The following is a 53,228-nucleotide window of genomic DNA, read 5'->3' as shown; positions in this document are numbered from 1 at the left end:
TTGAGTGCGGCGTCGTCCGTTGAGTGCGGCGTCGTCCGTTGAGTGCGGCGTCGTCCGTTGAGTGCGGCGTCGTCCGTTGAGTGCGGCGTCGTCCGTTGAGTGCGGCGTCGTCCGTTCAGCCCGGCGTCGTCCGTTGAGCTTCGCGTCGGGCTTCTGCGGCGGTGAGTCTCTCGCGGAGGTCAGGCGAGTGTGCGGGCAGGAACTCGTCGGCGAAGTAGGGTAATGCACCCTTCACCGTATTTGGCTCAGTGGCCTAGTCAATAGCCCAATGAGCCAGTTGTCATAAGGTGGGCGTATGGACTCGCCGCCCTCTAACCGACCGGTACCGCCCCGTCCGGTACTGCGGTCAAGGCTGTATGAGCAGGTCGCGGATCAGATCTCCACCTGGATCATGGAGAACGGTCTGCTGCCGGGTGACCGGCTGCCGCCCGAGCGGGAGTTGGCCCAGCGGCTCGGGGTGAGCCGGGCGACGTTGAGCCAGGCGCTCGTGGCACTCGAGGTGATCGGCGCGGTGGTGGTCCGCCACGGCGACGGCACGGTGCTGACCGGGCGGGCCAGGACTGCTCCGGTGATGGAGGCGATCCGCGCGCATGCCGACCGGTTGCCAGAGATCATCGAGGCCCGCGACGCGCTCGAGTCGAAGCTGGCCGCGCTGGCGGCGGTACGTCGTACCGACGCTGACCTCGCCGCAATCCAGGCGGCGCTGGAGGAGATGGAGCGCGAGATCGACGCCGGTGGGCGCGGGGTGGAGGCGGACGAGCAGTTCCACGGCGCGATCACCACGGCCGCGCGGTCCGAGTTGCTGACGCAGATGATGGCGGCGATCCACGACCTGATCCGGGAGACCCGGTTGGAGTCGTTGTCACAGCCCGGCCGGCCGCGCGAGTCGTTGGCAGGTCACCAAAGAGTGGCCGATGCGATCGCCGTCGGTGATCCGGATGCCGCCGCGCTGGCGATGCACGAGCACGTCATGCTCGCGTCGGACGTCGCACTTCTCCGCGAGCAGTCGTGACGGGTCCTGAACATGTAGCTGTCATCGCTGCGGGGCTTGGGGCCGGCGTACTGACGTCGACGGTCGGGGTGGCGTCGTTGCTTAGCTTCCCGGTGCTGATCGCGCTCGGGATCCCTCCCGTGGTCGCGAACACGTCGAACACGCTCGGCCTGTTGCCAGCCGCGATGAGCGGTTCGTTCGGGTACCGCCGCGAGTTGCGCGAGGTACGCCGGGCGCACACGATCGCCGTTGTACTGACCTGTGCGATCGGGGCGATCGGCGGTGCGGTGCTGCTGTTGGCTCTGCCGCCGGGGGTGTTCGCGGCGATCGCGCCGTGGCTGATCCTGTTCACCTGCCTGATCGTCGGTGTCCAGCCGTGGATCACGAAGTGGCTGCGGTCACGGCACGACGAGCCGCACGGGGAGCGTACGGCGATGTCGCCCGCGACCACGTTCTTCGCGGCGCTGACCGGTGTGTATGGCGGCTACTTCGGCGCCGGTGCGGGCGTGATGATGATGGCCGTGCTCGGCCTCGGCCTGGACCTGGACCTGCGGATCGTCAACGCGCTCAAGACCCTCGCATTACTGGCCGCGAACCTCGTCGCCAGCCTGATCTTCATCTTCGTCGCCGACCTCGACCTGACCGTCGCCGGCCTTCTTGCCGCCGGCTCCGTCGTCGGCGGTTACGTCGGCGCGCACATCGGCCGCCGCCTGCCGGCCACGGTGCTGCGCGTCCTCATCGTGCTGGCCGGCATCATCGCCGCCGTCCTGATGCTGCGCTAGGGCCGCGTTATGCTCGAGCGTCTTCTGCTGGGAGGAGCCCGATGACCACGCTGCCGAAGGATCTGCCGATCGTCGAGCGGGACGTGGTCCGGCTCGTCGTCCGTGACAGCGAGGACCGGATCCTGCTGTTCCACACTCGCGAACTGTCCGCGCCGGAGCTGGGCGTGTGGTGGGAGCTGCCCGGTGGCGGCATCGACGAGGGCGAGACCTATCTGGACGCCGCGGTGCGGGAGCTGCACGAGGAGACCGGGATCATCGTGCCCCCCGAGCAGGTGGGCTCTCCGACTTGGCGGCGTACGGCGGCGTTCCGGCATCGCGACTCCCGGCACCTCCAGCACGAGGTGGTCTGCGAGGTGCGGCTCGAAGGGCCGGGGCCGGATGTGGACGAGGCCGGGCGGTTCGAATACGAGAAAGAAGACTACTTCGACTTCCGCTGGTGGCCGATCGCCGAGGTCGTGGCCAGCAAGGAGGCCTTCTACCCGCGCAATGTGCCGGGTCTGCTGACCCGCTTCCTGGCGGGCGAGGAGATCGACGAGCCGTTCGAGCTCTGGTCCTGATCCACTAGAGGTGCTGGGTGCTAGAGGTGCTGGGTGCTAGAGGTGCTGGGTGATGGCGCCGGCGGCGATCACCAGGCAGATGACGCCGTTCAGATAGCGGTGGGTGTAGAGGATGGCGACGAACTCGCGGATGGTTGCCGTCGGCCAGTAGTACGCGGCGGTGGGTGAGCCGACGACCTGCCCATCGACCTTGGCCTTGCGCGCGGTGAGGGCGGCGCGGAAGGCGTGGAAGTTGTTCGTCACGATCAGGCAGCGGTACTTCGGTCGCCGGGCGACCATGAGTTCGCGGCTGAAGGTGAGGTTCTCCAGCGTGGTCGTGGATCGATCCTCGCGCAGCACCCGGTCCGCCGGGACTCCGCGTTCGATCAGGTACGACGCCATCGCATGCGACTCGGGGATGTCCTCGTCGGGCCCCTGACCACCCGACGTGATGATCATCGGGGAACGGCCCTTGCGCAGGGCCCGGCCGTACACCTGCTGTGCGCGGTCCAGTCGGCTCGCGAGCAGCGGCGGGACGCGGGAGCCGCGCAGGCCGGCGCCGAGGACGACGATGAAGTCGACCTTCCGGGAGGACCGGACCCGGCTGTACACGAACGCGTACGCGAGGAAGCAGACGAACAGGAACGAGATGTAGGTCAGGACGCCGATCAGGATCGAACGAACCGCCGCGAGCGGTTCCCAGCCGATCTTCTGCACAGCGAGGCCGAAGACGACGAAGCCGATGATGCCGAGACCGGCGAGCAGCGAGAGCAGGTTGGCCGGACGGCGGCCTTCGCGGCGGAGCATGGTGACGCCGTTGACGACCAGGAACACGGCCAGGACCGCGATGGCCAGGGGGATCGCGACCAGGATCGCGACGACGAGCAGCCGGGCGGCGGTGCCCGAGACGGACTCGAGCGCGAAGATCACGCCGAGGCCGGCGAACATCAGCGTGAGCACCAGGAAGATGCCGTTGCGGAACAGCCGCCGGTCCCGCCAGAAGCTGACGCAGAAGATCAGGAACCAGAACCCGGCAACCCCGAAAGAGAACATCATCGGGAGCTATCAAAGCATGCGAACAAGCCAACGGCGCCGCACCGAAAGGGTGCGGCGCCGTTGTCGGGAACAGAATCAGACGAGCCCGGTCAAGGACGAGATCGAGGCCTTGTGCAGGCGGGTGATCACGTTCTTGGTGTTCGGGTCCGAGCGGAACTCGTACGAACCCGACTCGAACACCAGGTACGCGCGGCCGCCGAACTCGGTCAGCCCCTCGGACAGGGCCGGCGCCCGGAAGCAGCTCAGCTTGGCCTTGTCCAGGTCCGGCTGGCCGCGCTTGACGACGTACAGGTTGCTCAGGTTCTTCCGCCCGTACGACGTGCTGAAGATGAAGTGGCCCTTGGTGACGAGCAGACCCTGCGTCTTGGTCGGGATCTCCCACGCGCGGTTGACCGTGACGAGGGTGCCGTTCGGCTTGATCTTGTACTCGTACATCTTGTCCCGGCCCTTGTCGTTGAACTTCCCGGCCCACAGCGAGTCGCCGTAGCTGGTCAGGAACGACGCGCCGTACACCTTGCGCTCCGAGCCGACGGCCTTCACGTACGGCGTGCCGGACTTCTTCATCGCGGCGGCCAGTGTCGACAGCTTGTACTTGCGGATGCCGTTGGTGCTGCCCTGGACGAACGCCCAGCCGTAGGCGGTGGTGATCCCGCCGGCGTGGGTCGGCGCGATCGCGACGTCACCGACGACCTTGTTGGTGGCCGGGTCGATGCCGACGATGATCGAGTTCTTGCCGGGGTGGTACATGGCGACCAGCAGCAGGTTCTTCGAGCCGGACCAGTTCCACCAGGTGCCGATGCCCTGCGGGATGTACGACCCGAGCCGCGGCAGCGCGGCGCTGTTGCTGAACCGGCTGTCGTACTTCTTCGACGCGGAAGGGCCGTCGTAGAAGGGCTTGCCACCCTTCTTGGTGTCACAGCTGATCGCGCGGGTCGCCGACACGTCCGACGCAGCGGTGGCTGCGGACGTGGTGGCGGCCTGGGAGGACTCGGGGCCGTTGACCGCGACAGTGATCGCGGTGCCGGTGGCCAGGACACCCGCCAGGCCGAGGGCGGTGAAGACCCGGCGGCGGGAGAAGGTGACGCGCGACATGCTTTCCTCTCGAACGGGAATTGGTTGCCTTCGTCACCATATAGGTCGTCAGGTCGACGCCCGCCGCACCAGGGTGGTGGGGAGGATCACCGCGGCCGGCTGTTCGCCGCCGATGACGTCGCCGAGCAGCCGGACCATCTCCGAGCTGATCCGCTCGAACGGCTGCCGCATCGTGGTCAGCGCAGGAGTCAGCGAGGCGGCGAGATACGAGTCGTCGAACCCGCCGACCGCGACGTCGTCCGGCACCCGCCGGCCCTGCGCGGCGAGCGTGGTCAGCGCACCGGCTGCCATCAGGTCGGAGGCGACGAACACCGCGTCGATATCGGGCCGGCGTTCGAGCAGCTCACTCATGGCCCGCTGCCCGCCCAGTCGCGAATAGTCGCCGTGAGCAACGAGCGACTCGTCGTACGCATCGCCGAGCTCGTCGCGGTACCCCTGCAGCCGCTGCACCCCGCCGGGTGTATCCAGCGGTCCGGTGATGGTTGCGATCTGTTGCCGGCCGGTGTCACGCAGGTGCCGGACCATCTCGCGGGCCCCGGCGACGTCGTCGGCGGCGACGTACCCGATCTTGCCCTCGTGCCCGAGCGGCGTACCGCAGGCGACCGTCGGGATGCCGTCGCGCAGCAGGGTGCCGACTACCGGGTTCCCGGCGTGCGACGAGATCAGCAGTACGCCGTCCACGTGGCCGGCGGTGACGTAGTCGGTGACGCGGCGTCGTTCCTCCGCAGTCCCGGCGACCATCAGCAGCAACGGCATGTCCCGCTTGGCCAGCGCATCCGCGGCGCCGCGCAGCAGGACCGAGAAGTTCGGGTCCTCGAACAGGAGTTGCTGCGGCTCGGTGAGCAGGAACGCGACCGAGTTCGCCCGCCCGGTGACCAGGCTCCGCGCGTGCCGGTTGGCGGCGTACCCGGTGGACTTGATCGCGGCCTGGACCGCGGTGAGTGCCTCCGGTGAGACCCAGTGGCCGCCGTTCAGCACCCGGGAGACGGTGCCCCGGGAGACACCGGCGACGGCGGCCACGTCCTTGATCGTGGGTCGCCTGCGGCCGCCGTTCTGCTCCACAGGCCCGGAGTCTAGTCTCACCTCAACTCTTCACCGCGCCGGCCGCGAGATCGACCTTCCAGTAGCGCTGCAGGGTCAGGAACAGCGCCAGCAGCGGGATGATCGAGAGCAGCGACCCGGTCACGACCGAGGTGTAGAGGCTGGGCTGGGACGCGCCCTGGTTGAGCAGGCCGGACAGCCCGACGGTGAGCGGGAACAGATGGTCGTTGCCGAGCATGATGTACGGCAGCAGGAAGTTGTTCCAGATCGCGACGAACTGGAACAGGAACACCGTCACCAGCCCGGGCGCCATCAACGGGACCGCGATCGACCGGAAGATCAGGAAGTCACCGGCACCGTCGGTCCGCGCCGCCTCGACCAGATCATCGGGTACGGCGGCAGCCGCGTAGATGCGGGCCAGATAGATGCCGTACGGACTGATGATGCTCGGCAGCAGCACGGCCCAGTAGGTATTGGTCAGCCCGAGCTTGGCCAGCAGCAGGTACTGCGGGACCGCGAGCACCACGCTCGGCACGAGTACCCCGGCCAGCAGCACGTTGAACGTCGCCTGCTTGCCGATGAACGTGTACTTCGCCAACCCGTAGCCGGCCGCAGCGGAGACAGTCGTCGACAGCAGTCCACCGACGCCGGCGTACAGGGCGGTGTTCGCCATCCACCGCCAGAACAGCCCACCCCGGTACGCCGCCAGATCGGCGATGTTGTCGAACAGATGCGTCGACGGGCTGAAGGTGAAGGTCGAGAACAACTCCGCGCCACTCTTCGACGACGCGATCACCACCCACGCCACTGGCAGCAGGCAGTACACGGCGCCGATCAGCAGCAGTCCGGTCGCGACCGGACTGTGGTTCGACGGCCGACGGACAGCGGTCTGGACCGACGGCTTCACGGTCGACCGGGATGCAGTGATCGTCATCGGTTCTCCTGACCGAAGGCGCGGTTCTGGACCAGCCGCAGGAAACCGAACGACAGCACGAACGTCGCCGCCGCGAGGATCACCGAGGTCGCCGCCGCCGAGTGGATGTCGTCCCGGGTGAACGCGTCCCGGTAGACCTTCATCAACGGCGTCCAGGTGCTGGAGATGGTGTTGGTCAGCGGCCGCAGCGTCACCGGCTCGGCGAACACCTGCAGGGTCGCGATGATCGAGAAGACGAACGTCATGATCAGCGAGGGCAGCACGACCGGGACCTTGATCCGCCAGGCGATCGCGATCTGGCCGCACCCGTCCAGCTCGGCGGCCTCGTAGATCTCGGTCGGGATCGCCTTCAGCGCGGTGTAGATCACCACCATGTTGAACCCGACGCCACCCCAGACGGCGATATTGGCGACCGCGAAGATCACCGACCCGGACGACAACACGTCGGGCAGGCTCCAGCCGAGCCGGTCGGCGGCGTAGTGGAACGGGCTCACCGACGGCAGGTAGAGGAAGCCCCACAACAACGAGGAGATGACCGCGGGTACGGCGTACGGCAGGAAGATCGCCAGCCGGGAGAACTTCCTGGTCCGGGCCCGCGGCGTGTCCAGCAGCAACGCGAACACCAGGGCCAGCCCGAGCATGGTCGGTACGACGATCACGCCGTACGCCGCAACCCGCAGCACGCTCGAGGCGAAGTCCGGGTCGGTCAGCGCCTTGGTGTAGTTGGACAGCCCGGCCCAGACCTGCTCGCGAGATCCCTTGCCGAGCCCGAGCCCGCGCACCTTGACGGTGCGCAGGCTCAGGTACACCGCGTACCCGATCGGCAGGGCGAGGAAGGCGGCGAACAGCACCACCGCCGGGGCGAGGAACGCGTACGGCGCCAGCGAGCGACGCCGATGAGTCGGGCTCACTTGACCGAGAACCCGGCGCTCTTGAGGTTCTCCAACGTGGTCGCCTGCATCGACTTCACCGCGGCTGTGAAGCCCTCCTTGGACTTCGCCTGGGCGGCCTTGCCGAACTCGTCGGTGTATGCGGAATAGGCGACGTTGACGTTGGGGCCGAACGTGAAGCTGCGGGCCGTCTTCGCGATCTCGGCCGCCTTCGGGTAGAAGTCCGCCTGGGTGGCGAAGAACGCCGGCGGCGCCGACAGCGCCTGCGCCTGACCGGGCTGGTCGGACGGATAGATCCCGCTCACCTTGGCGAGCGCGGACACGGCCTCGGGCGACGTGTTCAGCCACTCGATGAACTTGGCAGCCTCGGCCGGGTGCTTGGACTGCGACGTCACCGAAGTTGCCGAGCCGCCCCAGTTTCCGGTGGCGGGCTGGTCAGGTGCCCACTGCGGCAGCGGTGCCATCGCCCACTTGCCCTTGGTGGCGGCCGCGTTGCCCTCGAGTACGCCGGGCGCCCAGATGGCCGAGAGCCAGCCGACCTGCGTGCCGTTGTTGAGCGCGGCGTTCCACTCCGGCGTGTACATCGGCTTGTTGTCGATCACACCGTCCGCGACCAGGCCGCCCCAGTAGTCGGCCACCTTGAGGGTGGGCTCGTCGTCGATCGACACCGACCAGGACTCACCGTCGATGCTCCACCAGGACGCACCGGCCTGCTGGGACAGTCCGGCGAACCAGCCGGGGTCGTTCGCCGAGAACGTGCCGAGATACTTCTTCGGGTCGGCCGCGTGCAACTTCCGGGCGACCTGTGCGTACTCGTCCCACGTGGTCGGGACCTGCAGGCCGTACTGCTTGAAGAGGTCCGTGCGGTAGTAGAACATCATCGGCCCGGAGTCCTGCGGGACGCCGTACACCGCATCGGTGCCGAGCGTCACCGACTTCCACACGGTCTCCGGGAAGTGCCCGGCGGTGCCCTGGTCGAGGTTCTTCGAGATGTCGGCGAGTGCGTCGGCGGAGACCAGCGTCGGGATCTTCTGGTACTCGGCCTGCATCAGGTCGGGGGCGCCGCTGCCGGCCTTGATCGCGGTGAGCAGCTTGGTCACCGCCGGGTCGCCGCCGTCCTGCTTGTTCACGGTCACCTGGATCTCGGGGTGCGTGGCGTTCCAGGTCGCCACCACCCTGTCCATGTTCGGGGCCCAGGTCCAGAACGTGAGTTTGACGTTCTCCTGCTGCTGGGTGGCCGGCGCGTCCGCGCCCGAGGCTGTGTCCGAGTCGTTGCCGGAGCAGCCTGCCAGCAGCAGCGCGGCGCCGGCGGCCAGAGCGGCCAGCCGGAGCCGTGGGTTTCGTCGCATCACTTGTCTCCTCCTCAGGGAGTGCCCGGCATCGGTGGCGCGCTGATTGCGGCTCGGCGGGCTGTGCACGTTCACAGTGATATTCCGTGTTCGATCTTGTCAACAGTTCGTTTCATCCTGTTTCCTTGCTGTTGCGCGGAGCCGATCGGCTGTGTGCGTGCACAGATTGTGAGGACTTATTCATGGCTTCGGGGTGGCTTCGGGGAGTGTCGGCGATCAGCTACGGCGGCGACTACAACCCCGAACAGTGGCCGGAGGAGACCTGGCCCGAGGACATCGAGCTGATGCGGCAGGCGGGCGTCAACCTGGTCAGCGTCGGCGTCTTCTCCTGGGCGCTGATCGAGCCGCGACCCGGCGAGTACGACTTCGGCTGGATGGACCGGCTGTTCGCGCTCCTGCACGACGCCGGAATCCGGATCAGCCTCGGTACGCCGACCGCCTCGCCGCCGGCCTGGTTCTTCCACGAGCATCCCGAAGCCCGGGTCGTGACCCGCGACGGGACCGTCCTCGGCTTCGGTTCGCGTGGCATGGCCAGCCCGAGCTCAGCGGCGTACCGGGAAGCCAGTACGTCGATCGCCCGCGTCCTCGCTCGTCGCTACGGCGACCACCCCGCACTGGCCGTCTGGCATGTCCACAACGAGTACGGCGCTCCCGTGTCGGAGTGCTACTCGGAGGAGAGCACCCGCGCGTTCCGCCGTTGGCTGCAGGACCGCCACGGCTCGCTCGACGCACTCAACCACGCCTGGGGTACGGCGTTCTGGGGACAGCGCTACGGGGAGTGGGACCACGTGTCCGCTCCGGCCGTCTCGGCCAGCGTGGTGAATCCGGCCCAGCGGCTCGACTTCGCCCGGTTCAGCTCCGACGCACTGCTGCAGTGCTTCATCGCCGAACGGGACGCGATCCGGGCCGAGTGCCCGGACATACCGATCACCACGAACTTCATGGCCGGGACCTGCCCGTCGGTGGACCTGTGGAAATGGGCCGACGAAGTCGACATCGTTGCCAACGACCACTATCTCGTCGCTGCCGACCCACGCAGCCATGTCGGCCTGGCGCTGTCGGCCGACCTGACCCGGTCGATCGCCCGCGGCCGGCCGTGGATCCTGATGGAGCACTCGACCTCGGGGGTGAACTGGCAGCCGCGCAACCTGGCGAAGCGGTCCGGCGAGCTGGCCCGGAACGCGCTGACCCATCTGGGACGCGGCGCCGACGCGGTGATGTTCTTCCAGTGGAAGGCGTCCCGGTCCGGCGCGGAGAAGTTCCACTCGGCGATGCTGCCGCACGCCGGCACCGGCAGCCGGATCTGGTCGGAAGTCTGTGCGCTGGGCGACGGGCTCGGCCGCCTCGGTGAGCTGCTCGGCGCCGAGGTGCGCGCGGACGTCGCCGTACTGTGGGACTGGGAGTCGTTCTGGGCACAGGACCTGGAGTGGCGGCCGAGTGAGGATCTGTCCCACCGGGAACGGATCGACACCTTCTACGACCGGCTCTGGCGCGATGGGCTGACCGTCGACTTCGCGCATCCGGAGTCCGACCTGTCGGCGTACCGGCTGGTCGTGGCGCCGGCGTCGTACCTGCTCACGGACGTTGCTGCTGGCAACCTTCGACGGTACGTCGAGAGCGGCGGCACGCTGGTGGTGTCGTACTTCTCGGCGATCGTGGACGGGAACGATGCCGTCCACGCCGGTGGCTATGTGGCGCCACTGCGGGACGTGCTCGGCCTGACGGTCGAGGAGTTCCTGCCGTTGCGCGCGGGCGGGACCGTCCGGCTGACGGCCGGCTTGACCGGTGACGTCTGGTCGGACGACGTGGCGCTGGAAGGCGCCGAGGTGATCGTTGCCTTCGAGGACGGCCCGGGCGCCGGGAAGCCGGCCATCACGCGGAACGTACTCGGCGACGGCTCGGCCTACTACCTCGCGACGCGACTCGGGGTGGACGAGTTGGCCGTCGTACTGCGGCAGGCCTACGACGACGCGGGAATCGTGCCGGCGGACGGGGCGCCCGAGGTCGAGATCATCCGCCGGCACGGAGACGACGCCGACTATCTGATCGCGGTCAATCACGGCAACCGGCCGGTGGACCTGCCGGCCGGTGGGACCGATCTGCTGACCGGAGAGGCGGGTGACTCGCTGAAGCTCGACGCCGGCGGTGCCCGTGTCGTCCGGGTCACGACGAAGGAGACCTGATGCGAGAGATCACCCGAAGGGCAGCGCTCGGCGGAGCGGCTGCGTTGGTACTCGGCAGTGCCGGGACCTTGCCAGCCGTGGCCGGTGACACCTTGACCAACCCGGGGTTCGAGCAAGGGCTGGACGGATGGAATGTGCTGGGCGAAGTGGGCTCGGCGAAGGTCGAGAGTGGCGGCCGGACTGGTGACCGGCTGACGCACTGGGCCGCGAGCGACTATCGCGTGACGACGCGACAGGCGGTCGAACTACCCGGTCGCGGCTGGTGGACCGTGAGCGTGTGGGCCAAGTCCGGCGGTGCGCTCAATGCCAGCACCTTGTCGGTCCGGGGTTGCGGGGCAACCGCATCGACCGTGATCGCGCAGACCGTGCAGGACGACAAGTGGGTCCGTTCCGCCGTCTCCGTGTACGCCGATCGACGTCAGCTGTGCACGATCGAGCTGTCGACGGCCGGGCCGGGCGGCACCTGGGCGAGCTTCGACGACGTCGGACTCGAACCCGGGCGGGTACTGCGGACGATTCGCGGTGGCGATCTGTCCGGCCTGGCGAAGAACGAGGCCTTCGGGGCGACGTACGCCGATGCACAGGGCCGGCCCGGGGACGCGGTGAAGATCCTGGCCGGGGCGGGGATGAACCTGGGCCGGCTGAAGGTGTGGGTCGACCCGGCCGACGGTTTCAACGACAAGGCACACATGGTCGCGACCGGGAAGCGGATCAAGGCGGCCGGGATGAAGCTGCTGGTCGACTTCCACTACTCGGATCGCTGGACCGACCCCGGCGCACAGGGCATCCCGGCTGCTTGGCGCGACCTGACGCCGGCCCAGTTGGCGGACGCGGTGGCTGCGCACACACGCGACGTACTGCAAGCCTTGAAGAAGGCTGGTGCGACCGCGGACTACGTTCAGGTCGGCAACGAGATCAACCCTGGGATGCTCTGGCCGTGGGGACAGACATGGGACGTCGACCCGTCCGATGGCGTGGTCGGTGCGCAATGGGACAACCTGGCCGCGTTCCTAACTGCCGGCGCCCGAGCGGTGAAGGCAGTCGCTCCGTCCACGAAGGTGTTGCTGCATCTGACCAACATCAACAACGGCATCGACAGCCTGACCTGGTGGTTCGACGAGGTGGTCGCGCGGAACGTGCCGTTCGACCTGATCGGGCTGTCGTACTACGGCTACTGGCATGGCAGCCTGGCCGACCTGCAGGAGGCGATCACCACGTTGTCGAGCCGGTACGACCGCGACGTGCTGAACGTCGAGACGGCGTACCCGTTCACGCTGGACGATGATGCGCCGACCTTCGAGAACATCATTCGGGATCCTGCTCAGCTCGTCCCCGGGTATCCCGCGACACCGGCCGGTCAGTCGGCGGCGTACCGGGCGGTGCAGGACGCGGTCGCCGCGGCCGAAGGCGGTCGCGGCATCGGAACGGTCTACTGGGAGCCGGCCTGGACCTCGGTCGCCGGCGCCGGCTGGGACCCCGCGGATCCGTCCTCCGGCAACGCCTGGGAGAATCAGGCGCTCTTCGATTTCACCGGCAAGCTGCTGCCCGCCGCCCGAAACCTTTCGCTGCTCTCCAAGGGATAAGACCGCTCGGCCCCGGCTCCGCGCGATATGCGAGAGTCGGGGCCGGGACCCCCGTACGAGAGATAGGGCCGACGATGACGCAGCTCACCAACTGGGCCGGGAACATCAGCTTCGAGAGTCCGCTCGAACGGCCGCAGTCGGTGCCCGAGCTGCAGGAACTCGTCGCCGGCAGCGAGAAGGTCCGCGTCCTCGGCACCGGGCACTCGTTCAACACGATCGCCGACAGCACCGGAACCCTGGTCACCGTCGCGGACCTGCCGCAGGTGATCGACGTCGGTGACAGTGGAGTGACGGTCTCGGCCGGGCTCCGGTACGGCGAGATCACGGCGGCGCTGCAGTCGAAGGGACTCGCGCTGCACAATCTCGGCTCACTGCCGCACATCTCGGTCGCCGGCGCGTGCGCGACCGGTACGCACGGCTCCGGTGACACCAACGGCCCGCTCGCGGACGCGGTCAACGCGATCACCTTCGTCACCGCGGCCGGCGAGCTCGTCACGCTGACTCGCGACGACCCCGACTTCGGCGGCTCGATCGTCACTCTCGGCGCCCTCGGGGTCACCGTCAGCCTCACGCTCGACGTGCAACCGTCGTACGACATCAGCCAGATCGTGTACGACGGCCTGCCGGTGGATCGGCTCGGAAGCGACTTCGCCGAGGTGATGGGCAGTGCGTACAGCGTCAGCGCGTTCACCGACTGGGTCGACCCGGACGTGATGGTGTGGCGCAAGCAGCGCGCCGGTTCACCGATCGACACCGACTGGCTCGGAGCTCGCGTTGCCGACGGCCCCCGGCACCCGATCAAGGGGATGCCGGCCGACTACGCGACCCAGCAGGGCGGCGTACCGGGGCCGTGGAACGAGCGGCTGCCGCACTTCCGGCTGGAGTTCACCCCGAGCAACGGCGACGAGTTGCAGTCGGAGTACTTCGTCCCGCGGGCGAAGGCGGCCGAGGCGTTCGAGGTGTTGCGAGCCCTGGGCAAGCAGTTGGCGCCGGTCATCCAGGTGTCCGAGGTACGCACGATCGCCGCCGACGAGCTCTGGTTGAGCCCGAGCCAGGGCCGCGACACCGTCGCCCTGCACTTCACCTGGATCCAGGACGAGGCCGCCGTACTCCCGGTTGTCACCGCCCTCGAGGAGGCCATCAACCCGCTGGGCGCCCGACCGCACTGGGGGAAGGTGTTCGCGGCGGACGCGGGGTACCTGCGGTCGTGCTATCCGAAGGTTGCCGACTTCATCGAGTTGGCCGCGAAGTACGACCCGGACGGCACGTTCCGCAATCCCTATCTGGACAAGTACCTGCCTCTCAGATCCCAGGGGTAAGGGAGAGCAAAGAGAAATCTGACGGCAACCGGACTGGTGTCCGGGGGCAATAGACGCACGTCACAGTGACTGGGTGTTCCGGACCGTTGACGCTCCGTCTCGAGAGGTGTGCTGTGTCTGCTTCTGATCAGTCTGTGCGACGTGGCGGGATCCGGCCGTTGGTGGTGCGGTTGCACTTCTATGCGGGGATCCTGGTCGGCCCGTTCCTCCTCCTGACGGCGCTGACCGGGTTCCTCTACGCTCTGGCTCCGCAGATCGAGAACGCGCTGTACCGGGACACGATGTTCGTCGAGAGCTCGGGTACGACGTTGCCGATCAGCCAACAGGTGTCAGCTGCCCGCGAGAGCCAGCCGGAGGGCACGCTGGTCGCCGTACGCCCGGCGGTCGGGCCGGGTGACACGACGCGGGTGCTCTTCGACGTGCCCGGGCTCGGTGAGTCGGAACGCCTTGCAGTGTTCGTGAATCCGGGCAACGCCGCTGTCACCGGCGAGCTGGCTGCCTATGGCTCCAGTGGCGCGTTGCCGTTCCGCACGTGGTTGTCGCATCTGCACCGGAGCCTGCACCTGGGTGAGCCCGGCCGCATCTACAGCGAGCTGGCTGCGTCGTGGCTGTGGCTGGTCGCCCTGGCGGGATTGGTGCTGTGGTGGACAGGTCGTCGTACCGGATCTCGCTGGCGGGTGGAGCGGTCCGGGAGCGCGCGCCGCCGCACGTTGTCCTGGCATGGGGTCCTCGGGACGTGGGTGATCCTCGGGATGCTGTTCTTGTCGGCGACCGGCCTCACCTGGTCGCGGTTCGCCGGGGAGAACGTGTCGGAGTTGCGCGCCTCGCTGAACTGGAAGACGCCGACGGTCAGTACGGCGCTCACCGACGCGGACCACGCTGGTCACGAAGGACACACCTTCCCCGGCGGCGACGTCGACCCAGCAGTCGAGGAGTGGGACCAGACGCTGCAGTCCGCCCGCTCGGCCCAGTTGGACGGGCCGGTCGAGATCGCCGCGCCGAAGAAGGCCGGTACGTCGTTCGTCGTCCAGGAGATCGGGAAGGCGTGGCCGACCCAGGCCGACGCGGTCGCGGTCGATCCGATGTCGGGAAAGGTGGTCGACGTACTCCGGTTCGCCGACTATCCGATCGCGGCGAAGCTGTCGCGGTGGGGGATCGACGCGCACATGGGCATGCTGTTCGGCCTGGTCAACCAGCTCCTGCTGCTGATCGTCGCCGGGACGATCGTGGCGATGGTGATCTGGGGCTACCGGATGTGGTGGCTGCGCCGGCCGACCCGAGGCCACGTGCGGTTCGGTCGTCCGGCCCGGCGTGGTGCCTGGCGGGAGATCCCGGTGCTCGGGGTGGTCGTGCTACTCGCCCTCGCGGTCGGGGTGGGATTGTTCCTGCCGCTGTTCGGCATCAGCCTCGCGGCGTTCATCGTCATCGACCTGGTGCTCGGGCTCTATCGCTGGCGGACGACGGCCCCAGCGGAACAACCCGAGAGTGAAGAGCTACTCGTGTGAGATCGGCTCGAGGGTCGTGGTGATGGTCCAGAGCAGGTTGCGGAGCATCCGGCGCTCCTCGGGCGTGAGCTTGGCCAGCGCCCGCCGGCCGGCCTGCGCGTAGACCTCGTTGACCGTGTGGGCGAGTTCCACGCCGCGGTCGGTGAGCTCGATACTGACCTGCCGGGCATCCGTCGAGTTCTTCACCCGGCGGACCAGGCCGGCGGCTTCCATCCGCTGGGTGGTCTTGGTCGCGGTCGGGACCTCGACATCCAGCACCTTCGCGAGCTGCGCGACCGGGAGCGATCCGAGGTGCAGGAGTTTGGCCAGCACCAACTCCTGCCCGGTGTGCAGGCCGGTGCCGGCCAGCTCCTCGCTGACCGCCTTCCGGGCCGCCCGGTCCGCGAACCGCATCGCGATCAGCACGTCCGCCTCGCTGGCCGGCGCGTCAGCCGGCCAGCTCGATTCCTTCCCTGCCGCAACGCCCCGGTCGGCGGTCTGCTCGGTGCTCACGCGTGACTCCGGGGCAGGAATGGGTTCCGCGCGTCGTAGTCACCGATGTACTCCGTCGGGATCGCGGGCTCGCCGCGGCTCAGCTGACTCGCGTAGCGGGGGAGCTCGTCGCGGACCTTCAGGTGGTGGGCCTGAGCCTCCTCCGGGGTGCTGCGGCCGATGATCTTGCCATTCTCGACCAGCGGCTTCAGCAGCTCGCGGTCGTCGCCGTCGTCGGTCGGCGGCTCGCCGACACCGATCAGCTCGACCTCGGCGACGCCGGTCGCCGAGCGCCGGCGCAGCGCCCACTTGCGGCCGCCGATGGAGATCTTGTCCGGGCTCTTCTTCGCCACCGGGATCAGCTTGCCGTCCGCGTCCTCCCGGGCGACCAGCTTGTAGACGAACCCGCTGGTCGGGTAGCCGCTCCCGGTCACCAGCGAGGTCCCCACGCCGTACCCGTCGACCGGCGCCGGTGCGAGCGCGGCGATCTGGAACTCGTCCAGGTCGCTGGTCACGATGATCCGGGTCTTGGTCGCACCGAGCGAGTCCAGTTGCTCGCGGACCTGCCCGGCCAGCGACGGCAGGTCGCCGGAGTCGAGCCGGACCGCGCCCAGGTCGGGCCCGGTGATGTCGATCGCGGTCCGGACCGCCTCGGCCACGTCGTAGGTGTCCACCAGCAGCGTCGTTCCCTTGCCGAGGGCATCGACCTGGGAGATGAACGCGTCCCGCTCCCGGTCGTGCAACAGCGTGAACGAGTGCGCCGCCGTACCGGTGCTCGGAATGCCGTGCCGGCGGGCCGCCTCCAGGTTCGAGGTGGCGCTGAAGCCGCCGATGTACGCCGCCAGCGCGGCAGCGACCGCGGATTCCTCGTGGGTCCGGCGCGAGCCCATCTCGATACACGGCCGGCCGCCGGCCCACCAGGTCATCCGGGAGGCGGCCGAGGCGACCGCGGAGTCGTGGTTCAGGATGGACAAGAAAACGGTTTCCAGCAGCACCGCCTCGGCGAAACTGGACTCCACCACCAGCACCGGTGAGCCGGGGAAGTAGATCTCCCCGTCGGCGTAGCCGGAGACGTCGCCGCTGAACCGGTAGTCCGCGAGCCAGTCCCGGGTAACCTGGTCCACGACACCCCGGTCGGCCAGGAACGCGATCGCCTGCTCGTCGAAGCGGAACCGCTCGAGGGCGTCGAGCAGCCGGTTCACGCCGGCCACCACGCCGTACCGGCGGCCATCCGGTAACCGGCGGGCGAACAGTTCGAAGGCCGAGCGGCGGTGCGCCGTGCCGTCGGCCAGGCTGGCCTGCAGCATGGTCAGCTCGTAGTGGTCCGTGAGGAGCGCGGTCGAGTGCGTCACAAGGGCAGCCTATTGCGAACGACGAACCGATGATGGAGAGAATGGACCGGTGAGCACCGCACCCAGCGAACTCGAGAGCCCCGAGGTCGACGAGGCGATCGAGCTGAGCCCACCGTGGGTGACGATCGTCTGGAACGATCCGGTCAACCTGATGGACTACGTCACCTTCGTCTTCCAGACCTATTTCGGCTACTCCAAGCAGAAGGCCGAGAAGTTGATGATGCAGGTCCACACCGACGGGAAATCGGCGGTCTCCAACGGCAACCGCGAGGCGATGGAACGCGACGTCGAGGCGATGCACTCCTACGGCCTGTGGGCCACCTGCGAGAAGTCGTGACGCGGTTCCGCAAGCGCCGCAAGACCGTGGTCGTCAGCTTCGCCGAGCACGAGGCCGACATCCTGGCGAACCTGCTCCGCAACCTGGTCGAGCTCCTGTACGACGGGCTGCCGCCGCGCGCCACTGAGTCCAGCGACCCGCTCGCCGCGCTGCTGGACAGCGACGGGCCGACCTCGCCGCCGGAGGACGTCGTCCTGCAGCGGCTGCTACCGGACGCGTACAAGCAGGACGACATGGCCTCCGCGGAGTTCCGCCGTTTCACCGAGCGCGGTCTGCGCGACGGCAAGATCGGCGACGCCAAGCGGGTGCTGTCCGCGCTGGAGGAGTCCGGCGCCGACGAGATCGCCCTCGAACCCGACGAACAGCTGTCCTGGCTCCGCGCCATCAACGACCTCCGCCTGGCCATCGGCACCCGCCTGGACATCAAGGAAGAGGACGACTACGCCACCTGGGAGAAGCTCCCGGACGACGACCCCCGCCGCCTCACGTACGACCTCTACGACTGGCTCGGGTATCTCCAGTCGGCCCTGTTGCATAACATGCGCTGAGTGACGTATCCGAAGACCGGACCGGCCCGACTGACTGCCAGCGCCGACTTTCCGGGGATCGAGCGTGGGGTGCTCGAGTACTGGGAGAAGGACGGGACGTTCCAGGCGTCGGTCGAGCAGCGGCCGGCCGGCGAGAACGGGGCGAACGAGTTCGTCTTCTACGACGGGCCGCCGTTCGCGAACGGGTTGCCGCACTACGGGCATCTGCTCACCGGGTACGTGAAGGACGTCGTACCGCGGTACCAGACGATGCGTGGGCACCGGGTCGAGCGGCGGTTCGGCTGGGACACACACGGGCTGCCGGCCGAGCTGGAGGCTCAGCGGGTGCTCGGGCTGAAGACGAAGGCCGACATCCTCGAGCTCGGGATCGAGAAGTTCAACGAGGCGTGCCGCGCCTCGGTGCTCAAGTACACCGGCGAGTGGCGCAGCTACGTCACTCGGCAGGCCCGCTGGGTCGACTTCGACAACGACTACAAGACGCTCAACCGCGACTACATGGAGTCGGTGATCTGGGCGTTCAAGTCGCTCTACGACAGGGGCCTGGTGTACGAGGGTCTGCGCGTCCTGCCGTACTGCTGGAACGACGAGACCCCGCTGTCCAACCACGAGCTGCGGATGGACGACGACGTCTACCAGCAGCGCCAGGACCCCTCGATCACGATCGCGGTCGAGCTGGAGACCGGCGAACGCTTGCTCGCCTGGACGACCACGCCGTGGACCCTGCCGAGCAACCTGGCGATGGCGGTCGGGCCGGATGTGGACTATGCGATTGTCGACGATCCTGCCGGGCCGACGATCCTGGCCGAGGCGCGGCTGGAGGCCTACGGGTACACCGAGGTGCTCGGGCGGCTCAAAGGTTCGGAGCTGATCGGCCGCCGCTACACCCCGCTGTTCCCGTTCTTCGCTGACGCCGCGGTGTGGGGGACGGGTGAGGCCTTCCAGGTGATCGCGGCCGAGCACGTCACCACCGACGACGGCACCGGCGTCGTACATATGGCTCCCGCGTACGGCGAGGAGGACCAGATCGCCTGTGAGGCGGTGGGGATCCCCACACTCCTGACCGTCGACGACGGAGCGCGGTTCACCTCGGTCGTTCCGCCGTACCAGGGGATGCATGTCTTCGAGGCGAACCGGCAGATCATCCGCGACCTGCGCGCGGCCGGGGCGCTGGTGCGCGAGGACAGCTACGTGCACAGCTACCCGCACTGCTGGCGGTGCCGGAATCCGCTGATCTACAAGGCGGTGTCGAGCTGGTTCGTCGAGGTGACCCGGATCCGGGACCGGATGGTCGAGCTGAACGAGCAGATCACCTGGGTCCCCGAGCACGTCAAACACGGTCAGTTCGGCAAGTGGCTGTCGAACGCGCGGGACTGGTCGATCAGCCGGAACCGGTTCTGGGGCAGCCCGATCCCGGTCTGGCGCTCGGACGACCCGGCGTACCCGCGGATCGATGTGTACGGGTCGATCGAGGAGCTCGAGCGCGACTTCGGCGTCCCGGTGCCCGATCTGCACCGGCCGTACGTCGACCAGTTGACCCGGCCGAACCCGGACGATCCGACCGGTCGATCCACGATGCGGCGGGTGCCCGACGTCCTCGACGTGTGGTTCGACTCGGGGTCGATGAGTTTCGCGCAGGTGCATTATCCGTTCGAGAACACCGCGTGGTTCGAACATCACTTCCCCGGCGACTTCATCGTCGAGTACATCGGGCAGACCCGCGGCTGGTTCTACACGATGCACATCCTGTCCACCGCGCTGTTCGACCGGCCGGCGTTCTCGTCCTGCCTGAGCCACGGCATCGTGCTCGGCAGCGACGGGCAGAAGATGAGCAAGTCGCTGCGCAACTACCCGGACGTGTCGGAGGTGTTCGACCGCGACGGCGCGGACGCGATGCGCTGGTTCCTGATGTCGAGCCCGATCCTGCGCGGCGGCAACCTGGTCGTCACCGAGGACGGCATCCGCGACGGGGTACGCCAGGTGATGATCCCGCTGTGGAACGCGTGGTACTTCTTCGCCTTGTATGCGAACGCCACCGGCGCCTCGGGATCCTGGTCGACGGACTCGCCGGACCTGCTGGACCGGTATCTGCTGGCCAAGTTGCGGGTGTTCGTCGACGACATGCAGGCGCGGCTGGACCGGTACGAGGTCGCGGCGGCCTGTGAGTCCGTCGTCGGCTATGTCGAGGTGCTGACGAACTGGTACATCCGGAGGTCGCGGGACCGCTTCTGGGCGGGCTCACCCGAGGCGATCGACACCCTCTACACCACGCTCGAGGTGCTGACCCGGACCGTCGCCCCACTGCTGCCGCTGACGACCGAGGAGATCTGGCGGGGTCTCACCGGCGGCCGATCGGTGCACCTCACCGACTGGCCTTCGGTCGGCGAGCTGCCCGACGACCCGGGCCTGGTCGCGCGGATGGATCGGGTGCGCGAGATCTGCTCGGTCGCGTCGTCGATCCGCAAGTCCGAAGGGATCCGCGGTCGACAGCCGTTGCAGTCGTTGACAGTGGCAACGGCCGATGCGGAGGCGCTGACGTCGTTGGTGCCGCTGATCCAGTCCGAGGTCAACGTGCGGGACGTCGTACTGGCGTCGGCGGACGCGGTTGACGCGCCGGTGTCGCAGCGGTTGACGGTGAATGCGCGGGCGGCCGGTCCGCGGCTCGGGCGCGAGGTCCAGTCGGTGATCAAGGCGTCCAAGAGCGGTGACTGGTCGGTCTCCGCCGACGGTGTCGTTGTTGCCGGGGGCATCGAGCTGGTCGAGGGCGAGTACACGCTGGAGACGACTCTTGCTGAGGGTGGTACGGCGAGTGGCCTGCTGAGCGGCGGCGGCTTCGTCGTACTCGACACGACGGTCACGCCGGAGTTGGCGGCCGAAGGTATCGCGCGGGATGTGATCCGGGCGGTGCAGCAGGCACGGCGCGATGCCGGGCTGGATGTGACCGACCGGATGCGCCTGCAGGTGACCGCGGACGCGGCCGTGCTCGCCGCCGTCGAGGCTCATCGCGAGCTGATCATGGGCGAGACGTTGGCGCTCGAACTCGACCTCGAGGAGGGTCCTGAGCTGCTCGTCCGGGTGACTGCCTAGGGTGGGCGCCATGGAGACGCGGAGGCTTGGTCGGACCGGTCGGGATGTGGGCGTGGTCGGGCTCGGTGCCTGGCAACTAGGCGGCGACTGGGGCTCGGTGGACGAGAGCGATGCGCTCGCCGTGCTGCGGACCGCGGTCGAGGGTGGGGTCACCTTCATCGACACCGCGGACGTGTACGGCGACGGGCGCAGCGAGCGGCTGGTCGGGCAGGTGCTCAAGGAGACGGCTCTCAACGGGGTTGGCGGCCTGACCGTGGCGACCAAGATGGGCCGCCGGGTGGAGCAGATCCCGTCGAACTACAACCGCGAGGCGTTCCGGGCCTGGAACGACCGGTCGCGGACCAATCTCGGGGTCGACACCGTCGATCTGGTCCAGCTGCACTGCCCGCCGACGCCGGTGTACTCGACCGACGCTGTGTTCGACGCGCTCGACGAGTTGGTCGCGGAGGGCCGCATCGCGTCGTACGGCGTCAGTGTCGAGACCTGCGCCGAGGCGCTCATGGCGATCGCGCGGCCGAACGTCGCGTCGGTCCAGATCATCCTGAACGCCTTCCGGCTGAAGCCGCTCGACGAGGTGCTGCCCGCGGCGCGCGAGGCGGGCGTCGGCATCATCGCCCGGGTGCCGCTGGCGAGCGGTCTGCTCTCCGGCAAGTACGACGAGAGCACCGTGTTCGGGGCCGATGACCACCGCACCTACAACCGCCACGGCGAGTCGTTCGACGTCGGCGAGACCTTCTCCGGCGTCGACTTCAGCACCGGCCTGGAGGCCGTCCGCCGCCTGATGCCCTGGCTCCCCGCCGGCGCGACCATGGCCCAGTTCGCCCTCCGCTGGATCCTCGACCAGCCTGGCGTCACCGTCGTCATCCCCGGCGCCCGCAACCCCACCCAGGTAGCAGGCAACCTCGCCGCCGCCCAACTCTCCCCACTCTCGCCCGACCAGTTGGCCGCCGTACAGCAGACCTACGACGACCTCATCCGCCCCCAACTCCACGACCGCTGGTAGTCACGCTCGGTGATCATCCAGTATTCGGACAGAGGCTGCGATGGTCAGGGTGGGGCGGTCGGGCCAACTACGGTTGTGGTGTGTTGGTGATTGAGCAGGGGACGTACGACGCGATCGTTGCGCATGCTCGTCGGGATCATCCGGACGAGGCGTGTGGGGTGGTTGCGGGGCCGGCCGGGTCCGACCGGGCGGTGCGGTTCGTGCCGATGCTCAACGCGGCCATGTCGCCGACGTTCTACGAGTTCGACTCGGGGGATCTGCTCCGGTTGTACAAGGAGATGGACGAGCGCGACGAGGAGCCGGTGGTGATCTACCACTCACACACCGCGACCGAGGCGTACCCGTCCCGCACCGACATCAAGCTGGCCCAGGAGCCCGGCGCGCACTACGTGCTGGTGTCGACCCGGGACGGTGCCGACGCACCGGCGTTCGACGGGCCGGTCGAGTTCCGCTCGTACCGCATCATCGACGGCGAGGTCGTGGAAGAAGAAGTACGCGTGGTTGGTTCTTACTCAGAGACCGCCGGCGAACAGAACCAAGGAGAGAACTGAGATATGGCGATCGAACTGCGCGTACCGACGATTCTGCGCACCTACACCGGCGGTGAGAAGGCCGTGAACGGCGACGGCGCCACGCTGGCCGAGTTCATCAACGACGTGAACGGCACCCACCCGGGTCTCAAGGAGCGCATCGTCGAGGGTGAGCCGGAGGAGTTGCGCCGGTTCGTCAACGTGTACGTGAACGACGAGGACGTCCGCTTCACCGGCGGCCTACAGACCGGTATCAAGGACGGCGACGTGGTCGTCGTACTGCCTGCCGTCGCCGGCGGCTGATCACAAAGGACTGGTCATGCGCTTCGACAGCCTGCTGGACTCGGTCGGGGGTACGCCGCTGGTCGGCCTGCCCCGGCTGTCGCCGTCGGCCGACGTACGGCTGTGGGCGAAGCTCGAGGACCGCAACCCGACCGGCTCGATCAAGGACCGGGCCGCGTTGCGGATGCTGGTCGACGCCGAGAAGGACGGCCGGCTCCGGCCGGGGAACACGATCCTGGAGCCGACCTCGGGCAACACCGGGATCTCGCTGGCGATGGCGGCCAAGTTGCGCGGCTACCGGATGGTCTGCGTGATGCCGGAGAACACCTCCGAGGAGCGCCGGCAGATCCTGCGGATGTGGGGTGTCGAGATCATCTCCTCCCCGGCCGCGGGCGGTTCGAACGAGGCGGTCCGGGTGGCCAAGCAGGTCGCCGAGGAGCACCCGGACTGGGTGATGCTCTACCAGTACGGCAACCCGTCGAACGCGGCCGCGCACTACGACGGCACCGCGCGCGAGATCTTCACCGACCTCCCGTCCGTCACCCACTTCGTGGCCGGCCTCGGCACCACCGGCACGCTGATGGGCGCCGGCCGGTTCTTCCGCGAGCACAAGCCCGAGGTGCGGATCGTCGCGGCCGAGCCCCGGTACGGCGAACTCGTCTACGGACTGCGCAACCTCGACGAGGGCTTCGTGCCCGAGTTGTACGACGAGACGCTGATCGACGCCCGGTTCTCGGTCGGGCCGCGGGACGCCGTCCGCCGGGTGCGTGAACTGCTCGACAACGAGGGGATCTTCGCCGGCATCTCGACCGGTGCGATCCTGCACGCCGCCCTCGGCCAGGCGGCCAAGTGTGTCCGGGACGGCGAGTCCGCGGATATCGCGTTCGTGGTCGCCGACGGCGGCTGGAAGTACCTGTCGACCGGCGCCTACGAAGGCACCATCGACGAGGCCGAAGACCGCCTCGAAGGCCAACTCTGGGCCTGATCCCGGATCGCGCGGCCGTGCTGGCGCGCCGGTGTTGGGCCCGTCGGGGGCGAGCCGTCGGGGTGAGGAGTCACCAGGTGGGCTGGCGGAGGGCCCGGCCCGGCGTGGGTGCCTTTGTTGCTGTCGGCACCTGATCGGTGGTTACGTCATTGCCGCCTACGGTTGCTTGAAGAGGATCTTGCGCCCGAGTCGTGGATGGACTCCGCGCCCCTTGCAGCTGTTGCAAGGGCGCTGCGCGTAGCTGAAGAGCGCGCCGCGGTGCCGTCCGGCGCCCTTGCACCGGTTGCACTTGGCGTTCGGGTGCAGGGACAGCGAGACGACATACAGAGCGAACGCCGCCATGGCCAGCACGAGCATCATCCCGGTCGGCCCGAGGGACGCCGCGATGTCTGCCCACGTGCTGTTCGTGTCCGCAGCCTGACCAGCGGCCTGCCCTGCGGCCGTGGCATTCTCCGGTTGCGGATTCGGTGCGGCAGTGGTGCCCAGCACCACCGCGATGTGGTGCGCCAGGTTCATGGCGTCACGACGGGCGGTCGAACAAACATCGCTCCAGCGTGGCGCGCATCACGCGAAAAGGCAATTCCGGAGAGTAAAGGTGTGGATAAGTCCGGCGTGTCGGTTGCGGATCTTAGGTAAGCCTCCCTTCAGCACTGCCCGCTGCCGGACCTGTCCACAGTCGCCCGGCGCCCGGTTCACAGCCGCCCGACGCCCGGTCCACAGCCGTCCGGCGCCCGGTCCGCAGCCGCCCGGCGCGAGGACGGTGGCTGCCGGATAAGCTGCAGCCGTGGCAGACGCACCGGTGGGGATCTTCGACTCAGGCTTCGGGGGACTCACAGTCGCCCGCGCGGTGCTCGACCAGCTGCCGCACGAGCCGATCCTCTACCTGGGCGACACCGCCCGGCAGCCGTACGGTCCCAAGCCGATCGCCGAGGTCCGCGAGTATGCGCTGGAATGTCTCGACCACCTGGTCGAGGCGGGGGTCAAGATGCTCGTGATCGCCTGCAACTCGGCCAGTGCCGCGATGCTCCGGGACGCTCGCGAGCGGTACGACGTACCGGTCGTGGAAGTGATCCTGCCGGCCGCCCGCCGCGCCGTCGCCGCCACCCGGAACCAGCGCGTCGGCGTCATCTGCACCCGGGCGACCGCGGCCTCGCTGGCGTACGAGGACGGCTTCGCCGCCGCGCCGCAGGTCGAGCTGTTCACCCAGGCCTGCCCGCAGTTCGTCGACTTCGTCGAGTCCGGCGTGACGTCCGGACCCGAGCTCCTCGAGGCCGCCCACGAGTACCTGGACCCGCTGGTCGAGGCCGGCGTCGACACGCTCATCCTCGGCTGCACCCACTACCCGCTGCTGACCGGCGTGATCTCCTACGTGATGGGCGACAACGTCACCCTGGTCAGCAGCGCCGAGGAGTGCGCCAAGGATGTGTACGGCGTCCTGACCAAGACCGGCCTGCTCCGCCCGGACCACCTGCCCGAGCCGCGGCACCGCTTCGTCACCACCGGCAGCCCGGCGGAGTTCGCCGCGATCGGCTCCCGCTTCCTCGGCCCGGTCCTGTCCGGCGTCGACCAGTTCGCCTGGATCCGCTAGCCCCTTCCACATGCGTCCCCGGATCGATGTGACGGGTCTCGCACTGGATGTTGTCCAGGGCACCGGATCCGCCTCCGACGTGCCCGAAATCACTGCCAGGCAACTGGATCAGGTGTTTGCCGACGCCACCGGCTTCCCTGCGAACGCGCCAACCCGCCGGTAATGTTCAAGCCATGAAGCTCACCGTGCTCGGCTGCTCCGGGTCCGTCCCCGGGCCGGACTCGGCCGCCTCGAGCTATCTGGTCACCGCCGAGGGGTTCAACCTGATCCTCGACCTCGGCAGTGGCGCGCTTGGCTCGCTCCAGCGGCATCTCGCCGTACCGGAGATCGGTGCGATCGGCCTGTCCCACTTGCATCCTGACCACTGTATGGACCTGTGCGGCCTGTACGTCTCGGCCAAGTACGCGCCCGGGGCACCGATCCCGCGGATCCCCGTCTACGGTCCACCAGGTACGGCGTACCGGATGGCGCTGGCGTACGACCTGCCGCTCGATCCGGGGATGGAGGAGGAGCTGGAGTTCCATAGCTGGCACGATGTTCAACAGATCGGCCCCTTCACCGTCCGGACCGCGCCGATGGTGCATCCGGTGCCGGCGTACGCGATTCGGATTGAGCACGGCAACAAATCGCTTGTTTACACCGGCGACACCGGCCCGAACGACGCCCTGATCGAGCTCGCCCGCGGCGCCGACCTGCTGCTGTCCGAAGCGGCCTTGCCGGACAACGATCCGCACAACCCGACCGACCTGCACCTGACCCCCGCCGACGCCGGCGAACACGCCAAGAAGGCCGGCGTGAAACGGCTCGTCATCACCCACGTCCCGCCCTGGTACGACCGCGAGACCCAGGCCGAGAACGCCCGCCGCACCTACTCCGGCCCGGTCGAGATCGCCACCCCAGATGCCGTTTTCGACCTCTGACGGCGTTCGGTTGTGGACCGCGACCACCGGTACGGCGACGTCCGCCGTACCGGTTGTGATCCTGCACGGCGGCCCCGGACTGTGGGATGACTATGCCGTCCTCGCGGAGATGCTCGACGACCTGACCGTCGTCCACCGCTTCGACCAGCGCGGGTGCGGACGCTCGGACCCGTCGGACCTGCAGACGATGCAGCGCTTGGCGCAGGACATCGACGAACTGCGCGCTCACTGGGGGCACGAGCGGATCGTGGTCGTCGGCCATTCCTTCGGCGCGACGCTCGCGCTGGTGTACGCGGCGTCGTACCCGGACCACGTCGCGGGCGTCGTCTACCTCGACGGCGTCGGCATCGGTGACTGGCGTACGGCGTACCAGGGGGAAGCCGATCGCCGGATGACACCGGCTCAGCGCGACCGCTTGGAAGCGTTGACCGCCGCGGATCGGACCGCCGACGAGGAGACCGAGTTCCGGGTCCTATCGTGGTTCACCGACCATGCCGACCAGTCGGCGATGGCCTGGGCGCTGGAAAGTGCTTCGGTCGACCTGCCGATCAACTTCGCGGCGAACAGTGCTCTCGGTGCGGAGATCAGGTCGTGGCCGGCCGATCACGTTGCCGGCCTCGTGGCGACGCTGCCTATGCCCGTGACCTACATCCATGGCGACGGCGATCCGCGCCCGGCGTCCGCCGTACAAGCCCTCGCGGCGCACACACCTCACCACACCTTCCACCTGGTACCGAACGCCGGTCACTCACCGTGGCGCGAGCAACCCGAGGCTGTGCGGGACGTCCTCCGAGCTGTGGTTCCAAAACGCACGTAGGGGCCAGGCGGCTGGACATTTCAGGATTCTGAGATCTACTCTCAAATTAGAGCTAATCTCAGAAGGGGTTGTGTCATGGATGTTGGATTGGACCCGCGGCGCTGGTGGGCGCTGGGGGCGATGTCGGTCAGTCTGCTGGTGGTCGGGCTGGATCTGACCGCGCTGAACGTCGCGTTGCCGACGCTCGCCACCGAGCTCGGGGCGTCGACGAGTCAGCTGCAGTGGTTCGCGAACGCGTACACGCTGGTCCTTGCGGCGTTGCTGCTGCCGGCTGGTCTGCTCGGCGATCGGTTCGGGCAGAAGCGGCTGCTGCTCGGGGCGTTGCTGATGTTCGGCGCCGCGTCGGCCGCGTGTGCGGTCTCGTCGTCGCCGGAGCAGTTGATCGCGTCGCGGGCCGCACTCGGTGTCGGGGCCGCGTTCCTGATCCCGCTGTCGATGTCACTGCTGAACGTGCTGTTCGCGCCGGGGGAGCGGGCCCGGGCGATGACGATCTGGGTGATGGCGAACTCGCTCGGCATCCCGCTCGGTCCGGTGCTCGGTGGGTGGCTGCTGGACAACTACCGGTGGGGATCGATCTTCTTGATCAACCTGCCGCTCGTCGCCGTCGGTCTGGTCGCGGTGGCCCTGCTCATCCCGGCGACGCGCGGTCACCGTTCCGGGCGGATCGACGTACTCGGGATTCTGCTGTCCGGGGCTGGTCTGGTTGCGCTCACCTATGGCTTCGTCGCTGCTGGAGAGCGTGGGTGGGGCTCGTCAGTGACGCTCGCGTGCATCGCGGGTGGCGTTGTCCTGCTGGCGGCGTTCGGGGCGTGGCAGGCGCGGGTGACGGATCCGTTGGTCGAGTTGGCGTTGTTCAGGTCGCCGCGGTTCACGTGGGGGACGGTGCTCGCGACGCTGGCGTCGTTCGCCCTGATGGGGTTGCTGTTCGTGCTGCCACAACTGTTCCAGGCCGTGCAGGGTGCGGACGCGTTGTCGACCGGCCTGCGGTTGTTGCCGATCATCGGTGGTCTGCTGATCGGGGCCAAGGTCGCCGAACGGCTCGTCGTCGCGGTCGGCACGCGAGTCACGGTTGCCACCGGCTTCGTGCTGATGCTTGGTGGGTTGGTGCTGGGTGCCTTGAGCGATGTTGGCGACGGCTACGGGTACGCGGCGATCTGGGTCAGTCTGGTCGGGCTCAGCATCGGGTTCACGCTGCCACCGGTGATGGATCTGGCCATCGGTGCGCTGACCGTGGAACGCAGCGGGTCCGGCTCGGCGCTCATCCAGGCGCTGCGTCAGGTCGGCGGGACGATCGGCGTCGCGATCCTCGGCACGGTGCTCAACTCGGCGTACCGAGACCAGCTTGACGTCTCCGGACTGCCTGCTGAAGCGGCACATTCGGCGCGCGACAGTGCCTCCGGAGCAGTCGCGGTTGCGGCGCAGGCCAAGCTGCCTGCGCTGGCCGAGTCGGCCCGGAACGCCTTCGTGCACGGCATGAACGCCACCCTGTGGACGTGCTGCGCAGTGGCAGCCCTCGGACTCGTGCTCGCACTGGCCTTTCTCCCTCGCAGGTCCGTGTCAGTGGAGAGCGATTCCGAGGAAGTTGTCACAATCGGTTCATGACGACGGAGAAGCCGACCGGGCTGCGCGAACGCAAGAAGGCGAAGACCCGGGCGGCCATCCAGGAGCACGCACTGCGGCTGTTCCGTGCGCAGGGGTACGCCGAGACGACGGTGCAGGAGATCGCGGCCGCGGCCGAAGTGTCACCGGCCACCTTCTTCCGGTACTTCGCGACCAAGGAGGACACCGTCGTCTTCGACCGCCTCGACCCGGTCATGATCGACCTGTTCCGGTCCCAGCCCGCCGACCTGAGCCCGACCGCGGCCCTGCGCGCCACCCTCCGGGACAGCCTGGCCATGCTCTCCGACGAGGAGTGGGAACTCGAATCCCAACGTCAGCAACTCGTCCTCAGAGCCCCCGAACTCCGTGCCCGCATGCTCGACCAGTTGTACGCCGGCATCGACCTGCTGGCCGAGTTGGCCGGCGAACGCGTCAAGCGCCCAGCCACAGACTTCGCCGTCCGAGCCTGGGCCGGCGCGGTCATCGGCGTCGTCATGGCCACCTACGAACTCACCGACAACCTCCCCCTCCCGGCCAGCCTCCACCTCATAGACCAAGCCTTCACCCACCTCGAACAGGGCCTACCCCTCGACAAGTAGCCATCGACCCCGCAACGAGTGCGGATTTCAGTCGAGGGTGGAGAGGTACGCCGTGCCGCGGGGGCTTAGTTCGTAGCCGACTTCGAGGCTGTGGGTGAGGCCCAGGTTCTTGAGTTTGCGGACGTCGAGTTTGAAGGGGGCGGTTTCGCGGCCCATTTCGGTGGCGAGGTCGGCGGCTCGGGTGGCCGGCTTCGACTGGATCAGGCGGAGGGTGGCGGTGGTCCAGGGGCCTTGATTGCTGAGCTCGTCGAACTTCGCCAACCGAGCCCTCAGGTCCTCGAGATCGTCGGGCGACAGGGTGGACTGGGCGGCCAGTTGTTCGCGGGGGTCCGGGCCCTCGACCAGGTGGAACTTGATCAGGTAGGTGGGCCAGTCCTCGTTCCCACGCAGGCGGCGGCGAACGTCCTTGGCGTTGCCGCGGTCCGCCGCGATGACGTCGGCGTCGTTGTCGGCGATCAGGTCCGGGTTGACCTCGCGGACGCTGTCGATCTCGATCCGGCCGGCGTTGGTGCGGTAGATCCGCCCCTCGACCACCCGGGCCTCGGCCCAGCGCCGGTACGCCGTGGTGATCCTGCCCTCCGCGACCCCGTCGCGATCCGATCCGGCGAACAACATGTCTACTCTCCCAGCGCCTTCGCGACGATCGGGGCGAGCGCGCGCAACGCCTTGCCCCGGTGGCTGATCGCGTCCTTCTCCTCGATCGACAGTTCCGCCGTCGTCCGGTCGTAGCCCTCGGCGGCGAACAGGACGTCGTACCCGAAACCGCCGGTGCCGCGCAGTTCGCGGATGACCGAGCCGCGCATCTCGCCGATCACGATCTCGTCCTCGGCATCGGGCCGGACGAACGCGACGGCCGCGACGAACGACGCGCCGCGCCGCTCGTCCGGTACGTCTTCCAACTGCCCGAGCAGCAGCAGGTTGTTCGCGTGGTTGTCCTTCGCCGGGCCGGACCAGCGCGCCGACAGCACACCGGGCATCCCGTTCAGCGCGTCCACGCAGATCCCGCTGTCGTCCGCGATCGACGGCAGCCCGGTCGCCACCATCGCCGCGTGCGCCTTCAGCAGCGCGTTGCCCTCGAACGTCGGCTCGGTCTCGGGCGGCTCCTGGTACGGCGGTACGTCGCCCAGCCCGAGCACCTCGATTCCGGGCACGATCGGGGTCAGGATGCGCCGCAGTTCCTCGAGCTTCTTCTTGTTGTTCGACGCCAGCAGGACCCGGGTCATCGGGCCCCCCGCGCCGGAGGCGCGGCATTCAACACAGTCACGCCAGCGCCTCCTGCTGCAGCTTCGTCAGCTCCGCGCAGCCCGCCGAACCGATCTCCAGCAGGCTGTCCAGCTCGGCGCGGTCGAACGGCGCGCCCTCGGCGGTGCCCTGCACTTCGATGAACCTGCCGTCGCCGGTCATCACCAGGTTCATGTCGGTCTCGGCCCGGACGTCCTCCTCGTAGCAGAGGTCGAGCATCGGGCCGCCGTCGATGATGCCGACCGATACCGCGGCCACCGAGCCGGTCAGCGGCTCGCTCTTCAGCAGCTTGCGGTCGCGCAGGTACGACACGGCGTCCGCGAGGGCGACGTACGCGCCGGTGATCGCGGCGGTCCGGGTGCCACCGTCGGCCTGCAGTACGTCGCAGTCCAGCAGGATGGTGTTCTCGCCGAGCGCCTTGTAGTCGATCACGGCCCGCAGCGACCGCCCGATCAGCCGGGAGATCTCGTGCGTCCGGCCGCCGATCCGGCCCTTCACCGACTCGCGGTCCGAGCGGGTGTTCGTCGACCGCGGCAGCATCGCGTACTCCGCGCTGACCCAGCCGAGCCCGGAGCCCTTCCGCCACCGCGGCACGCCCTCGGTCACACTCGCGGCACACAGCACCCGGGTGCGGCCGAACTCGACGAGCACCGAGCCCTCGGCATGGTCGAGCCACTTCCGGGTCAGGGTCACCGGTCGAAGCTGATCCGACGTACGTCCATCGATACGAGCCATGCCTCAGACCCTATGCCTCGACGCTCTGGACCTCCGCATTGGTCGCCGGCCTGAGCTGACTGACCGCCATCCGGGCGGCCCACGGCGTCAGGTCTCCGGCCCGCCGACCGAGCCACGGGACCCCCTCGCGGACCAACCAGACCGTGTCCGCCCACTTACTCGGCGGCGTGGATGCACAGTCCAATTCCGGCGGTACGTCGATCTGCAGCCCGCGACGAGCCAGTTCGTCGGCGAACCCCCGGGCCAACCGCCGGTGACCACGTTCACCCGGGTGGAGCCGGTCGACGCTCCAGAAATCCCTGCGGTACACCTCCGGGTAGTCGGCCATGTCCAGCCGGATCCCGCCGTACTTCGCGTGCAGGTCGTCGTACGCGAGATTGACCTGCTCGATCCGCTGCCACAGCGGTCGGCGCAGCCACGAGGGCAGGCCGAACACCTGGCCGTGGTCGTGGAACCGGACGGTGAGCAGCATTGCGCCGCGAGTGGTCAACTGCTCGGCGCAGAGCTGCAGGCAGTCGCGGATCCGGCCGGGGTCGAAGGTGGAGCGCAGGGTGTCGTTGACCCCGACGATGAGTGAGGCGATGTCGATCGGACCGGTACCGGTCTCGGGCAGTTGCTCGGTCGCGACGACCGGTGCGGTGGCGCCGCTGGTCGCGAAGTTGGAAAACGTCACACGGTGGGAACTGGCCAGGGAGTCGGCGAGCAGCGAGGCCCAGCCCCGCCACCCTTCGCCCGGGCGCGCGCCGGCACCGGAGAGGTCGGTCGTACTGCTGCCGTTCATCGGGTCCCCGACACCCACGGTGGTCGAGTCCCCCAGTGCCACGTAGTGGAGGCTCACATTCCGTCATGGTGACGTCACCGGTCGAGCCGCCGGTGATGGCCGGATGACGAGTGGGGCAAATCCAGTGGGAGGACGGGTGATTGAAGGACGGAAGTGCGCGGAGTTAGGCTGCTACAAACAACTATGTGCAGGAGATGTCTGGATATGACTGATCTTCGGTTCGGTGTGGTGGGTCTCGGTGCCCGTAGCCGCATCGCGCAGTATGCCCACCGGCCCGGCGAAGGTTCCGAGGTCGTCGCCCTCGCCGACCCGGCCGCTGCCCAGCGAGACGCGGCGCAGGTGCTGTACCCGGACGCCACCACCCACGCCGACCACGCGGAGCTGCTCGACCAGAAGCTCGACGGGGTCTTCCTGACCACGCCGGACGACCTGCACGAGGACCCGGCGATCGACTTCCTCCGGGCTGGTGTGTCGGTGTTCGTGGAGAAGCCGCTCGCGATCACCACCTCCGGCTGCGACCGTGTACTGCAGGCCGCGTACGACAGCGGTGCGCGGCTGTACGTCGGCCACAACATGCGGCACATGCCCGTCGTCCTGAAGATGCGCGAACTCATCCAGGCCGGCGCGATCGGTGAGGTGAAGGCGATCTGGTGCCGGCACTTCGTCGGTCACGGCGGCGACTTCTACTTCAAGGACTGGCACGCCGATCGGCGTCGTACCACCAGCCTGCTGTTGCAGAAAGGTGCCCATGACATCGATGTGATGCACTGGCTGGCCGGCGGGTACACGACGCGCGTGAACGCGATGGGCGCGCTCACCCTGTACGGCGGGATCGAGGACCGGCTCGACCGTTCCGAGCAGCGCTTCGCCGACTTCGTGTCCCAGGACAACTGGCCGCCGCTGTCGCAGAAGGGGATGGCGCCGGTGATGGACGTCGAGGACATCTCGATGGCGAATCTCCTGCTGGACAACGGGGTCTACGTCACCTACCAGCAGTGCCACTACACGCCGGACTACTGGCGCAACTACACGGTGATCGGCACGGAGGGGCGGCTGGAGAACTTCGGCGACACCTCCGGCGGCGTCGTGAAGGTCTGGAACAGCCGCCGCTCGGGCTACCGCGAGGACGCCGACCAGGTGGTCGAGATCCCGGGCAGCACGGACCACCACGGCGGCGCCGACCCGGTGCTGGTCGACGAGTTCGTTCGCTTCGTCCGCGACGGTGGCGCGACGCTCACGTCCCCGGTCGCGGCGCGCGCCGCAGTGGCCGCCGGGTACGCCGCGACGACATCCCTGCGCGACAACGGAACCCCGATCGACATCCCGCCCCTGGACCCGGCATTGGTCACGTATTTCGACGACGGCCAGGCTCGGTGAGGGTGCTACCATCCCGATCGTGACCTGGTACGCCGCTATGCGAATGCTGAGCCCTCGATGCGGAGGACTCTAGCGGCGCGCGCGCACTGACGCTTGCAGCGAGAGAGGCCCCGATGTCGGGGGCCTCTCTCTTTTCGTCCCAGCTGCAAACATCTCCAGGAGCACGCATGTACCCGATCACCTACCTCACCGACTGTTCCGACGGGAACGCCCGGGCCCGGCTCAGCACCCGCATCGGCGCCTTGTTCGGACAGTCGCCCACCATCGTGGCCGCCGACGGCCCTGATCCGGAGGCCTTCGCCGCCCTCACTCTGCTGGACTGTCTGAGATCCACGGAGTCCCTCGGCGAGGATGGTCATCCGACCATCACCTTGCTCAACATCGCGCCTCGCGACGGCGCTTGGCCCAACGGCGTACCGTTCTGCTACTTCTGGTACGGCCAGCACCTCGTCGCCAGCACTTTCAACGCCCGTGCCTTGGAGCTGGTACGCCGGGAACTCGACGTACAGAAGGTGTTCGTCACCGACATTCGCGAGGTCCTGGCCTCAGCATCCTGGACGAACCTCGAGCCCGCCGAGGTGGACAGGATCGCGGACACGCAGTTCCGCAGCCTCTGGTATCTCCCGCTGCTGGCCAAGTGGATCGCCGACGACCGCCCGGTCCCGTCGACGCCGACCGTCGTACCGCTGACCCCGGACGAGCCACCGACCGTCAGGGTCATCGACAACTTCGGCAACTGCAAACTCAACTGCCACCCCACCGCCATCGGCTTCACCCTCGGCGCATCCATCCCCGTCACCCACCGCACCGCCGACGGCACCACCAAGCAGACCAACGTCACCTGCTACCCCCACCTCACCGCCGTCCCCCGGAACGCCCCCGGCCTAATCCCCGGCAGCTCCGGCACCGGGTACCTGGAACTGGTAATCCGCGGCGCCTCCGCCGCCACCCACTTCAACCTGCAGCCGGGTGACGCACCCCTGCGTAGATCCGTGGATTGACCGCTGGTGAGGATCTCAGAGGTGGGATGTGAAGCGGGTGCCTGAGGCGGGATTTGAACCCGCACGCCCGGGGGCACCGGCACCTAAAGCCGGCGTGTCTGCCGTTCCACCACTCAGGCTGTGGGAGTCGCCTCCCCGGGGGACATCCTAGGGGAGGCGACCTGGGTCAGCGGCTCTGGAGGGCGTCGATGAAGACCTGCTGCAGGTCGGCCGGGTTGCGGGCGACGTAGGACTGGCCGCCGGTGGCTGCGACGAGGCGGCGGAGTTCGTCGGCGTTTGCGTCGGGGCCGAAGCCGAGGGCGATGATCCGGACCGGGCGAGCCGGGTCGCGGAGGGCCTCCAACGCCCGGATGGCCTGATCCAGGGTCAGGCTGCCTGGGTCGTCCTGATTGCCCTGGCCGTCGGTGAAGAGCAGCACGGTATTGACGGCCGCCGGGTTGTAGTCGTTCCGGACCGCTCGGACTGCGGCGATGGCTGTGTCGTACAGGCCTGTGCCGCCGCCCACGACCGGGTGCTGGATCTTCAGGTTGTCCACGATCTTCTTGCGCTGCCGATCCGACAGCGGCGCGATCGGGACCAGCTCCTTGTAGTCGGCACCGTCCTTCCCGATCTTGGTCGAGAAGGTCCACAGGCCGAGCGACGCGCTGTTCGGGAACAGCGCCAGACCGCCGGTAGCCGCCTCGACGGTGAGCTGCATCCGGGTCTTGGTGCCGGCCTTCTCGCCCATGGAGCCGGAGATGTCGATCACCGCGAGCGAGTGGGTGGACAGCGACAGCCGGGTCCAGTTGAGCAGCGTCTTGTCGATCGTCTCGCCGTTCGGCTTGGTCAGCTGCGTGATGTCGCCGACGCCGCGACCGGCGGTCAGCGGGCTGAACAGCGCGTCCCGGAAGCCGGCCGCGTCGCGAGCCTGGCTGGAGCCGTCGGTGAGCAGCTCGGCCGCGAGCACCTTGGCGGCTTCGGCGGCCTGCTCGGCGTCGGACTTCGCGGTGACCACGATCGGGTAGTCCAGCGAGAGGGTGCCAGTGGCCGGCACCCTCGCCTTCAGCTGGGCGTCCGGGTGGTCCTCCTGGTACTTCACAAAGCTCTGCTCGGACGCGGGTACGACGACCGTGCTGCCGTCCTGATCGGCACGGCCGAACAGGGCGGTCGGGTCGGTGTACGGCTTGGCCATCGAGCCGAGCCGCTGCGCCAGCGGGACGATCACGCCGGCGACCTGGCCGTCGGATGCCGACGTCCGCTGCCGCTCCGACTGGATCGCGAGCAGCGCGAGTGCACCTGGCGACGTGCTCAGCGGGTCCAGCAGGGCCGGCTGGGCGGCGCCGAACGCGCGCAGCCAGGACGAGGTGTCGGCGAAGTTGGTGTTCCGTCCGACCAGCACCAGAGGTGAGGAGGCGATGGACTGTACGGCCACGGTCGGCACGTTCTGGCCGTCGTCGGCCTGGGCGACCCAGAGCGAGGAGTCCGGGATCCACAGGTCGGGACGGTTGTCACTGTTGGCCGCGAGATCCTGGGCGACCTTCGCCGAGGGAGCCGCGCTGATGGTGAACTGCAGACACGGAGTTCCGTCGTCGCCGCCCTTGGTGGCCAGCGACTTGGCCGCCGACTCCAGTGACGACTGCAGTTCGGGCGTGGTGCTGAGCGACACCTGTGTGGGGTCGTCGCACGACTGGCTGCCACCGCCGAGGAAGCCGTCGGCTCCCGCCTCGGACCCGAAGGACCGGACGACGAACACGGCGCCCAGCGAGATCACCAGAAGCCCGACCGCGGTGATGTACACCGAACGGCGGTTGTTGTTACTTCGCGTCACCGCAGAGGAATGTTTTCCCATCGCGGCAGGTCCCTCCCTCCCAGAGGCTGACTGCGGGCGCAGATTACCCGCTTTCGGCTGGTCAGGGCGAAGGTCGAGGTGGTTCAAGACACACCCGACCAGGGACTGCAACGAAACGCTGGCGGCCCTGGGAGTACGGCTCTTTCGCAGGAACGCTCAAAAAATCACAGAAGGTAGTGATCCGGCTGCGGTGTGGTGAAATGTCTGTGTGATCCAAATCACACTGGATCCTCTGCTCAAGCGACCGTTCCATGGACCATCTGCATGAAACGGTCGAAGGTTTCCCTCTGCCGGACGGTCCTGGAAGGTCGCCGGATCCCTGTCACTCAGAGGCCGAGGTCGCGGCGGAGTTTGGCGACGTGGCCGGTGGCCTTGACGTTGTACTGGGCGACGGCGATCCTGCCGTCCGGGTCGACGACGAAGGTGGAGCGGATCACGCCGGTGACCTTCTTGCCGTACATCGTCTTCTCGCCGAACGCGGCGTACGCCGTCAGCACCTCTTTGTCCGGGTCGCTCAGCAGCGGGAACGTCACGCCGTCGCGGTCGCGGAACTTGGCCAGCTTCGCCGGCTTGTCCGGTGAGATGCCCAGGACGGTGTAGCCGGCGGCCTGGAGGGAGTCGAGCGAGTCGCGGAAGTCGCACGCCTGCTTGGTGCAGCCCGGCGTCATCGCGGCCGGGTAGAAGTAGACGATCACGTTCTTCCCGCGCAGGTCCTTCAGCGCGACCTCGTTGCCGTCGGCATCCGGGAGGGTGAAATCGGGTGCGGCGTCGCCGACGGACAGACGTTCGGACATCAGGCCCTCCACGGTTCGATTTGACTGTCCGCAATGTTACGTGCGGGAAAACTGCCGAGCGTTCCGGGTGCGAGGCCGGCGTTCCTAGGTGAAGATGCGCAGATGAGCCGCGCATCCTCCCGCCCCGCAGGCCCACAGTTGTTCGACGGGTACCTCGATCCGCGGCGCCCGCACGCCGGGGCGTACGACGAGATGTTCGACCCGGTCGACGGCGTACGTACGGCGTACAAGCGGCTGCACGACTCACTCAGGCCACTGCAGCCCGGGGACCTCACCACCAGGTCCGAGGCGCTGGACCGGGCTCTGGTCGACCAGGGCATCACGTTCAGCCTGTCCGGCCAGGAGCGGCCGTTCCCGTTGGACCTGGTGCCGCGGGTGATCACGGCCTCGGAGTGGTCCCGGCTGGAGCGCGGCATCGTGCAGCGGGTCCGGGCGCTGGAGGCGTTCCTGGCCGACATCTACGGTCCGCAGCAGATCGTGGCGGACGGCGTACTGCCGCGGCGACTCATCACCTCGTGCGAGCACTTCCACCGGCAGGCGGCCGGCATCGCCCCGCCGAACGGCGTCCGGATCCACGTGGCCGGGATCGACGTGGTCCGCGACGAGCAGGGCGACTTCCGGGTGCTGGAGGACAACCTGCGCAGCCCGTCCGGGGTGTCGTACGTGATGGAGAACCGCCGGACGATGACGAGGGTGTTCCCGGACCTGTTCGCCAAGCACCGGGTCCGTGCGGTCGGCGACTACGCGGTCCACCTGCTCAGAGCGCTCAGAGCCGCGGCTCCGCCGAGTGCGACCGACCCGAACGTCGTCGTACTCACACCAGGTGTCTACAACTCGGCGTACTTCGAGCACTCACTGTTGGCGCGGCAGATGGGTGTGGAGCTGGTCGAGGGGCGTGACCTGCTCGCCCGCAACAACGTGATCTACCTGCGGACCACCGAGGGCGAGCAGCGGGTGGATGTGATCTACCGGCGGATCGACGACGAGTTCCTGGACCCGGTGCAGTTCGTACCGGACTCCGTGCTCGGTGTCGCCGGCCTGGCGAACGCGGCACGGGCCGGCAACGTGGTCATCGCCAACGCGATCGGCAACGGTGTCGGCGACGACAAGCTGATCTATACGTATCTCCCGGAGATCCTCAAGTACTACCTGGGTGAGACCCCACTGCTGCCGAACGTGGACACCTACCGCTGCTGGTTGCCCACTGAGCAGGCCGAGGTGCTGGACCGGTTGGACGAGCTCGTCACGAAGCCTGTCGAGGGCTCAGGTGGCTACGGCATCGTCTTCGGACCGGATGCCTCGCCCAAGGAGTTGCAGGCCCAGCGTCGCCGGATCAGGACCAATCCACGGGGCTGGATCGCGCAGCCCGTCGTACAGCTGTCCACTGTGCCTACCAAGGTCGGTGAGCGGTTGCAGCCGAGGCATGTGGACCTGCGGCCGTTCGCGGTGAACGACGGCGAGGACGTGTTCGTGCTGCCGGGCGGACTGACCCGGGTGGCGATTCCCGAGGGCAGTCTGATCGTCAACTCGTCGCAGGGCGGCGGGTCCAAGGACACCTGGGTGCTGGCGCCCAGAGCCTCCGATGACGCCGAGCTGCGTGGACGCGGGCTCGGCGCGACAGCGGTCAAGTCTGACGAGGCGTCGACACCGGAGCGCGGTCCTGAACTGAACGTCGCCCAACAGCAGCAGCAACAGTGATGGGGAGGTGCTGACGATGCTCGCACGCAACGCCGAGTCGCTGTATTGGATCGGCCGGTACGTCGAACGTGCGGATGACACCGCGCGGATCCTCGATGTGTCGGTCCACCAACTGCTCGAGGACGCCACAGTCGACGCCGATGGTGAGAGCCGCACTCTGCTGTCGGTCCTCGGCATCAGTCCACCTGACGGCACCCAGCTGGACGTGTGGGGGCTGACGGAGCTGGTCGCGATGTCGCCGGAGTCCGGCTCGATCGTGTCCTCGATCGAGAGTGCCCGGGAGAACACCAGGGTGGCGCGTGAGGTGGTGTCCAGCGAGCTGTGGCAGTGCATCAACGCGATGTGGAACGCCGTACCCGAGCGGCAGCGTGCTGCTCGTCGTGTAGGGCCGCACGAGTTCTTCACCTTCGTGGAGGACCGGGCGGCGATGTTCGCCGGGCTGGCGGACTCCACGATGAGTCGGGACGACGGCTGGCGGTTCCTGGTGCTGGGGCGGTCAGTGGAGCGGGTGGACATGATCGTCCGACTGCTGATGTCCCGAGTGGGTGACAAGCCGACCTCGCCAGGGTGGGTGACGGTACTGCGCTCTGCGGGTGCTCATGACACATACCTGCGGACGTATCGCGGTGCACTGGACGCCTCGCGCGTCGTGCAGTTCCTGCTGCTGGACAGGTTGTTCCCACGGTCTGCCTTCCATGCACTGACGCAGGCCGAGTCCTGCCTGGAAGCGCTCGACCACGGCCCGTCTGCCAGGATCGGCGCGGGTGCGGAGGCCTCACGGCTGCTGGGGAAGGCGAGGAGCGAGCTGGAGTTCCTGCGACCGGCTGAGCTGCTGGACGATCTCACTGGCCGGCTGCAGGCGCTGCAGACCACAGTGCGTGAGGTGGGCGAGGCCGTGTCACGGCAGTACTTCCACGCGGTGCCCTGGATCGAGTGGAACAACGCGGAGGTGAACCTGTGAAGTGGCGTCTCCGGGTAGTGCACACAACCGGCTACCGCTATGCGACACCGGTAACCCAGTCCTACAACGAAGCACGGCTCACACCGCGCAGCGACGACCGGCAGAACCTCATGGTTGCCCGGCTCGAGACAGTGCCGGCCACCAGGGCCTACAAGTACGTGGACTACTGGGGCACCGAGGTCAACTCCTTCGACTTGCACACCCCGCACACCGAGCTGAAGGTCGTGGCGGCGTCTGTGGTCGAGACGACCGAGGAGCCGCCCCCGGCGGTCGACGCGACCTGGGCGCAGGTGCGGTCGGCCGAGTCGCTCGACAGGTACGCCGAGTACCTCGAGTGGACCACCTACGTGCCGAAGCATCGTGAGCTGGCCGCGGTAGCTCGATCGTTGCGCAAGGGCCTTACCCCGCAGGAGACCGTGCTGGCAGTGTCCAAGTGTGTGCACGGCAAACTGAAGTACCAGCGCGGCACCACCGGAGTGCACTCGTCCGCCATCGACGCTTGGCAGGCGGGGGAGGGCGTGTGCCAGGACTACGCACATCTCACGCTCGCGATGCTGCGCGCGGTCGGCGTACCCGCCCGCTACGTATCCGGCTACCTCCACACCGAGCCCGACGCCGCGGTGGGCGAGACAGTCGTGGGAGAGAGCCACGCCTGGGTAGAGACCTGGACCGGCGACTGGTGGGGCTTCGACCCGACCAACGACCTCCCGATCGGCCACCGGCACGTCTGGGTGGCCACAGGCCGGGACTACGCCGATGTGTCCCCGCTGAAGGGCATCTACTCCGGCGGTGCGGCCACCGCAATCGAGGTCACCGTAGACATGACCCGCCTGGCCTGAGGGCGCGGCAACTTGCGTGCGCAGATGACGCAGGATGGAGTGGATCCATGCGGGCGATGACAGTGACGACGGGGAAAGCTGACTCAGCCGCGGTAGGGGAGGTCGACGAGCCGCCCATCACAGACGGTTCGATCCTGGTCGAGGGACTGCTCACCGGGATCTGTGGCACGGACGTCGAGTTGGTCTCCGGACAGTTCGGCACCGGCAGGCCGGGCTCGGACCAGCTCGTGATCGGCCATGAGTCGCTGGGACGGGTCCTGGAGGCGCCAGACGGCTCCGGCTTCAGTCCCGGTGACCTGGTGGCCGGTGTGGTCCGCAGGCCCGACCCTGAGCCGTGTCCGGCCTGTGCACGCGGTGAGTGGGACTTCTGCCGCAACGGGCGGTACACCGAGCGCGGCATCAAGGAGATGGACGGGTACGGCGCCGAGCGCTGGCGAGTCGATCCGTACTTCGCCGCAGCGGTCCCAGCGCAGCTCGGCCACCTCGGTGTGCTCGTGGAGCCCGCCAGCATCCTCGCCAAGGCGTGGGAGCAGGTCGACCGGGTCGCGTCGCGGTCGTGGTTCGGACCGGAGCACGTGCTCGTCACCGGGGCCGGTCCGATCGGTCTGCTCGCGGCTCTGATCGCGACGCAGCGCGGGTACGACGTCCATGTCCTGGACCGGACCAAGGACGGACCGAAGCCTGAGCTGGTGAGTGCACTCGGTGGGACGTTTCTCACCGACCTGACAGACCTGACTGTCACGCCGGACGTGGTGATCGAGGCGACCGGGGCCGGGCAGGTGGTGTTCGACTGCGCCAAGCTACTCGGACCGGCTGGTGTCATGTGCCTGACCGGCATCTCGCCCGGCCCTGCGACGATCGACGTACAGCTGGATGCCCTGACCCGCCAGCTGGTCGTCCGCAACGTCGCCTTGGTGGGCTCGGTGAACGCGGCCAAACGGCACTACGCCGACGCGGTCGATATCCTCCAGACCGCCGACAAGAGCTGGCTGGAGCGGCTGATCACGCGGACCGTGCCGCTGTCCGACTGGCCCGAGGCATTGGTCCGGGAACCGGATGACATCAAGGTGGTCGTCGACTTGCAGGCATGACCTGCGAGGATGGAGTCAGCAGGGCAGGCCCGGCCATCCACCCAGTGAGGGTGGTCCGGGGCAGCCCCCAGGAACGAAGGGAGCGTCGACAGGTGTCGGACACGAGGGCGGCTCGGACCCCCGAGCAGATCGAGGCGGACATCGCCGCCACCCGCGCGCGACTGGCCTCGACCGTGGACGAACTGGTCGACCGGGCGCACCCGAAGAACGTCGCGAAGCGGCAGGTCGAGCAGGCCAAGGCGCAGGTGTTCGACGAGCGCGGCCAGTTGCGGACGCAGAAGATCGTCGCGGTCGGCGGTGCCGCGGTCGGCGTGCTCGCCGTGCTGCTGCTGATCCGTCGGCTGGTGGGTCGCCGGTGACTCCTCGCAAGCGGCTGTCCGACGACAAACTGCCGATCCGGATGCTGCACGACCGGGTGCTGGTCTCCCTCGAGCAGGAGGGGGAGCGGAAGTCCTCGGCCGGCATCCTGATCCCCGCCACCGCGCAGATGGGCCGCCGGCTCGCCTGGGCGAAGGTGGTTGCCGTCGGCGCCAACGTGCGCACGGTCGAGGTGGATGACCGGGTCCTGTTCGACCCGGAGGACCGGGCCGAGGTCGAGGTCCGCGGCGACGACTACATCCTGCTCCGCGAGCGTGACCTACACGCGGTCGCGGCCGGCCGTCTCGAGGACGGCCAGACCGGCCTCTACCTCTGATCGAGGTTGTAGAGGCGCACGGCGTTCTCACGACCCCACAGCGTCGCCACGCGTGCAGCGTCGTCGGCGGACCAGTCACCCTGCTCCACGAAGCCGCTGAGCACAGACGTGACCGCACGCCGCCACACTGTGGCTCCGAGGTAGTGCAGCTCGGCAGGTCCCCACGCGTCGGAGGAGTAGAGCACCTTGGCGAACGGCGCGAGCTCCAGTCCTTCCGCGAGTACAGCTGCCGCCCGCGCTCCGACGTACATGGTGGTGAGGCCTAGGTCGAAACTGACGTGTGGGAAGGCGTGTGCGAGGTACCCGGCCTCACGGTGGAAGGGGTAGCAGTGCAGCAACACCACCTGTGCGCCGACCGGCTCGACCAGACGCAGCCACTCAGTCAGGAGCAGCGGGTCAGCCTTGCGCAACTGCAGGTCTGGGTCACCGAAGCCGGCGTGCAGTTGTAGTGGCAGACCACGTCGCGCACCCGTCCACAGCAACCAGCGCAGGAGCACCGGGTCCGTGACACGTGAAGCGCCCGACGCGTACCAGCGATCCAGAGCAGTGAGTACGTCGGCCGCACTCGGCTCAGCCGGGTCGAAGTCGAACCCGTGCCGATACGCGACGATGCTCTTCAGCCCGACAGCCCCGGCAGTCCGCTCCTCAAGTCGCCGTACGAGCGCATCAGGTACGGCGGTCACGGTGGACTCCTGTGAGGCGACGTACTCCAGCTCGGACTCCAGTCGCACCACCTCATGCGCGCGGGAGCCACTCAGCTTGGCCAGCTCGTCGACATCGGTCACTGCATCACCCAGATAGCCGGTATCCACCAGGTAGTCGCTCACTCCGGCTGCACCGAGGAAGAGCCGGTTCACCGCCTCCTCACCCAGCTGGGAACGTGCTGCCAGGTAGTCGTCCGCTGAAGCGTGTGGAGCCAGTCCTAAGAGCGGTGCGCAGTACCGGCGGATCGCCAAGCCCAGCTGGGAGTCGAACGTCGACATCCACGGTGGGACGGGCCGGTCCGACTCAGTGATCAGCTGCTCGAAGCCGGCCCGGTCCAGCGGACCTATGATGGCGCCGTGGATGTGGTGATCCACCAGCGACAGGCCCACGATGTGGTCGCCGAGCATCGCTAATCTCCCGCATGGCTGCTGAGCCGGAAGCGGGACGGCACCGACGACTCGCCGGTGACCAGATCGCGGATGTACTCACCGATCAGCGGCACGAACTTGAACCCCTGCCCGCAGAACCCGACCGCGACCGTGATCGGCCCGACCCGGTCGATGACGAAGTTGTCGGTCGGCGTGTTGTCGTACAGACAGCTGATCGCGGTTGACCGGCTGGCATCCAGGCCGGGGAACCACTCCTCGACGTACCGAAGTAGCCGGGCATCTGACTCCGGCTCCACCGCGAAGTCCCGCGTATCCGGGTCGACGACCGGCCCGGTGGCATGCAGCCCGACCTTCACACCGGACCCCGGCTCGAACAGCCCATAGACCGCCTTGCGCCCGTGCACGAAGCTCGGCCAGTCCAGGTCGTCCGACACCGGCGCGAAGAAGCGCGGCTGCTCCTGCGTCACCTTGAACGGCGGCAACGGCACCAACCCGGTCAGCAACTTCGGAGCCCACGCACCGGCCGTCACCACCACCTGCCGCGCCCGCACCGCCCCACCAGGTACGTCGAGCTCGACAAGGCCGTCGTGGATCTTCAGCGCCTTCACCGGCGACTGATCCCGGAACTCGGCGTTCGCCACTCTCTGGAGTGCGCTGACGGTGCGGTCGGCGTACAGACGTCCCGAACCAGGCTGATACAACACCGGGCCCGCGAACCGCATGCCGGACCAGCGCTCCGTCGCCTCTTCCATGCTGAGCACCTGGCCAGTGGGATGCAGGGCCTCGAACGTCTCGATCGCGGCGTCATCGACCCCGTGGTCGATCCCGCCAGTCACCTCGAACAGCGTCTCGCCGGACTCTTCCTCGAGTTCTCGCCACAGCCCGCGGGCCTGCTCGGTCAGCCGCGCGACCTCGGCGTTGTCCGCGGCCGGCCGGAACAGCCGGGTCCCACCGTGCGACCCACCTCGGACATGGCCCAGCTCGTACTGCTCGAGGACGACGACCTCACGCCCGGCGGCCGCCAACGCCCGCGCGGCCGCCGACCCCATCGCCCCCGCGCCGACCACCGCAACGTCGTAGGTCATCGCTCACCCCTTCACCCCGCCCTGATCGTCGTACCGAGCCCGCATCAAACCTTGCACAACCTGGTGGTCCGTGCGCGGCGACTCATGCAGGGCGGCCATCGTCCCGACCCGATCGCCTTCGGTCCGGTTCTGACCCATCTTCACCTTCGCGGTCACCTGCTCGACCCGCAGGGTGAACGCCTGCAGCTCCGGCAGCAACCCCGTCGTCCGGTCCCGCGCCCAGTCGTCCACGCGCCACCGCGCCTTCTGATCACCAGGGTTCAGCGCCTGCTCGTGGTCCTGGACCAGCCGCATCAGATGCGCCCGTACGGCGTCCGGATCGTCGAGCGGCTCTGCCTGCCCGCGCAGCTCGATCGCGACGAAGTTGTACGTCGGCAGCCCGCGGCTCGCGTACCAGGCCGGGCTCACGTACACCGACGGGCCGAGCACGCTGATCAGGATCCGGGCCCGCTGCCGGATCGATTCCGCGAACGGGTCGAGGCCGGCCACGTGGGCCACGATCTGGATTCCGTCGTCCCGCCGTACCTGGACCGGGACGTGCGCGATCCGCAGCTCGGGCTGGTCTGTCACCAGGGTGGCGAACGGCTGGGCCTCGATCAGCCGGGTCACCTCGTCGAGGTCGGGTTCGGCGTAGTCCGGGTCGACGTACATGCGCGCTCCGTTCGGTTGCTTGACGCACCGAGTATCCGCTCGCAGGCCCGCGCGGACTTCGTGGCCCGCGACAACATCGAGCGGTCAGAGTCGTGCCTCTCGCCGACCTGGTAGACGGAGCACCGGTGTGGGCCCGGGGCTAGAAGCTGTTGGGGCCGATCGACGCCCTGACCCCGAGCAGCTCGCGCAGTTGAAGTCCATCGCCGACCAGATCCTCACCAAGGTCGACCCGGGGAAAATCCTGCTGACCGCTTGCCGGGGAGCGAACGGTCGTGCTTTTATCGAGGGGTGAGTAAAGGCGAGGAGACTCGGGCTGCCGTGCTGGACGAGGCTGCGCGGGTGGTCAGTGCAGCCGGGTTGAGCGGGCTCACCATCGGGTTGCTGGCCGACCGGATGCAGCTGTCGAAGAGTGGGCTGTTCGCACACTTCCGGTCCAAGGAGCAGCTCCAGGTCGCGGTGGTAGACCGGGCGTCCGAGTTGTTCGCGGAGCGGGTGGTCCGGCCGGCTCTCCAGGCTCCGCGCGGCGAACCGCGGCTGCGCGAGCTCTTCGACCGCAAGCTCCGCTGGGACAACGGCGACCTCGCCCTCCCCGGCGGATGCTTCTTCGCCAGCGTCTCCGCCGAGCTCGACGATGCACCTCCGAGTCCGGTCCGCGACCGCGTCGTGAGCGCCGAGCGCGACTACGGAGAGCTGCTCGCCAACGTGTTCCGGACGGGCATCAACGAGGGCCACTTCCGCCCCGACGCCGACCCCGAGCAGTACGCCTTCGACATCAGAGGCGTCCTGTTGTCGTACCACCACGCCAGCCGGCTGCTGGCCGACCCCAAGGCCGAGGATCGAGCGCGCACCGCCTTCGAGGCGCTCCTCCGGGCGGCCCGCCCCTGACCCCTGCTGATTGATCTGGAGAAGACCTCATGGCGGCCAAGAAAAGCACGAACGTTCGGTCCTTGAATCTCGCCTTCGGGCTGCTCGAGCGCATCGCACCCGCGGTCGGCGTCCGCATGCTCAACCGGCTCTGGTTCCGCGTTCCCGCCGTACCGCCGACGATTCGTCGTCCACGGGGCGAGATCCCCGCGCCGACCCCGTTCGAGGTCGGCGCCATCCGCGGGCAGTCGTACGGCGACGGGCCGCCGATTTACCTCGTCCACGGTTGGGGCGGTTGGGGGCTGCAACTCGCGGCGCACATCCAGCCGCTCGTCGACGCAGGTTTCCGGGTGATCGCGTACGACGCCCCAAGCCACGGCGACTCTGCTCCGGGGCGCGAGGGCAAGGGCGAGTCCACACTCCTCGAGCTCGCCGACGCACTGAAGGCGGTGGTTGCCGCGCAGGGACCGGCGTACGGCGTGATCGCGCACTCGCTCGGTGCGCCGGCCACCGCACTCGCGCTGCGCGACGGGCTCGAGGTCGAGCGAGTCGTCTTCATTGCGACGGCGACGGACTTCACCGAGACGCTCGACCAGATGGAGGCGTTCCTCGGCTTCGGGCCGCGGATCCGGTCCGGGTTCCTGCGCCGGTTCGCCGCTCGCTTCGGTCCGATGGACTCGTTCCGGATGGACGCGGTGATTCCCGAGATGGCCGCTCGCCGGCCGTTGCCTCCGCTGCTGCTGATCCACGATCGCTCCGACACCGAGACGTCGTACCAAGGCAGTGCTGAGGTTGCCGCCCGCTGGCCGGGCGCGCGCCTCGAGACCAGCGAAGGACTGGGGCACCGCCGGGTGCTCCGCGACCCCGACCTGGTGAAGAAGGCCGTCGTGTTTCTCGCGGAGCGGGCGCCCGCCGACCGGCGATCCGGCCGACAGGAGAGAATGCGGGGGTGATCTTCGAGACTTCCAGCCGGTTGCCGGATTTTCCGTGGGACAAGCTCGCGCCGTACAAGCAGAAGGCGGCGGCCCATCCTGACGGGATCGTGGACCTGTCCATCGGCAGCCCGGTGGACCCGGTGCCGGACCTGATCAAGAGGGCGCTCTCGGATGCGGCCGAGGCGCCGGCGTACCCGACCACCATCGGTACGTCGGCCGTGCGGCAGGCGGCGGTGGATTGGCTGGCGCGGCGTCTCGACGTACCCGGTGTGGACCCGCAGACCGGTGTGCTGCCCGTGATCGGCACCAAAGAGCTGATCATGATGCTGCCGACGCTGCTCGGGATCGGCGCCGGCGACACCGTGCTCATTCCGGACCTCGCGTACCCGACGTACGAGGCCGGCGCCGCGCTGGCCCGCGCTGCCAGTGTCCCGGTTGCCGATCCGACGGCGTACGACGGGCCGGTCCGGGTCGCGTACCTCAACTCCCCGCGGAACCCGTCCGGTGAGATCACCTCGCCGGCGGACCTGCGTCGTGCCGTCGAGTGGGCGCGGGCGAACGACGTACTGCTGGTGAGCGACGAGTGCTACGCCGAGTTCGGCTGGGACTCGCGACCGGTGTCGGTGCTGCATCCGGACGTGTGCGGCGGCAGCTTCGACAACCTGCTCGCGGTGCACTCGCTCTCGAAGCGGTCCAACCTCGCCGGGTACCGCGGTGGCTTCGTGGCTGGTGACGAGACGGTCGTCACCGAACTGCTCGCCGTCCGCAAGCACGCCGGTCTGATGGTGCCGTCGCCGATCCAGGCCGCGATGGCCGCCGGGTTCTCCGACGACGCGCACGTGGACGAGCAGCGCGAGCGGTACCTGCGGCGCCGGTCGGTACTGCGTGATGCCCTGACGGATGCCGGATGGGTCATCACCCTGTCCAACGGCGGTCTGTACTTGTGGGCCGAGCACCCCGACTTCGACTCCTACGGCTCGGTCGGCGCGCTCGCGGACCGCGGCATCCTGGTCGCGCCGGGAGCCTTCTACGGCACGGCGGGGGAGCGGCACATCCGGGTTGCGCTCACCGGCACCGACGAGCGCGTCGACGCCGCCGTGAAAAGACTGCAGGATTGACAGAACTTCTGCCTGTTGTGTGACGTCTTTCTCTTCGACTGCTTCTTTAATGGGTAAGGAAGCGGTGGGGGGACCTGGCCCGGTCCCGGTGAGGGGAAAGGGACGTGCGGATGATGTGGCGAGCCTTTGGCGTGGGGACAACGGCGGTGCTGCTGGCAGTCGGGTTGCACGCGCCTGGCGCGGCAGCTGACCCGACGCCGTCAACTCCTTCGACATCAACTCCTTCGACGTCGAAGGAGTTGACCGAAACACCTCCGACAACGGCGGCCGAGGAACCGACGCCGACTCCAACACCCACGCCAACACCAACGCCGACGCCGACGCCGACGCCGACGGCGACTCCGACTCCGACGAGGTCGGCGGCCGCCGCGGACTGGTCGATCACGCTGGACAAGCCGGCCGCGTCGTGGGAGGACCGGCCGACGGTGTTCACCGGCAAGATCAGCCAGCCGATCACCGGCTCGTACATCACGCTCTGGCAGCGGGTCCCAGGCGCCTGGGTGCTGCGCGCCTCGACCCGGACCACGACCGGCGGCGTCTACAAGTTCACCTACATCTCCGCCGTACCGGGCGCGTGGGCCTTCCGAACGATGATCGGCGTCAAAGCGGAGACCGCGCTGGCGATCTCGGACTACCAGTTGTCGAACATCCAGGACCGCAAGATCGTGCTCAACACCCCGGCCCCGTGGTACGCGACGCTGACCGGTGCCTCCGTCACCGGCCGAATGACACCGGCCGAGTCGGGCAAGGAACTCGCGCTGCAGGACTACCTCGGCAGCGGCAAGTGGCGGCTGCTGGCGATCGGCAAGATGGATGCGGCAGGCAACTTCCGGCTGCGGGTTCCGGACGACGTCCCGGCGACCCGGACCGTCCGCGTGGTGACGCGCTGGGTCACCCAACCCCTGATGGAGTACTCCGGCCTCGCCACCATCGTGGTCAAGGCGGCCTTGAACCCCAAGGTGTACGCCGTCTCCGCCTCGATGGTGCCGTACACCTACCGGGCCGGCTGCCCGGTCAAGCCGTCGTCGCTGCGCCTGCTCCAGCTGAACTACTGGGGTTTCGACGGCAAGGTCCACCGTGGTGAGCTGATCCTGCGGGATGCCGCCGTACAGAAGATGATCACGGTGTGGACGTCGACGTTCGCGGCCAAGTTCCCGATCCGGCAGATGCGGCGGGTGGACAGGTTCGGCGGTAGCGACATCAAGTCGATGGCAGCCGATAACACCTCCGCCTTCAACTGCCGTCGGGTCACCGGAAACCCGTACGCGCTGTCGCCGCACTCGTACGGCTGGGCCATCGACATCAACACCGTCGAGAACCCGTACCTGGCCGCCAACGGCGTCTGGTACCCGTCCAACGGTCTCGCCTACCGCAACCGCTCCGTGTCGCGTCCGGGCATGCTCTTCACGAGCAGCACCGCCACCAAGGCTCTGATTGCCCAGGGCTACTTCTGGGGTGCCGGCTGGAGCAAGCCCGACTACCAGCACTTCCAACCGAGATGAGAGCCGTCGGCGTTGCTGCGGTGCTGTCGGTGCTGCTTGTGGGGTGCAGCTCCAACGAGAGTCCTCAAGCAGCAACGACCCCAAGCTCGACTCCCATCCCCAGCACGGTGGGTGGGACCGTGCCTGTGCCTACCAACACGCTGAGCACCGCGAAGCCGACGGACGCTGCGGTGCCGCCTGAGTTGCCGGAGGAGGCGACTGCACCGCCTCCCGCGACCGCCGGTCCGCTCAATGCCCGCAACCTGCCGGCACCCGACAAACTGGGCGCCGGCTGGAAGACGTACGTCGACCCCGGTGGTGCCGAAGAGGGCTTCCTGGGCAACCAGACGTGGACCCGTCGACGTGAGCCGCATCAGGCGGCGTACGAGGCCTTGCCGCTCGGATGCGCCGGTCAACTCCCGTCCGGCTCGTTGCCAGTCCCGCAGTACGCACTGCAAGGCGCCTACCGCACTGCAGACGCCAAGCCGGGCACTGCGCTGCTCCTGCGCTTCGCAGACGCCGACAAGGCATCGGCGTACCGCACTGGTTACCAGGCCCGGATGGCAGCGTGCGGCGAGGGCGGTGACCTCAGTGTGAAGCAGCTGTGGACGGAGGACACCGCAGCAGCCGCAGTGCGACGCTATGCGGGCGACGAGTCCGAGCAGTACGTCGATGTGTCGGTGGTGCACGGTTCGACGGTCGCCCTGCTCGCCGCAGCCTCCGCCCAGCCCGACACCCAGTCCGACTGGGCGCACAGCGTCGTACGGGCTCTGGAAGCTGTGATCGACTCACCGTAGGAACCGCATCAGAAGTTGTATTACCTTTCAGTATTTCTTGTCTTACACTCCCGTTATGGGTGACTTCGACCGGTATGCCCGCCTGACCGCGGACCTCGACGCGCCGTTCGCGGTCGTCGACCTGGCCGCATTCCGGCGGAACGCGGACGACCTGGTCCGCCGCGCCGCGGGGACGCCGATCCGGATCGCGTCCAAGTCGGTCCGCTGCCGGGCTCTCATCGCGGCCGCGCTCGAGCGGCCCGGGTTCCACGGCGTGATGAGCTACGCGCTGCCCGAGGCGCTCTGGCTGGCCCGCAACAGCGTCGACGACATCCTGCTCGGCTATCCGACCACCCATCGGACTGCCCTGCGCTCGCTGGCCGAGGACCCCGAGGCCGCTGCCCGGATCACCTTGATGATCGACTCGCCCGAGCACCTGGCGTTCATCAAGTCCGCCACCGCCGGCGGCACGCGGATCCAGGTGTGCCTCGACGTGGACGCGTCGTTGCGCGTGTTCGGGCAGCATCTCGGCGTACGTCGTTCTCCGCTCCGGACCCCTTCAGACGTCGCGGAGCTCGCCCGCACGGTGGCTGCAGATGACGCCTTCGAGTTGGTCGGGGTGATGTTCTACGAGGCGCAGATCGCCGGTCTCCCCGACACGTCACCGGCCGTCCGCTGGGTCAAGCGCCGCTCGGCCGCGGAGCTCGCCGACCGCCGCGGCGCCGTCGTCGACGCGCTCAAGCAGTTCGCGCCGCTGCGACTCGTCAACAGCGGCGGCACCGGCAGCCTCGAGATCAGCAGCGCCGACCCCGTCGTCACCGAGGTCACCGCCGGCTCCGGCCTGTACGGCCCGACCCTCTTCGACAAGTACGACGTCTTCCAGCCCGCGCCCGCGGTCGCCTACGCGCTGGACGTCGTACGGCGTCCTGCTCCGCGCATCGCCACCCTCTTCGGCGGTGGCTATGTGGCATCCGGGCCGGCGAAGAAATCGCGGCTGCCGTTGCCGACGTGGCCGGCCGGATTGAAGCTGCTGGGCACCGAAGGTGCCGGAGAAGTGCAGACTCCGGTCCTTGGGAGTTCCGCCGAAGGGCTGCATCTTGGAGACCGGGTCTGGATGCGCTATGCGAAGGCGGGCGAGATGCTGGAGCGATTCGATGTCGTGCACGCGATCGACGGTGACGAGCTGACCGAGCTCGCGACGTACCGGGGTGAGGGGAAGAACTTCGGATGAGCACCTGGCGGAACTGGTCGGGCACCGAGTCGGCGACCGGCGTGGAGCTGCTCCGCCCGACCTCGACCGACGAGCTCGCGGCCGCGGTGAAGACCGCCGCCGAGCAGGGCAAGAAGCTGAAGGCGGTCGGCTCGGGTCACTCGTTCACCGGCTGCTCGGTGCCCGAACAAGTGATGATCCGGCTGGACGGCCTGTCCTCGATCACCAACGCGGACAAGGAATCCGGCCGTGTCACGGTCGGCGCCGGCACCGACCTGCGCAAGCTCAACGCCGGGCTGGCTGCCTTCGACCTGGCAATGGCGAACCTCGGCGACATCGACAAGCAGACCATCGCCGGCGCGATCTCCACCGGCACGCACGGCACCGGCGCGCGCCTCGGCGGTCTCGCGACCCAGGTCGTCGCGCTGGACCTCGTCACCGCTGACGGCTCGGTGCTGCACTGCTCCGCGGAGGAGAACGCGGACGTCTTCAACGCTGCCCGCATCTCGGTCGGCGCGCTCGGCGTGATCACCTCGCTCACCCTGCAGTGCGTGCCGGCGTTCCTGCTGCGTGCGCGGGAGATGCCGCTCCCGCTGTCCGAGGTTCTGTCCGGCTTCGACGAGCTTGCCGACGGCAACGACCACTTCGAGTTCTACTGGTTCCCGCACACCGACATCGCACTGACCAAGCGGAACAACCGGGTCGCGGCCGGCGTCGGCGCCTCCCCGGTCGGCCGGATCCGCGGCTGGGTCGACGACGAACTGCTGTCCAACAAGGTGTTCGAGCTGACCAACCGGCTCGCGACTCGCCGGCCCGGCCTGGTTCCGCGGATCAACCGGGTAGCGTCCCGCGCGTTGTCGGCCCGCGAGTACGTCGACGCGTCGTACAAGGTCTTCTGCTCCGAACGCAACGTGGTGTTCCGCGAGTCCGAGTACGCCGTACCCCGTGAGCACCTGGTCGACGTCCTCCGCCGCCTCCGCGACTGGATCGACGCCTCGGGCTCCCACATCCCGTTCCCGATCGAGGTCCGGGTCGCCGCCGCGGACGACATCTGGCTGTCCACCGCCTACGGCCGCGACACCGCCTATATCGCCATCCACCAGTACCACCGCCTGCCCCACGACGCCTACTTCCGCGCCTTCGAACAGATCGTCGCCGACTACAACGCCCGGCCCCACTGGGGCAAACTCCACACCCTCACCACCCCCGACCTCCGCACCCGCTACCCCCAGTACGACAACTTCCTAGCCATCCGAGACCGCCTAGACCCAAACCGCGCCTTCGCCAACCCCTACACCCGCCAAGTCTTCGGCTAACCCCTCCCGCGCGCCGCACCCCACCGCCCGCACCTGCGGCCTACCCCGCACCTGCCTCCCGCGCGCCCCGCGCCCCCGCTCAGGCTCTTCGGTTGTTCGTCTTCGGGCACGGTCATTCACGGAAGGGTGCCGGGCGGCTAGCCTGCGGGGATGAGTGTGGAGAAGCTGGAACCGGTGGCGGAGGACTGGCAGAAGGCGCTGGCGATTGTCGCGCACCCGGACGATCTGGAATTCGGGTCGGCGGCGGCGGTCGCGCGGTGGACCAGGCAGGGCAAGGAGGT

53 protein-coding genes and 1 tRNA gene (1 of these 54 running past the window's edge) are annotated in these 53,228 nt (G+C 68.3%); 35 read left to right on the top strand and 19 right to left on the bottom strand.

The window, feature by feature from the left end; genetic code table 11:
• Nucleotides 1-295: 295 nt before the first annotated feature.
• The 3 genes from EV652_RS21805 to EV652_RS21795 are packed head-to-tail and all read left to right on the top strand — an operon-like array spanning nt 296 to nt 2,330.
• Nucleotides 296-1,012 carry a FadR/GntR family transcriptional regulator gene (locus tag EV652_RS21805; protein WP_132211031.1) on the top strand — a complete coding sequence of 239 codons (717 nt, stop codon included), beginning with the start codon at nt 296-298 and terminating at the stop codon, nt 1,010-1,012.
• Nucleotides 1,009-1,773 carry a sulfite exporter TauE/SafE family protein gene (locus EV652_RS21800; RefSeq protein WP_132211030.1) on the top strand — a complete coding sequence of 255 codons (765 nt, stop codon included), beginning with the start codon at nt 1,009-1,011 and terminating at the stop codon, nt 1,771-1,773. The genes EV652_RS21805 and EV652_RS21800 overlap by 4 nt, the downstream gene beginning before the upstream one ends.
• Before the next feature lie 41 nt (nt 1,774-1,814).
• Nucleotides 1,815-2,330: an NUDIX hydrolase gene (locus EV652_RS21795; protein ID WP_132211029.1), complete on the top strand. Its 516-nt coding sequence runs from the start codon at nt 1,815-1,817 to the stop codon at nt 2,328-2,330.
• A 36-nt stretch (nt 2,331-2,366) separates the two neighbouring features.
• Here the strand turns inward: EV652_RS21795 and EV652_RS21790 are convergent, their stop codons facing one another.
• The 6 genes from EV652_RS21790 to EV652_RS21765 all read right to left on the bottom strand — a co-directional run bounded on the left by EV652_RS21790 (nt 2,367) and on the right by EV652_RS21765 (nt 8,671).
• Nucleotides 2,367-3,365 carry a YdcF family protein gene (locus tag EV652_RS21790; RefSeq protein WP_199238326.1) on the bottom strand — a complete coding sequence of 333 codons (999 nt, stop codon included), beginning with the start codon at nt 3,363-3,365 and terminating at the stop codon, nt 2,367-2,369.
• Nucleotides 3,366-3,440: 75 nt separating this feature from the next.
• On the bottom strand, nt 3,441-4,457 hold the full coding sequence (locus EV652_RS21785) for a hypothetical protein (RefSeq protein WP_132211028.1): 1,017 nt from the start codon (nt 4,455-4,457) through the stop codon (nt 3,441-3,443).
• Between the two features lie 48 nt (nt 4,458-4,505).
• Nucleotides 4,506-5,519: a LacI family DNA-binding transcriptional regulator gene (locus EV652_RS21780; protein ID WP_132211027.1), complete on the bottom strand. Its 1,014-nt coding sequence runs from the start codon at nt 5,517-5,519 to the stop codon at nt 4,506-4,508.
• Nucleotides 5,520-5,541: 22 nt separating this feature from the next.
• Entirely contained in the window at nt 5,542-6,432 is an 891-nt protein-coding gene (locus tag EV652_RS21775; protein WP_242001906.1) for a carbohydrate ABC transporter permease, read from the bottom strand.
• Nucleotides 6,429-7,343: a carbohydrate ABC transporter permease gene (locus EV652_RS21770; RefSeq protein WP_132211026.1), complete on the bottom strand. Its 915-nt coding sequence runs from the start codon at nt 7,341-7,343 to the stop codon at nt 6,429-6,431. The genes EV652_RS21775 and EV652_RS21770 overlap by 4 nt, the downstream gene beginning before the upstream one ends.
• A complete protein-coding gene (locus EV652_RS21765) occupies nt 7,340-8,671 on the bottom strand; it encodes an ABC transporter substrate-binding protein (RefSeq protein WP_132211025.1) in 1,332 nt (443 codons plus the stop codon). The genes EV652_RS21770 and EV652_RS21765 overlap by 4 nt, the downstream gene beginning before the upstream one ends.
• Before the next feature lie 182 nt (nt 8,672-8,853).
• Between EV652_RS21765 and EV652_RS21760 the strand changes: the two genes are divergently transcribed.
• From EV652_RS21760 to EV652_RS21745, 4 genes are all read left to right on the top strand, one after another.
• On the top strand, nt 8,854-10,854 hold the full coding sequence (locus EV652_RS21760; RefSeq protein ID WP_132211024.1) for a beta-galactosidase: 2,001 nt from the start codon (nt 8,854-8,856) through the stop codon (nt 10,852-10,854).
• Nucleotides 10,854-12,437: a glycoside hydrolase family 53 protein gene (locus tag EV652_RS21755; RefSeq protein WP_132211023.1), complete on the top strand. Its 1,584-nt coding sequence runs from the start codon at nt 10,854-10,856 to the stop codon at nt 12,435-12,437. Before EV652_RS21760 ends, EV652_RS21755 begins: the two co-directional genes overlap by 1 nt.
• A 74-nt stretch (nt 12,438-12,511) precedes the next feature.
• Nucleotides 12,512-13,756, top strand: a complete 1,245-nt coding sequence (locus EV652_RS21750; protein WP_132211022.1) for a D-arabinono-1,4-lactone oxidase — start codon at nt 12,512-12,514, stop codon at nt 13,754-13,756.
• Nucleotides 13,757-13,890: 134 nt separating this feature from the next.
• Nucleotides 13,891-15,261: a PepSY-associated TM helix domain-containing protein gene (locus tag EV652_RS21745; protein WP_199238324.1), complete on the top strand. Its 1,371-nt coding sequence runs from the start codon at nt 13,891-13,893 to the stop codon at nt 15,259-15,261.
• Here EV652_RS21745 and EV652_RS21740 read toward each other — a convergent pair.
• Together EV652_RS21740 and EV652_RS21735 are read right to left on the bottom strand one after the other, a co-directional pair.
• Nucleotides 15,250-15,753, bottom strand: coding sequence for a MarR family winged helix-turn-helix transcriptional regulator (locus EV652_RS21740; protein ID WP_242001905.1), 504 nt, complete (start codon nt 15,751-15,753; stop codon nt 15,250-15,252). The two genes, EV652_RS21745 and EV652_RS21740, sit on opposite strands and share 12 nt — an antisense overlap.
• Entirely contained in the window at nt 15,750-17,039 is a 1,290-nt protein-coding gene (locus EV652_RS21735; protein WP_242001939.1) for a nicotinate phosphoribosyltransferase, read from the bottom strand. Before EV652_RS21735 ends, EV652_RS21740 begins: the two co-directional genes overlap by 4 nt.
• A gap of 94 nt (nt 17,040-17,133) precedes the next feature.
• Here EV652_RS21735 and clpS point away from each other — a divergent pair, with 94 nt between their 5' ends.
• The 7 genes from clpS (at nt 17,134) to EV652_RS21700 (ending at nt 23,853) form a co-directional block, all read left to right on the top strand.
• Nucleotides 17,134-17,421, top strand: coding sequence for an ATP-dependent Clp protease adapter ClpS (gene clpS, locus EV652_RS21730; RefSeq protein WP_132211019.1), 288 nt, complete (start codon nt 17,134-17,136; stop codon nt 17,419-17,421).
• Nucleotides 17,418-17,969: a DUF2017 domain-containing protein gene (locus EV652_RS21725; protein WP_132211018.1), complete on the top strand. Its 552-nt coding sequence runs from the start codon at nt 17,418-17,420 to the stop codon at nt 17,967-17,969. The genes clpS and EV652_RS21725 overlap by 4 nt, the downstream gene beginning before the upstream one ends.
• Nucleotides 17,970-21,053, top strand: a complete 3,084-nt coding sequence (gene ileS, locus EV652_RS21720; protein WP_132211017.1) for an isoleucine--tRNA ligase — start codon at nt 17,970-17,972, stop codon at nt 21,051-21,053.
• A 10-nt stretch (nt 21,054-21,063) separates the two neighbouring features.
• On the top strand, nt 21,064-22,056 hold the full coding sequence (locus tag EV652_RS21715; protein WP_132211016.1) for an aldo/keto reductase: 993 nt from the start codon (nt 21,064-21,066) through the stop codon (nt 22,054-22,056).
• Nucleotides 22,057-22,136: 80 nt separating this feature from the next.
• On the top strand, nt 22,137-22,607 hold the full coding sequence (locus EV652_RS21710; RefSeq protein ID WP_132211015.1) for a M67 family metallopeptidase: 471 nt from the start codon (nt 22,137-22,139) through the stop codon (nt 22,605-22,607).
• Between the two features lie 3 nt (nt 22,608-22,610).
• Nucleotides 22,611-22,889, top strand: coding sequence for a MoaD/ThiS family protein (locus EV652_RS21705; protein WP_132211014.1), 279 nt, complete (start codon nt 22,611-22,613; stop codon nt 22,887-22,889).
• Between the two features lie 16 nt (nt 22,890-22,905).
• Nucleotides 22,906-23,853, top strand: a complete 948-nt coding sequence (locus EV652_RS21700) for a PLP-dependent cysteine synthase family protein (protein WP_132211013.1) — start codon at nt 22,906-22,908, stop codon at nt 23,851-23,853.
• Nucleotides 23,854-24,009: 156 nt separating this feature from the next.
• On the opposite strand, the gene EV652_RS21695 is transcribed toward EV652_RS21700, so the two are convergent.
• Complete coding sequence (locus tag EV652_RS21695) at nt 24,010-24,369, bottom strand: hypothetical protein (protein WP_132211012.1); 360 nt, start codon at nt 24,367-24,369, stop codon at nt 24,010-24,012.
• A gap of 268 nt (nt 24,370-24,637) precedes the next feature.
• Between EV652_RS21695 and murI the strand changes: the two genes are divergently transcribed.
• From murI to EV652_RS21670, 5 genes are all read left to right on the top strand, one after another.
• On the top strand, nt 24,638-25,441 hold the full coding sequence (murI, locus tag EV652_RS21690) for a glutamate racemase (RefSeq protein WP_132211011.1): 804 nt from the start codon (nt 24,638-24,640) through the stop codon (nt 25,439-25,441).
• A gap of 173 nt (nt 25,442-25,614) precedes the next feature.
• Complete coding sequence (locus tag EV652_RS21685; RefSeq protein ID WP_132211010.1) at nt 25,615-26,361, top strand: MBL fold metallo-hydrolase; 747 nt, start codon at nt 25,615-25,617, stop codon at nt 26,359-26,361.
• Nucleotides 26,342-27,178, top strand: a complete 837-nt coding sequence (locus EV652_RS21680) for an alpha/beta fold hydrolase (RefSeq protein WP_132211009.1) — start codon at nt 26,342-26,344, stop codon at nt 27,176-27,178. The genes EV652_RS21685 and EV652_RS21680 overlap by 20 nt, the downstream gene beginning before the upstream one ends.
• Before the next feature lie 75 nt (nt 27,179-27,253).
• A complete protein-coding gene (locus EV652_RS21675) occupies nt 27,254-28,780 on the top strand; it encodes a DHA2 family efflux MFS transporter permease subunit (protein ID WP_132211008.1) in 1,527 nt (508 codons plus the stop codon).
• Nucleotides 28,777-29,376: an acyl-CoA-like ligand-binding transcription factor gene (locus EV652_RS21670; protein WP_132211007.1), complete on the top strand. Its 600-nt coding sequence runs from the start codon at nt 28,777-28,779 to the stop codon at nt 29,374-29,376. The genes EV652_RS21675 and EV652_RS21670 overlap by 4 nt, the downstream gene beginning before the upstream one ends.
• Nucleotides 29,377-29,403: 27 nt before the next feature.
• On the opposite strand, the gene EV652_RS21665 is transcribed toward EV652_RS21670, so the two are convergent.
• The 4 genes from EV652_RS21665 to EV652_RS21650 are packed head-to-tail and all read right to left on the bottom strand — an operon-like array spanning nt 29,404 to nt 32,191.
• Nucleotides 29,404-29,991 (bottom strand): hypothetical protein, encoded by a 588-nt coding sequence (locus EV652_RS21665; RefSeq protein ID WP_132211006.1) that lies wholly within the window; start codon nt 29,989-29,991, stop codon nt 29,404-29,406.
• 2 nt (nt 29,992-29,993) lie between these two features.
• Nucleotides 29,994-30,599, bottom strand: coding sequence for an RdgB/HAM1 family non-canonical purine NTP pyrophosphatase (gene rdgB, locus EV652_RS21660; protein WP_132211005.1), 606 nt, complete (start codon nt 30,597-30,599; stop codon nt 29,994-29,996).
• Between the two features lie 37 nt (nt 30,600-30,636).
• Nucleotides 30,637-31,353, bottom strand: a complete 717-nt coding sequence (rph, locus tag EV652_RS21655) for a ribonuclease PH (RefSeq protein WP_132211004.1) — start codon at nt 31,351-31,353, stop codon at nt 30,637-30,639.
• A 10-nt stretch (nt 31,354-31,363) separates the two neighbouring features.
• Nucleotides 31,364-32,191 (bottom strand): SGNH/GDSL hydrolase family protein, encoded by an 828-nt coding sequence (locus EV652_RS21650; protein WP_132211003.1) that lies wholly within the window; start codon nt 32,189-32,191, stop codon nt 31,364-31,366.
• 147 nt (nt 32,192-32,338) lie between these two features.
• Here EV652_RS21650 and EV652_RS21645 point away from each other — a divergent pair, with 147 nt between their 5' ends.
• Nucleotides 32,339-33,511 carry a Gfo/Idh/MocA family protein gene (locus EV652_RS21645; RefSeq protein WP_132211002.1) on the top strand — a complete coding sequence of 391 codons (1,173 nt, stop codon included), beginning with the start codon at nt 32,339-32,341 and terminating at the stop codon, nt 33,509-33,511.
• A gap of 167 nt (nt 33,512-33,678) precedes the next feature.
• Entirely contained in the window at nt 33,679-34,512 is an 834-nt protein-coding gene (locus EV652_RS44100) for an SAM hydroxide adenosyltransferase (protein WP_158441215.1), read from the top strand.
• Between the two features lie 38 nt (nt 34,513-34,550).
• Here the strand turns inward: EV652_RS44100 and EV652_RS21635 are convergent.
• The 3 genes from EV652_RS21635 to bcp form a co-directional block, all read right to left on the bottom strand.
• Nucleotides 34,551-34,631 (bottom strand) — tRNA-Leu (locus EV652_RS21635).
• 47 nt (nt 34,632-34,678) lie between these two features.
• Nucleotides 34,679-36,319 carry a substrate-binding domain-containing protein gene (locus EV652_RS21630; RefSeq protein ID WP_242001904.1) on the bottom strand — a complete coding sequence of 547 codons (1,641 nt, stop codon included), beginning with the start codon at nt 36,317-36,319 and terminating at the stop codon, nt 34,679-34,681.
• 347 nt (nt 36,320-36,666) lie between these two features.
• A complete protein-coding gene (gene bcp / locus EV652_RS21625) occupies nt 36,667-37,134 on the bottom strand; it encodes a thioredoxin-dependent thiol peroxidase (protein ID WP_132211000.1) in 468 nt (155 codons plus the stop codon).
• Between the two features lie 102 nt (nt 37,135-37,236).
• Between bcp and EV652_RS21620 the strand changes: the two genes are divergently transcribed.
• From EV652_RS21620 to EV652_RS21595, 6 genes are all read left to right on the top strand, one after another.
• A complete protein-coding gene (locus tag EV652_RS21620) occupies nt 37,237-38,832 on the top strand; it encodes a circularly permuted type 2 ATP-grasp protein (RefSeq protein WP_132210999.1) in 1,596 nt (531 codons plus the stop codon).
• A gap of 16 nt (nt 38,833-38,848) precedes the next feature.
• The gene (locus EV652_RS21615; protein WP_132210998.1) at nt 38,849-39,793 is read left to right on the top strand and encodes an alpha-E domain-containing protein; all 945 of its coding nucleotides are present in this window, start codon (nt 38,849-38,851) and stop codon (nt 39,791-39,793) included.
• The gene (locus EV652_RS21610) at nt 39,790-40,632 is read left to right on the top strand and encodes a transglutaminase family protein (RefSeq protein WP_132210997.1); all 843 of its coding nucleotides are present in this window, start codon (nt 39,790-39,792) and stop codon (nt 40,630-40,632) included. Before EV652_RS21615 ends, EV652_RS21610 begins: the two co-directional genes overlap by 4 nt.
• 47 nt (nt 40,633-40,679) lie before the next feature.
• On the top strand, nt 40,680-41,723 hold the full coding sequence (locus EV652_RS21605) for a glucose 1-dehydrogenase (protein ID WP_132210996.1): 1,044 nt from the start codon (nt 40,680-40,682) through the stop codon (nt 41,721-41,723).
• A gap of 92 nt (nt 41,724-41,815) precedes the next feature.
• Entirely contained in the window at nt 41,816-42,082 is a 267-nt protein-coding gene (locus EV652_RS21600) for a DUF3618 domain-containing protein (RefSeq protein WP_132210995.1), read from the top strand.
• Complete coding sequence (locus EV652_RS21595; RefSeq protein ID WP_132210994.1) at nt 42,079-42,417, top strand: GroES family chaperonin; 339 nt, start codon at nt 42,079-42,081, stop codon at nt 42,415-42,417. The genes EV652_RS21600 and EV652_RS21595 overlap by 4 nt, the downstream gene beginning before the upstream one ends.
• Here EV652_RS21595 and EV652_RS21590 read toward each other — a convergent pair.
• Genes EV652_RS21590 through EV652_RS21580 form a run of 3 tightly spaced genes read right to left on the bottom strand, consistent with a single transcriptional unit; the run spans nt 42,408 to nt 45,247 of the window.
• Nucleotides 42,408-43,529: an amidohydrolase family protein gene (locus EV652_RS21590; RefSeq protein ID WP_132210993.1), complete on the bottom strand. Its 1,122-nt coding sequence runs from the start codon at nt 43,527-43,529 to the stop codon at nt 42,408-42,410. The genes EV652_RS21595 and EV652_RS21590 overlap by 10 nt on opposite strands.
• A 2-nt stretch (nt 43,530-43,531) precedes the next feature.
• Nucleotides 43,532-44,596, bottom strand: coding sequence for an FAD-dependent oxidoreductase (locus EV652_RS21585; protein ID WP_132210992.1), 1,065 nt, complete (start codon nt 44,594-44,596; stop codon nt 43,532-43,534).
• A 3-nt stretch (nt 44,597-44,599) separates the two neighbouring features.
• Complete coding sequence (locus EV652_RS21580) at nt 44,600-45,247, bottom strand: FMN-binding negative transcriptional regulator (RefSeq protein WP_132210991.1); 648 nt, start codon at nt 45,245-45,247, stop codon at nt 44,600-44,602.
• Between the two features lie 288 nt (nt 45,248-45,535).
• Here EV652_RS21580 and EV652_RS21575 point away from each other — a divergent pair, with 288 nt between their 5' ends.
• From EV652_RS21575 to EV652_RS21535, 8 genes are all read left to right on the top strand, one after another.
• Complete coding sequence (locus EV652_RS21575; RefSeq protein ID WP_132210990.1) at nt 45,536-46,132, top strand: TetR/AcrR family transcriptional regulator; 597 nt, start codon at nt 45,536-45,538, stop codon at nt 46,130-46,132.
• A gap of 29 nt (nt 46,133-46,161) precedes the next feature.
• Nucleotides 46,162-47,064 carry an alpha/beta fold hydrolase gene (locus EV652_RS21570; protein ID WP_132210989.1) on the top strand — a complete coding sequence of 301 codons (903 nt, stop codon included), beginning with the start codon at nt 46,162-46,164 and terminating at the stop codon, nt 47,062-47,064.
• Nucleotides 47,064-48,164, top strand: coding sequence for a succinyldiaminopimelate transaminase (gene dapC, locus EV652_RS21565; protein ID WP_199238344.1), 1,101 nt, complete (start codon nt 47,064-47,066; stop codon nt 48,162-48,164). The genes EV652_RS21570 and dapC overlap by 1 nt, the downstream gene beginning before the upstream one ends.
• A gap of 239 nt (nt 48,165-48,403) precedes the next feature.
• A complete protein-coding gene (locus EV652_RS21555; protein WP_242001903.1) occupies nt 48,404-49,666 on the top strand; it encodes a M15 family metallopeptidase in 1,263 nt (420 codons plus the stop codon).
• A 119-nt stretch (nt 49,667-49,785) separates the two neighbouring features.
• Nucleotides 49,786-50,442 carry a hypothetical protein gene (locus EV652_RS21550; RefSeq protein WP_132210986.1) on the top strand — a complete coding sequence of 219 codons (657 nt, stop codon included), beginning with the start codon at nt 49,786-49,788 and terminating at the stop codon, nt 50,440-50,442.
• 55 nt (nt 50,443-50,497) lie between these two features.
• On the top strand, nt 50,498-51,652 hold the full coding sequence (locus EV652_RS21545) for an amino acid deaminase/aldolase (protein ID WP_132210985.1): 1,155 nt from the start codon (nt 50,498-50,500) through the stop codon (nt 51,650-51,652).
• Nucleotides 51,649-52,947 carry a D-arabinono-1,4-lactone oxidase gene (locus EV652_RS21540; RefSeq protein WP_132210984.1) on the top strand — a complete coding sequence of 433 codons (1,299 nt, stop codon included), beginning with the start codon at nt 51,649-51,651 and terminating at the stop codon, nt 52,945-52,947. The genes EV652_RS21545 and EV652_RS21540 overlap by 4 nt, the downstream gene beginning before the upstream one ends.
• A gap of 150 nt (nt 52,948-53,097) precedes the next feature.
• Nucleotides 53,098-53,228, top strand: the start of a protein-coding gene (locus EV652_RS21535) for a PIG-L deacetylase family protein (RefSeq protein ID WP_132210983.1). 589 nt of this gene lie beyond the right edge of the window; 131 of the gene's 720 nt are visible here — the first part of the coding sequence; the start codon lies at nt 53,098-53,100; its stop codon lies beyond the right edge, outside the window.

It is taken from the genome of Kribbella steppae (assembly GCF_004342025.1).
Lineage (GTDB): Bacteria > Actinomycetota > Actinomycetes > Propionibacteriales > Kribbellaceae > Kribbella > Kribbella steppae.
The sequence above is the reverse complement of the archived record's forward strand: the minus strand, read 5'-3'. Positions and strand labels throughout refer to the sequence as shown.

Excerpts from the sequence above, each read along its gene's own strand:
- bcp (WP_132211000.1), bottom strand. The coding sequence starts at position 37,134 with ATGTCCGAACGTCTGTCCGTCGGCGACGCCGCACCCGATTTCACCCTC.
- EV652_RS21735 (WP_242001939.1), bottom strand. The coding sequence starts at position 17,039 with ATGCTGCAGGCCAGCCTGGCCGACGGCACGGCGCACCGCCGCTCGGCC.
- EV652_RS21605 (WP_132210996.1), top strand. The coding sequence starts at position 40,680 with ATGCGGGCGATGACAGTGACGACGGGGAAAGCTGACTCAGCCGCGGTA.
- EV652_RS21785 (WP_132211028.1), bottom strand. The coding sequence starts at position 4,457 with ATGTCGCGCGTCACCTTCTCCCGCCGCCGGGTCTTCACCGCCCTCGGC.
- EV652_RS21665 (WP_132211006.1), bottom strand. The coding sequence starts at position 29,991 with ATGTTGTTCGCCGGATCGGATCGCGACGGGGTCGCGGAGGGCAGGATC.
- EV652_RS21805 (WP_132211031.1), top strand. The coding sequence starts at position 296 with ATGGACTCGCCGCCCTCTAACCGACCGGTACCGCCCCGTCCGGTACTG.
- EV652_RS21685 (WP_132211010.1), top strand. The coding sequence starts at position 25,615 with ATGAAGCTCACCGTGCTCGGCTGCTCCGGGTCCGTCCCCGGGCCGGAC.
- EV652_RS21795 (WP_132211029.1), top strand. The coding sequence starts at position 1,815 with ATGACCACGCTGCCGAAGGATCTGCCGATCGTCGAGCGGGACGTGGTC.
- EV652_RS21585 (WP_132210992.1), bottom strand. The coding sequence starts at position 44,596 with ATGACCTACGACGTTGCGGTGGTCGGCGCGGGGGCGATGGGGTCGGCG.
- EV652_RS21765 (WP_132211025.1), bottom strand. The coding sequence starts at position 8,671 with ATGCGACGAAACCCACGGCTCCGGCTGGCCGCTCTGGCCGCCGGCGCC.
- EV652_RS21715 (WP_132211016.1), top strand. The coding sequence starts at position 21,064 with ATGGAGACGCGGAGGCTTGGTCGGACCGGTCGGGATGTGGGCGTGGTC.
- EV652_RS21755 (WP_132211023.1), top strand. The coding sequence starts at position 10,854 with ATGCGAGAGATCACCCGAAGGGCAGCGCTCGGCGGAGCGGCTGCGTTG.
- EV652_RS21620 (WP_132210999.1), top strand. The coding sequence starts at position 37,237 with ATGAGCCGCGCATCCTCCCGCCCCGCAGGCCCACAGTTGTTCGACGGG.
- EV652_RS21590 (WP_132210993.1), bottom strand. The coding sequence starts at position 43,529 with ATGCTCGGCGACCACATCGTGGGCCTGTCGCTGGTGGATCACCACATC.
- EV652_RS21670 (WP_132211007.1), top strand. The coding sequence starts at position 28,777 with ATGACGACGGAGAAGCCGACCGGGCTGCGCGAACGCAAGAAGGCGAAG.
- rph (WP_132211004.1), bottom strand. The coding sequence starts at position 31,353 with ATGGCTCGTATCGATGGACGTACGTCGGATCAGCTTCGACCGGTGACC.
- EV652_RS21580 (WP_132210991.1), bottom strand. The coding sequence starts at position 45,247 with ATGTACGTCGACCCGGACTACGCCGAACCCGACCTCGACGAGGTGACC.
- EV652_RS21700 (WP_132211013.1), top strand. The coding sequence starts at position 22,906 with ATGCGCTTCGACAGCCTGCTGGACTCGGTCGGGGGTACGCCGCTGGTC.
- EV652_RS21540 (WP_132210984.1), top strand. The coding sequence starts at position 51,649 with ATGAGCACCTGGCGGAACTGGTCGGGCACCGAGTCGGCGACCGGCGTG.
- EV652_RS21675 (WP_132211008.1), top strand. The coding sequence starts at position 27,254 with ATGGATGTTGGATTGGACCCGCGGCGCTGGTGGGCGCTGGGGGCGATG.
- EV652_RS21750 (WP_132211022.1), top strand. The coding sequence starts at position 12,512 with ATGACGCAGCTCACCAACTGGGCCGGGAACATCAGCTTCGAGAGTCCG.
- EV652_RS21790 (WP_199238326.1), bottom strand. The coding sequence starts at position 3,365 with ATGATGTTCTCTTTCGGGGTTGCCGGGTTCTGGTTCCTGATCTTCTGC.
- rdgB (WP_132211005.1), bottom strand. The coding sequence starts at position 30,599 with ATGACCCGGGTCCTGCTGGCGTCGAACAACAAGAAGAAGCTCGAGGAA.
- EV652_RS21760 (WP_132211024.1), top strand. The coding sequence starts at position 8,854 with ATGGCTTCGGGGTGGCTTCGGGGAGTGTCGGCGATCAGCTACGGCGGC.
- EV652_RS44100 (WP_158441215.1), top strand. The coding sequence starts at position 33,679 with ATGTACCCGATCACCTACCTCACCGACTGTTCCGACGGGAACGCCCGG.
- EV652_RS21705 (WP_132211014.1), top strand. The coding sequence starts at position 22,611 with ATGGCGATCGAACTGCGCGTACCGACGATTCTGCGCACCTACACCGGC.
- EV652_RS21695 (WP_132211012.1), bottom strand. The coding sequence starts at position 24,369 with ATGAACCTGGCGCACCACATCGCGGTGGTGCTGGGCACCACTGCCGCA.
- EV652_RS21680 (WP_132211009.1), top strand. The coding sequence starts at position 26,342 with ATGCCGTTTTCGACCTCTGACGGCGTTCGGTTGTGGACCGCGACCACC.
- EV652_RS21645 (WP_132211002.1), top strand. The coding sequence starts at position 32,339 with ATGACTGATCTTCGGTTCGGTGTGGTGGGTCTCGGTGCCCGTAGCCGC.
- EV652_RS21570 (WP_132210989.1), top strand. The coding sequence starts at position 46,162 with ATGGCGGCCAAGAAAAGCACGAACGTTCGGTCCTTGAATCTCGCCTTC.
- EV652_RS21615 (WP_132210998.1), top strand. The coding sequence starts at position 38,849 with ATGCTCGCACGCAACGCCGAGTCGCTGTATTGGATCGGCCGGTACGTC.
- EV652_RS21775 (WP_242001906.1), bottom strand. The coding sequence starts at position 6,432 with ATGACGATCACTGCATCCCGGTCGACCGTGAAGCCGTCGGTCCAGACC.
- EV652_RS21545 (WP_132210985.1), top strand. The coding sequence starts at position 50,498 with ATGGGTGACTTCGACCGGTATGCCCGCCTGACCGCGGACCTCGACGCG.